The sequence below is a fragment of the Kitasatospora sp. NPDC053057 genome, assembly GCF_044546945.1.
Classification (GTDB): Bacteria; Actinomycetota; Actinomycetes; order Streptomycetales; family Streptomycetaceae; genus Kitasatospora.
The window spans coordinates 1-57,671 of the sequence record NZ_JBITZP010000012.1 but is presented as its reverse complement, the minus strand read 5'-3'; the positions used below and the strand labels follow the sequence as shown (position 1 = coordinate 57,671).

Genomic DNA, 57,671 nt, shown 5'->3' with positions numbered 1-57,671 from the left:
GGCGTGAGCGCGCCGTCGAATACGACGCAGTCACCCGCGGCGAGATCGCATTCGAGGTAGCCGTCAGCGTTGATGAAGACGGTGGTGCTGACCCTGGGCGCACCGGTGGGGCGAACGTGCTTGAGGCAAAGGATCAGATTGGCCTCACCGAAGCCGAACTCGTCAACGTGGAAGTCGAGGAACTGTCCTTCCTCGTAGGCGATGTAGACGCCGTTGTGCGGTTGCTCGACCTCCAGGCCGGCGGACCGCGCTACGACTGCGGCGAGATCGACTTGTCCGGCGAAGCGGTTGGCCGCCTCTCCGACAGCCGCGTTCCACTTGCCGTTGTGGAGGTACCCGTCAGCTGCCAGGGCCTTCCCGGCCTCCTCTGCCATAGCGGCGAGCAACTCGACAGGAAACGACTGATCACGCAGATGGCGGGGTGGCACCCGCTCGTGGGCGGTGAGATCGCGCACGGCGTCCCGGAGGGCGGGAAATTCCTCGGCCCACCGGGCCGGAGTCCGGGCTGTGATGCGGGACTGGAGCCATGAGGTCCAGCCCCTGCTCCACTGCGCTGCTTCCCGCTGACCGAGCAGTCCCTCCACACGCTCAAGGGCGGCCTGTGTGGACTCGATCAGTCCCAGGTCACCCTTGGCGATCCGCAGCTGCTGAGCTTCCCGTAGACATGTGCGTGCCGACAGGAGGTCGCCCTGCTCCATGAGGTGCTTCCCGAGGTGCTGGAGAGCGAAGTCGACGAGGTCGGACCGCTGACTTCGGGCGGTACCCAGGGCGCTGCGGTAGAACGTACCTGCGGTCTCCACGTCACCGCCATAGCGGTAGGCGTCCCCGAGGTTGAGCTGCGTGGCGATGACGGCACCGGAACTCCCACTGGCAGTGGCCAGCTCGAGTGCCTGCCGCAGGATCAGCCGTGCTTCATCGGGGTCGCCCAGGCTCACGAGGCCGATGCCGATCCATCGGGCCAAGACGCGCTCCTGGTTGGGGTCCGTGCCTGCGGGAAGCGCCCGAAGATCCTCGCGGAGCCCCTCGACGGCGGCGGCCAACTGGTCGCGGTCGGTGGGGACCATGCGCAGGCGCTCGTCCTGGGTGATGAGGTGCTGGAGCATCCGCCCCTCCCTTGCTCTGCTGCTCTGGCTGGTCGGTGCTACAGCTGGTCGGTCTGGTGGCGCAAGTCGGCCAGCAGCTCCACCCCGTGCGAGGAGAAGTGCCCACTCAGGAGTTCGAGTTCGCGCATGAGGTAGCGGACGGCCGGGAGTCCCTCGTCGTAGGCGCTCTGGAAGTTAGCGCGCTCGTTGGGCGTCAGGTCGTCGCGGCCCAGCTCGGTCTGGCGGAACCGCAGCAATTGGTTGTACACGCAGGTCGCGTGGAAAGCCCGGTCAATCTCCCAGAACTGGTTGCGGGCTACTCCTTGCGAGGCACGCCACGCGATCTCAATCTTGGGAGAGGTCTTGGAGGAGTACCCGTCGGTGAAGACCTGGTGCTGGAGGACGTGGAAGCTGATCGACTGATGCGTCCCCTCGTGCAGGAGGTTCTCTGCCAGGAAGATGTGGGACGGCTCCGGGCTGACGGTGTTCGGCGGGATGTGGTGCCGGGCCTTCTCGGAGAACACGATGACGTACGGGAGTGCCGGGTCGCTGGAACTGGTCAGCGAGGAGGCGCGAACACCGGGTTTGAGGCCCACCCACAGGAGCCCACGCACGAATTCGCGCACGCGGGCGAATCCCTCGGGGTGGACCAAGGACAGGCGGTCCAGTGCCTGGGTCAGTGCCGCGCGGCGCTCGTCGGTGTGCTCGACGATCTCGTAGTCCGTCAGGTTGATCTCGTCGGCGATCTCGTCGGGAAGCTCGGCGTCGAACCAGTCGAAGCTCACTCCAGCCACGGTCACGCCGTCGCTGCGCAGGGAGCGGGCGCACTCCGCGTAGGGAGTACCGGACTTCACGAGGCGCTCCATCAGGGCGAATGGGAGAGCCCACTCGGAACCTCCCTCGCGGAGCCGGGTCAGCGCCGGGTCCTTGCGCCCTAGATCGAAGAAGGAGCCGGACTCTACGCGGCTGGCAATAGTGGTCGACACGATGGACTCTCCAAGGTCGGAACGTGCAGATGGCGAATCAGGAGGTGGCGGGTCGGCTCGGCTGCTCTCCCAAGCCGACCCGCCATGCCGTCAACCAGGCGGCATCAGGTCAGAACCGAAGTCAGATCTCGGTTCCCCCCAGCGCGAAGTCCCCGTCCGGGACCGAGTGGTCCAGGCGTCGCGTCAGGGACTCGACGCCCGTCTCCGGCGCGAAGTCGCCGTCCGGGACCGAGTGGTCCAGGCGTCGCGTCAGGTCGTTGATCTCCGGCTCACCGGGCTTGATGGTGACGGTGCTCATGTGCCTCTCCAATCGGGTTGGCTCTGCTCGCCCGGGAGTGGGCGAGCAGAGTCGTGCAGGGGTGGTGGTGCAGCCCCGGCCCGTCAGACCTCCGGGGGCGGCCCGCCCGCAAGGAGGAGTCGGACGGGCTGTCGGGCTGTGACGCGCCGGTCCAGCTATTCGCTCTTCGGCTTGTCGCCGTTGTGGTCGCCGGATCCGTTGCTGGTGCCGTTCTTGTCGTCCATGTCGTGCACTCCTTCCGATTCAAACCCGCTGACAGGCGCGGGGAGAGTGGCGAGCTGCCGAAGGCCGGTGTGAGCGGCCAGAGAAGCCCCTCAAAGAGCCAGCCGACCCTGTATGACGATGAGTAATCGCACCGTCACTCCGGCTGGCAGGACCAGTTGACCGCCACGGCGAGATCAACGGCTGAGAACCAGCGGACTTTTCGAAGGACTTTTCCACGCGCGGGGCTCTCCACGGTCAGCCGCCCGCGGGTTACCGTCTGTGATGTGGAGACACAATTCACCTGCCTGTGTGCGGAGTTCGGCTGGAGCAGCCCGGCTCGGTTCAGGCAGGTATACGCGGCGACGGCGCGCAAGCTCGGAGAGGACGAAGAGGTGAGCAGCCGCCAGTACCACCGCTGGCGGCAGCCGTTACCACCCTGCCCTCACCCGGCGCGCCAACGGGTTCTCGAAGCGATGTTGGGTATCCCGTTGGAGCAGGCGGGTTTCACCGTGCCGCCACACCGCCGATCAGGACCACCGCCCGCGCCACGAGAAGAGTTGGAAGACGTGAACCGCCGATCCTTTCTCGCCTTAGCCGGCGGTGCCGCCGTGTCCGCCACACTGACGCCGCCGCGGGCCGGAACCGAGACCGTCACGGACCTGAGGGCCGGGCTCGCTTCCTTGTACGGGCTGGACGACCGGTTTGGCGGTGCGACAGTCGGTCCCCTGGCGCAAGCCCACCTCGCTCGGGTCGAACGGCTGATCGCCACCACCAGCTACCCGACGGCGATCGGCCGCCAGCTCCGACTGATCGCGGGGGAGACTGCGGAACACGTGGCGTGGCTGGCCTTCGACGCCGGCGACAACGACCGGGCCCGGACGCATTGGCACCACGCACTCACCCGAGCCGAGGAACTCCGAGACAACTCGCTCGCCGTAGTGGTGATGGCGTCCATGGCGCTGATGAGTCTTCGAGAGCGCAAGCCTGATACGGCGCTCGATCTCGCCCGCAGGGCGCAGGCGAGGGCCGCATCGTGGGCGCCCCCCTCGCTGATGTCCATCCTGATGACTCGGGAGGCCCGCGCGCTCGCGATGATGGGAGACCCCGCGAGGGCCCGGTCCACTTTGGCGCAGGCGACTCGCACCTTCGAGCGGGAGCGCAACGAGCGGCCGGTGCCCGACTGGGCGGTGTTCCACGGACCGGCGGAGTTGGCGCTGGCGCAGGCGTCCCTCTTCACGGAGGCGGGGCACCACAGGGCGGCCGTGGACTGGCTGAGGCGCTCTCTCCGACACCAGGAGACCAACTACGCGCGGAACGAGGCGCTGGTGCGGTTCAACCTCGCCGGGTCGCTCGCGCAAGCGGGTGAGGCCGAGGAGTCGGCCCACGAACTCGCCGCGGGAGCCGCCTTGCTGACCGAGGTGTCGTCCGGTCGGGCGCGCACGTCGATGCAGGAGGCGCACTCCCACCTCAAGCTGTTGAATCCCGCTCTGGCGGCTGCCAGCACCGCCCACCTGATCGCTTAGGAGAATCGTGCAGATGCCCGTCTTCGAGACCTTCACCGATCCGGACGTCGCTGCCCAGCTGCTGGACGAGATTGCACCGCTGTACGAGCGGGTGTTCGCAGAGCCGCCGTACTTCGAGGGGCCTCGCGACCTGGCCGAGTTCCTGGAGGGCTACGAGTCGTTCCGGACCATGCCGGGCTTCCGACTGGTACTGGCCCGCTCGGGTGCCGCCCTGGTCGGGTTCGCTTTCGGTGTCCTGCTCCAGTCGGACAGCCGTTGGTGGAATGGCCTCGGCCTGGACGATGACTTCATCCGCGAAGACGGGCGCCGGACGTTCGTGATCCGGGAGATCGCCGTGGCTCCGGAACGGCGTCGGCAGGGACTGGGCCGGGAACTGCACGCCGCCGTACTCGAAGGGGCCCGGGTGGAGCGCGTCACGCTTGCGGTCCGGCCCGAAGCGCAGGCTGCGATGAAGATGTACGAAGCCCTCGGTTACCGAGAGCTGGGCGACAAGGTCCCGGCTTGGGACGGCGCCCCGTTGTACCGCTACATGGTCCGGTAGCCACCGGACGGCGAGGCCACGGAACGCGGCTTCGGCTCGGACGTGGGCCTCGTGGCCGAAGCAGTGGCGGGACCGGTCGCCGGTAAGCGTGCGGCCGGTGGGCTTGTAGGTCTGCCTCTCGACGGTCCATGCGCCCTTGCCTGGGTCGGCCAAGGAGGACCGGGGCCGCCGGTGCCAGTGCCGCAGGAGCGCTCCCACCTGGCCCGACCCGCGACCACCGCGATGGGTGGGCGGCCCGGCCGGCAACGGCCGGGCCGCCCGAAGCCAGGGGAAAGCATGTAACACCGGAGTGGGAGCGGGGGCTCTCGGTCGACGGAGCCGCTACGGCTTCGCGATCGTCGGGTCGTCCGTCGGCGGCTTGGGGAGCGGGATCGGTTCGGCCGCCCGGTAGCGCGGCGAGGTCGGGTCCGACAGGGCGGACGGCGGCGCGGGCTCCACCGCGGTGATCGACACCCCGGTGGCCGCCGTCGGGGCCTCCTCCTTGACCTTGATCCCGGCCTGGTCGAAGGCCGTCTTCAGGCGCTGGCGCAGCGCCCGGGAGACCACGGGAGCCTTGCCCGGTGCGGTCCGGGCCTCGACCCGCACCATCACCGAGTCCGCCGCCACCGACTCCACGCCCAGGATCGACACCGGCGCCCAGACCAGCTCGTCGTACGGCGTCTCCTTGGACAGCCCTTCGGCGGTCTCCTGGATCAGGTCCTCGACCCGCTGCAGGTTCTCCTTGTACCCGACCTGCACGTCCACCGAGGCGGTGGCCCAGCCCTGGCTCATGTTGGCGATCCGCTTCACCTCGCCGTTGCGGATGTACCAGATCTCGCCGTTGGCCCCGCGCAGCTTGGTCACCCGCAGCCCGACCTCCAGCACCGTGCCGGTGGCCACCCCGGTGTCGATCTCGTCGCCGACGCCGTACTGGTCCTCCATGATCATGAAGACCCCGGAGAGGAAGTCCGTCACCAGGTTGCGGGCGCCGAAACCGATCGCCACACCGGCCACACCGGCACTGGCCAGCAGCGGCGCCAGGTTCATCCCGAGCGCGGAGAGCACCATCAGCGCCGCCGTGCCCAGGATGGTGAAGGAGGCCATGCTGCGCAGCACCGAGCCGATCGCCTCCGAGCGCTGCTGGCGCCGCTCCGGGTTCACCACCCCGTGGTTGGCCAGCAGCCCGCCGAGGCGGCTTTCCTCGTGGTGGTCGTGACCGCGTGCCATCCGCGCTATCAACTGGGTGATCAGCTTGCTCACCACGACCCGCAGCACCAGCGCCAGCACGATGATCAGGACGATCTGCAGGCCGCCCGCCAACCAGGCCTGCCAGTGGGTGTCGAACCAGCTGGCCGCCTGCTTGGTGGTGTCGGTGACGTCCTGCGCGCTGGTGGGGATCCGCAGCTGCGGCAGCTCCGGCGCGGTGGGGGACGCGGTGGGGGAGGGGGCCGGCGTCGGGGTGGAGAGCGTCGAGGACGCGTCGATCGGACCGGTGGCGCCGGAGCGGAACACGTGCGGGACCTTCCTTGCTGGGGGCGTGACCGGCCCGCGCCGCGCAAGCGGCCCGCGGACCGTGCGGGCTAGCCTATCCGGCGCCGAACACCAGCCCGGACCGGCCGCCGGGCGTACGCCGCCCCCGGACGCCCCGTCAATGCCCCAGTGCGCTCCCCCCGGGCACCATCCGCGCGCCACCCCGGCGCCACGCCCGCACCACCGGCCCCACCACCCCGAACGGCCGCAGCCCCGCCGCCGTACGGCCCAGCGGACTGCTCCGATCGGCCGAGCCGCGCCCCGGCCCGGCCACCGCGCCCCGCCCTGGCGCCACCCGGGTGAAACCTGACCTTCCCCCGGGCATACCGGCTATGACGAAGACCACACCCGGAGTTCACGTCAGCACCGTTACACAGGAGTGGTGGCGCCGCACGAAGGCGTAAGGCGACACTGGGGGAGATCGCGCACTCGTTGCGCGATCCAACCGCTCGTCCCGGCGCGAGCCACGCGCCGCAGGCGTCCAAGGAGGCATCCGTGCCGCATGTCCTGGTCCTCAACGCGTCCTACGAGCCACTCGGCGTCGTATCGATGCGCCGCGCACTCATCCTGGTCCTCAACCACAAGGCGGTCAGCCTGGAGGACACGGGAGTCACTCTGCACAGCGCCACCAGCGCCCTACCGGCGCCGTCCGTCGTCCGTCTGACCCGGTTCGTCCGGGTCCCGTTCTGCGGGCCCGTCCCGCTCACCCGCCGGGCGCTGTTCGCCCGCGACCACGGCCGCTGCGTCTACTGCGGGGCCGCCGCCACCAGCGTCGACCACGTCATCCCGCGCAGCCGGGGCGGCCAGCACCGGTGGGACAACGTGGTGGCGGCCTGCCGCCGCTGCAACCACACCAAGGCCGACCGCCACCTGACCGAACTCGGCTGGCGGATGAAACGACCACCCGCACCGCCCAGCGGCCTCGCCTGGCGGATCATCGGCACCGGGATCAAGGATCCGCGCTGGCGGCCCTACCTGGAGCCGTACGGCGGCGGTGACCAGCTGCGCGCCCCGCAGTGGGGCGAGTACGAGCACCACGACCATACCGAGCCGACCCACTCCGTCCCGATCGGCCGGGCGCACGCCGCCCATCCCGCCCCCGTCCGCCGCGGCGAGCAGCCCGAACCGCTCTCCGCCTGACCGAAGCGACACAAAGGGCCCGCCCGTCACACCGTCGGCACGCGCCTCATGGGCCGCCGCGCCCCCCGCGAAGGGGAGCCCGGCGGCCCGCCGCATATCCGGCTGAAGCCACGGCCACGAACGCGGCCGCCTACGCCCACGGCTACGACTACGGCTTCGTCGTCGGCGGCGCGACCGGCGTCCCCGGCTGGCCCGGCTGGCTCGGCGCCCCCGGCTGGCCCGGCGGGTTGGCCGGCGGCTGCGGCGGGGCGGCCGGAGCGGTGACGGCGTACAGCTCGATCCCGTACAGCGAGTAGCCGAACTTGGTGGCCCGCGCCACGCCCTGCATCCGGACGTACTGGACGTTCGGCGCGTCGAAGCGCACCGTCTCGTCGCCGCCCTTGCCGTTGTCCACCGTCGCCGCGTCCGTCCAGCTGCTGCCGTCCGCCGAGACCTGGATCTTGTACGAGGAGGCGTACGCGGACTGCCAGTGCAGCACCGCCGCCCCCAGGTGGGCCGCCTGCGGCAGCGCCAGCTGCACCCAGGCGTCGTCCTTGGCGGGCGAGGACCAGCGGGTCTTCGGGTCGCCGTCGGCGATCGCCGAGGCCGGGAAGTTCGGCGTCTCGTCGCCCGAGGAGCTCGCCTGCGCGCCGACCGCCAGGTCCGGCCCGCCGGTCGGCGGCACCACGTGCACCTGCAGCACCTGCTTCACGGTGGTGCCGCCCGCCACGTACGACACCGGCACCTGGTACGTCCCGGAGGGCGTCCCCTGCGCGGCGCTGACCAGCAGCGGTACGCCCACCCGGCCGCCGCGCGGCACGGTCACCGGGCCGGACGGGGTCACGGTCAGGCCCTTGGCGGCGGCCGGCACCTCGGTGCGCAGCTCGCCGGTGGTGCCCTCGGGGCGGCCGGCCTCGACGGTGGCCTGGGTCTTGGCGGGCGCGGAGGCGCCGGTGACCACGTCCAGGGCCGGGTCGGTGAGGCTCAGCCGGGCCGCCGGGGCGTCCGCGTACCAGGGGATCACCTGGTTGACCACCGGTGGGTCGCCGCCGGGCTTCCAGGTCAGCCGGAACGCGTCGGCGGCCTGCCCGCCGGCCGGCAGCTCGTTGTAGCCGGGCTGCACGGTGCCGATGTCCACCCAGCTGCCGTCGGAGCGGCGCACCGCGACGGTGGCGCTGGCGTGCACGTTCGGGTCGGTCAGCACGGTGAGCCGGTCCAGCGGGCGGGCGCTGCCGAGCTCGACGGTGAGCGGCTCGTCCAGTGCGGTGGGCGCCTCGGCGGCGCGGTACGCGGTGTCCGGGTTGCCGTCCAGTACGGCCGCGGCCGAGGAGCCGGGCAGCGCGGCCGGCCCGCCGGAGACGCTGGCCGGGGACTCGTCCGGGGCGGTCACGGTGAACTCGCGCACCGCGACGGCGGTCTTCTGCACGGCGGTGGCCCGCAGCCGCACCGCCCGCACCACGGTGCCGGCCGGCAGCTGGGCGCTGACCGTCTTCTGGTTCTTCACCACGGCGAGCTGCTTCCAGCCGCCCTCGCCGGTGGTGTACTCCAGCACGCCGTCGCGGATGTAGTCGTCCACGGCGTTCTGGGCGTCCGGGCCGTCGCCCCAGCCGCCCATCAGCACGGTGACGCCGCTGATCGGCCGGCCCGCGCCGAGGTCGACGCCGACCGAGTCGCCGGGCTGCGGGGGAGCGGAACTCCAGTAGAAGGTGTCGGCCTGCCCGTCGACCATCAGCGCGGGCATGTGGTCGTGCGCGGTGCCCATGCTGCTGGTCGGGGTGACCCCACCGCTGACCACGCCGGACCAGTTGTCGGCGGCGCGCACGGCGCGGTCCAGGAACGGGCCGAGCACGCCCGCGCCGATGGTCGCCGGGGCCTGGGCGAGCTGCGCGCGCAGCCGGTTGAGCTGCACCCGGGCCTTCCAGGCCGCCGCGCCGTCGCCGCCGTGCTGGGCCAGCAGCATGTCCAGCGCGGCCTGCCCGGCCAGCCCGTAGTCGCGCAGCGGGCCGAGCCAGGGGCCGGCCTCGGTGGCCAGCTGGGCGGTGGCCTGGGTGCCGGCCAGGGTCCGCTGGGCGCCCGCCATCGCGGTGAAGGCGTCCCGCAGTGGTGCCGCGGCCGCTATCAGCTTGTTGAGGTCCGGGGCCGCGCCGGAGGTGGGCTCGGCGTTGGCCCAGAACTGGTCCAGCAGCGGCTGCAGGTAGCCGGACTCCTGCTTGGCCAGCGGCGAGGAGGTGCTGTTGCCGGCCAGCGCGGTGACGGCGGACAGCGCCGACCCGGCGGGCGTGGCGGCGGCGCCGGTCGGCCCGGCCAGCGAGCGCACCGCGGCCTGCCAGGAGTCGTCTGGCTTGTAGCCGGACGGGTTCCAGGCGAAGTCGCCGGCCGTGGCGAGCGCTATCCGGGAGGCCACCGGTTGCTGCATCGCGCCGGTCAGCAGCACCGCCGAGCGGGTGGCCACCTCCGGATCGCGGCCGGTGTAGGCGCCGAGGAAGAGCCGGTCCGGGCTGGCGTCGTTGACCGGGTAGTTGTCCATGGTGATCAGCGGGTGCCCGTACAGGCTGCCGGTGTCCGAGGTCTGGGCGCCGGTGATCTTCTCCGGGATCACCCCGCCGCCGCTCCAGGCCACCTGCACGCCGCCGGGCAGCGCGTCGGCCAGCGCCTTGCGGTAGGGCGTGGAGCCCTGCTTGTGGTACTCGGTCGGGACGATGGACAGCGGCGCCAGGCCCGGGTTCTTCGCGATCAGCCGGTCCTGCACCTTCTTGACCAGCGCGGCCTGGGCCTTGGCGGCGGCGGCCGGGCCGGTGCCGTACTTGTCGCGGTCGTCTCCGCAGTGCCACTCGTCGTAGCTGACGTCGAGGAACTGCAGCTGGAACGCGGTGAAGCCGAGCTTGCGCAGCCCGTCCAGCTTCCTGACCAGCGCGTCGACGTCGTCGTCGTCGCTGAAGCAGAGGGACTGCCCGGGGTCGATCGCGTAGCCGAGGGTGACGTGGTTCTGCCGGGCCCGGTCGCCGAGCTCGCGCAGGTCGGACTGCTGGTCGGCGGGGTAGGCGTCGCGCCAGCGGTTGAGCCGGAACGGGTCGTCACCCGGGGCGTAGAGGTAGAAGTTCTGCTTGGAGCGGCCCAGGAAGTCCACCTGGTCGAGCCGCTGCTGGGCGGTCCACGGGGTGCCGTAGAACGCCTCCGCGGTGCCGCGCACCGGCGCGCCGCTCGGCCAGTCCCGCAACGTGATCCCGGGCAGCCCGAGCCCGGCCGCGCCCGGCCCCTGGCCCTGCCCGGCCGGTACGGCGGCGAGCAGCTGGCGCAGGCTCTGCGCGGCGTAGAAGGTGCCGGCGGCGTCCGCGCCCGCCAGCACCACCGCGCCGTACGTCCCGCCGCCCTGGGCGGGCAGCTGACCGGTCGACAGCACGTAGCCACCGGGCGGCATGCCCGCGGTGGAGGGCGCGGAGCCGTCCTTGCCGCCGGCCGCGGCGCTCAGCTGGCGCAGCGTCCGGTCCACCTCGCCATCGGCGCCCTCGGCGGGCCCGCCGATGTACACCACCAGCGATCCGGCGGCCGGCGTCCCGCCGTCGGCCTGCGGGGTCACGTCGGTGGCCCCGGCGATGGTCATCACCTCGCGGACGGCGTCCACCGCGCCCCGGTCCACCTTGGGCGCGGTCACCAGCGTCACGGCGGCCGGCACGGTGACCGGCTTGCCCCCCACGGTCTGCTCCTGCGGGTGCGGGAACACCTGCGGGTCGGTCACGCTGCCCAGCGGCGTCTGCGGCGCGGTGCTCACCACGTCCGGCCCGGGCGTCGCGGCGTACGCCGTCGACGGCAGCGGCCCGGCCAGCAGTCCGCCGACCACCGCCGCGGTCACCACCCCGGCCGCGATCTGCATCGCCCGCCGCCCCGGCCGCCCGGCCGCACGCTCCGCCCGCACCGATGCCAACAGCGGCTCCGTCCCCTTCAGGTCGGCGATCATCCGGTCCGCGGTCCGCGGCGCCAGCTGACGGCACGTCCGCGCCGTCGCCCGCCGCGCCGCCAGCGCCGCCGGATGGTGCAGCACCTCGCGCAGCGCCGGAGTCTGCTCCAACTGCTGCCGCAGCCGCCGCCCGGCCACAACGGACACACGGGCTTGCACAGGGGCCTCCTCGCCAGGCCTGGACCACAATGCGAGCAACCCCACCAGCTACCCAACCCGGTGTCAACGTCACCGACGGCTATGCCTACTTTGCCCCGATTCATCCCACTGTCCGGACTGTTCCTGACGACGCGCCGACAACACCCGGACCGTGGGGCCCGGCTCGACGCGTCGAGCCGGGCCCCACGTCGTGCCGGTGGGCTGCGGCCGTGTCGCGCTGGGTGATCGAGGTGTCACCCGGGTAGGACTTGGGAGTCCTGACCGGGCGTTGCCGAGACATCGCAGGAGCCGCGAGTGGCCGCTTACCACGACAGTGACGGAGCCGACGGGCTGACGGTACCGGCGCAGGACGCGCCGCCACCGCCGGCCGAACTGGTGGCACTGGCGCAGGCGTACGGGGTGGATGCCCGGTATCCGGGGCCGGGCGGGCAGGCGGTGGGGGCGCGGACGCTGGTGGCGGTGCTGGGGGCGCTGGGGGTGGCGGCGGGGTCGCCGGAGGAGGTGCGGGAGGCGCTGGAGCGTCACCGGGCCGAGCAGCACCACAAGTTGCTGCCGCCGTGCGTGGTGGTGCGGCAGGGGCGGCGCACCGCGCTCGACGTGCCGGCCGACGCCCGGCTGTACGTGGAGCTGGAGGACGGCGGCAGTTGGGAGCTGCCGCGCGGCCACTCGCACTGGCTGCCCGCGGACCTGCCGCTCGGGCGGCACACCCTCAAGGCGGAGAGCAACAACAAGAAGGAACAAGCGCCGCTGATCGTCGCCCCGCAGAGGCTGCCCCAACTCCCCGGCCGCAGCTGGGGGTTCCTCGCCCAGCTGTACTCCGTGCTGTCCGACCGCTCCTGGGGCATGGGCGACCTCGGCGACCTCGCCGAACTCGCCCAGTGGGCGGGCGCCGATCTCGGCGCGGGCTTCGTGCAGATCAACCCGCTGCACCAGGGGCTGCCCGCGACGCCCGGCACGCCCTCCGACCCGTCCCCGTACCGCCCGTCCTCCCGCCGCTTCGCCGACCCGGTGCACCTGCGGATCGAGGCCGTCCCCGAGTACGCCTACCTGGACACGGAGCAGCGGGAGCGGGCCGAGGAGCCGACCCGACGGGCGGCCCGGCTGCGCGACGAGGTCCTCGCCCACGACGGCCTGGTCGACCGCGACGCCGTCTGGCAACTCAAGCGCGAGGCCCTGGAGATCCTCCACGAGGTCCCGCGCGGCCCGGGCCGCCAGGCGGCGTACGAGGCGTTCCAGCGGCGCGAGGGCGAGTGGCTGCGCCGGCACGCGCTGTGGAACGCCCTGGCCGAGGCCCACGGCGCCGACTGGCACCACTGGCCGAAGGGCCTGCGTCACCCGAACGGCCCACAGATCGAACAAGCGGAGAAGGAACTCCGGGAACAGGTCGAGTTCCACCGCTGGCTCGCCTGGCAGGTCGACCAGCAGCTCGCCGCCGCCCAGCGCAGCGCCCGTGAGGCAGGCATGCCGGTCGGCCTGATCCACGACCTCGCCGTCGGCGTCCACCCGGACGGCGCCGACGCCTGGGCGCTCCAGGACGTGCTGGCCGGCGGCATCTCGGTCGGCGCCCCGCCGGACGCCTTCAACGCCCACGGCCAGGACTGGGGCCTCCCGCCCTGGCGCCCGGACGCCCTCGCCGCAGCCGGCTACGCCCCGTACGCGGAGCTGCTGCGGGCGGCAACACGCCACGCCGGGGCCCTGCGCATCGACCACGTGATGGGCCTCTTCCGCCTCTGGTGGGTCCCGAACGGCCACCCTCCCACCGAAGGCGCCTACGTCCGCTACGACGCCGAGGCGATGCTCGGCGTGCTCGCCCTGGAGGCCCACCGGGCCGGTACGGCGGTGATCGGCGAGGACCTGGGCACGGTCGAGCCGGGCGTACGGGAGGAGCTGGCGGCCCGGGGCATCCTCGGCACCTCCGTGCTCTGGTTCGAACGGGACTGGCAGGCCGACGGCGGCATCCTGCCCCCGGACCGCTGGCGCCCCGGCTGCCTGGCCACCCTCACCACCCACGACCTGCCGAGCACCGCCGCCCGGCTCTCCGGCGAGCACGTCGAACTGCGGCACCGGCTCGGCCTGCTGGCCCGCCCGCTGGAGGAGGAGCAGCAGGAGGCGGCCGACGAGCTGGCGGCCTGGCGGGCCGAGCTGACCGCCCTCGACCTGCTCACCCCCGACGAGCCGCTGTCGATGCCGATCCTGTACCGCTTCCTCCGCTCCACCCCGGCGGAGCTGGTCGGCGTCTGGCTGCCGGACCTGGTCGGCGACCCGCGCCCGCAGAACCTGCCCGGCACCTGGGACCAGTACCCGAACTGGCGCCTCCCGGTCGCCGACGGCGCGGGCGATCCGGTCACCCTGGACCGCCTCGCCGCCACCCCCGCCGCCCGCCTCCTCGCCCACCTCCTGGCCCTGCCAACCCCCGGAACTCGTAACCGGAACCGACAGCACCACCCCGACGCGCGCCCTCCCGTAAGCGGCGGGTAAGTTGGAAACGTGGACAAGAGGAACGCTTTGCGAGCCGGCGCGGTCTCCGCAACGGTCACGCTGATGATGCTGCTGTCGTCGCCCGCCATGGCCCTCACCAGGGACGACGGCGACGACCCGGGTGCCGGCCTGGGCGTCGGCCAGACCATCGGCCTGTACGTGCTGATCCCGCTCGCCGCGTTCGCCGTCATCGCGGCCCTGGCGGCTCTGCCGTACGGCAAGAAGAAGAAGTAACCGCCGCGTCCACCGGACTCGACGTCCACCAGGACCCGCACAACCCCGAAGGGGCGCCGGACGATTCGTCCGGCGCCCCTTCGGGCATTCGAGCTTAAAACCGGGTCAGCGCGCCCCGGCCGCCTTGTCGACCGCCTGCGCCTTGAGCGCGCGCTCGACCCCGGCCCGGGCCTCGACCACCTGGCGCCGCAGCGCCGGAGCCGGTTCCGCCGAGGCCAGCCAGGCGTCCGTGGCGGCCAGCGTCGCCTCGGAGACCTGCAGCGCCGGGTACAGCCCGACGATGATCTGCTGCGAGATCTCGTGGCTGCGGGTCTCCCAGATGTTCTTCACCACGGCGAAGTACTTCTCCGCGTACGGCGCCAGCAGCTCCCGCTGGTCCGACTGCTGGAAGCCGGCGATCACGGCCTCCTGCACATAGTTGGTCAGCTTGTCTGACTCCACCACCGAGGCCCAGGCCTGCGCCTTCGCCTCCGCGGTCGGGCGGGAGGCGCGGCAGGTGGCCGCGTGCTCCTGGCCGGCCGCGGTGTTGTCGCGCTCCAGCTCCGCCACGACCGCGGCCTCGTCGGCGCGGCCGGTGGCGGAGAGCCGGGACAGCAGCGACCAGCGCAGCTCGGTGTCCACCGCCAGGCCCTTGATCTCCACCGAACCGTCCAGCAGCCCGGCCAGCAGGCCCAGCTGACCGTCCGTGCGGGCGACCGAGGCGAGGGTGCGGGCCCAGGCCAGCTGGTGGTCGCTGCCGGGCTCGGCGGCGCGCAGGTGCTCCTCGGCGGCGGCGGCCCAGCGGGCGAGGCCCTGCTCGCGCCAGTCCGGGTCGGTGTAGGCGTCCAGAGCCAGCTTGACCTGGCGCTGCACGGACTGCACGACGCCGATGTCGGTCTCCCGCCCGATACCGGACAGCGCCAGCGACAGGTAGTCGCGGGCGGCCAGCTCGCCGTCGCGGGTCATGTCCCAGGCGGAGGCCCAGCACAGCGCGCGCGGCAGCGACTCGGTGAAGCCGCCGAGGTTCTCGGTGACGACGGCCATCGAGTCCTCGTCCAGCCGGATCTTGGCGTACGACAGGTCGTCGTCGTTCAGCAGCACGACGGCCGGCCGGTGGCGCCCCACCAGCTCCGGCACCTCGGTGCGCGCGCCGTCGAGGTCCAGCTCGATCCGGTCCGTCCGCACCAGCGAACCGCCGTCCACCAGCTCGTACAGGCCGATGGCGATCCGGTGCGGCCGCAGCACGGCCTCGCCCTTGGCGCCGGCCGGCAGCGCGGGGGCCTCCTGCAGGACGGCGAAGGACTCGATCTCACCGTCCGTGTTCAGCACGATGGACGGCCGCAGCACGTTGATGCCCGCGGTCTCCAGCCAGGCCTTGGACCACGCCTTCAGGTCGCGCCCGCTGGCCTCCTCCAGCGCCCCGAGCAGGTCGCTGAGCCGCGTGTTGCCCCAGGCGTGGCGCTTGAAGTACGCCTGCACGCCCTGGAAGAAGGCGTCCTGGCCGACGTACGCCACCAGTTGCTTGAGCACCGAGGCGCCCTTGGCGTAGGTGATGCCGTCGAAGTTGACCTGGACGTCCTCCAGGTCGTTGATGTCCGCCATGATCGGGTGGGTGGACGGCAGCTGGTCCTGCCGGTAGGCCCAGGTCTTCATCTGGTTGGCGAACGTGGTCCAGGACTGCGGCCACTTGGAGCCGGGGGCCTCGGCCTGGCAGACGGCCTCGGCGAAGGTCGCGAAGGACTCGTTGAGCCAGAGGTCGTTCCACCACTCCATGGTGACGAGGTCGCCGAACCACATGTGGGCGAGCTCGTGCAGGATCGTGGCGGCGCGCGCCTCGTACGCGGCGTCGGTGACCTTGGAGCGGAACACGTACTGGTCGCGCAGGGTGACGGCGCCCGCGTTCTCCATCGCGCCGGCGTTGAACTCCGGGACGAAGAGCTGGTCGTACTTGGCGAACGGGTACGGGTAGTCGAACTTCTCCTGGAAGTAGTCGAAGCCCTGCTTGGTGACCTCGAAGATCGCCTCGGCGTCCAGGTACTCGCGCATCGAGGGGCGGCAGTACACGCCCAGCGGCACCCGCTGCTCGCCGTTCTCGTAGGTGTCGAAGACCCCCACGTACGGGCCGGCGACGAGCGCGGTGATGTAGCTGGAGATCCGGCCGGTCGGCTCGAACTTCCAGACCTGGGTGGGGCCTTCGCCGACGGGCTCGGGGGTGGGCGAGTTGGAGACCACGACCCAGCCGGTGGGGGCGGTCACGGTGAAGGCGAACGTGGCCTTCAGGTCCGGCTGTTCGAAGTTCGCGAAGACCTGCCGGGCGTCCGGCACCTCGAACTGGGTGTACAGGTAGGTCTCGCCGTCGACCGGGTCGACGAACCGGTGCAGGCCCTCACCGGTGTTGGTGTAGGCGCAGTTGGCGACCACCCGCAGCTCGTTGTCGGCGGCCAGGCCGGGCAGCGGGATGCGGCTGTCGGCGAAGCCGGCCGGGTCGAGCGGGGTGCCGTTGAGGATGATCTCCTCGACGCCCGGGGCGACGAGGTCGATGAAGGTGTCGGCGCCGGGGGTCGTGGCGGTGAACCGGACCACGGTCGTGGACCGGAACGTGCCGCCGTCACGGGCCGAGCCGAGGTCGAGCTCGATGTCGTACGCGTCCACCCGGATGAGGTCGGCCCGGGTGCGGGCCTCTTCGCGGGTCAGGTTGGTGCCGGGCACTCGCTGCACTCCTTCGTCAGGCTGATGGACCGAATCCTCGCATGCCCGAGGGCTGCCCCGACCGGATAAACCGAAGGCGGGGCGGCCCCGGGACCATCGGCCCGGACCCGCCCCGCCCTTGCTGGGGACGTCAGTCTCCCTACGTCACTTCGACCACTTCGTCAGCGGCGGCGCGTAGCCGCTGCCGCGACGGTAGGCGACCACCTGGCTGTTGTCGTCGGGAATGAAGTACTGGACCATGCTCATCCCGATGTCCAGGCCGTTCGGCATCGACATGGTGCCGATGTCGCTCATCGAGCCGTCGTTCGGTGACAGCGCGACCAGCTTGGCCGGCTTGTCGTAGCCCTGGCCGACGATGGCCCGGACCTTGCCGTCCTTGGTGGTGCCGGGGACCAGCCGCATGTCGTTGCTGGACGACGGGGAGCTGACGGACCAGAGGCGCTTGCCGGTGCCCAGGTCGTACGCGTTGATGCCCGACTTGCTGCCGTCGATCTGGACGTACAGCGTCTTGCCGACGACCATGTTGTTGCTGATGGCGTCGGACTGGCCGGACAGGCGCAGGCTGTCCGAGCCGGCCTCCTTGGTCGACATCGGGTTTCCGGGCTTGTAGCTCTCGTCGAACGGCAGGATGTAGTCGCCGTTCGTGCCGCCGGACATCAGGACCACCAGCGGCTGGGTGCTGATGACCGCGTCGATGCGCTCGATCTGGCCGTTGAGCGGGATCGCCTGGCTGACGGGATTGCCGGTCTCGGCGTTGACGATCTGCAGCACCGACTTCTGGAGGCCGGTGTCGTAGCAGCGGTCGCTGGCCGCGATCACGGAGCCGGCCGCGGCGCCGTACACGGTGCAGTCCTTGCCGCGCCCCTTGAACTGCCAGACGGACTGTCCGTTGTCGATGTTCAGCGCGCCGAGGGAACCGACGGCGACCACCTTGTCGGTGACGCTCAGGGCCGGATTGGACAGCTTGTCCGAGCTGGCCTTGACGCTCCAGAGCAGCTTGCCCTGGGCGATGTCGACGGCACCGATGGTGGAACAGTCGTAGTCACCGGTGTTGAAGGAGACCGCGATGATGTTCTTGGCGTTGCGCGAGCGGGAGGCGGTGCACAGCTCCTTGCTGCCGGACGGCACCGGGATGTTCCAGGCCTGCTTGCCGTCCGCCAGGTTGTACGCCCGGATGCCGGTGGTGTCCGCGCGCACGGCGAACGAGTCGGAGCCCGAGGTGGAACCCCAGACACCGAGCAGCTGCGAGGACGAGTCCGCGTTGGGGTCCTTGGCGGCGTTCCACGCGAGCTTGTACGTGGCGTTGGACGGGTCGGCCGTGGTGTCCCCGGTCGTCCCGCTGGTTCCGCCGGCGGAGGTGCTGGTGCTGGTGCCGCCCGAGTCGGCCACGGGACCGGGGTTCGGGTTGGGCTTGGGGTTCGGCTGGAGCAGGATGACCAGTCCGATCACGATGGCGATCGCCAGCACGCCGCCGATGATCCCGCCCCACAGCATCACCGGGTTGCGCTGCTTGGGCGCCGCGGGCACCGGCACGCCCGGGTAGGTGTACCCGGCCTGCTGCTGGTAGTCGTACCCGTAGCCCTGGGAGGCGTCCGGCGCGGCGTAACCGCCACCGGGCACGGGATCGTACGGACCGATCGGCGCACCGGGCGCCGGCGCCTGCGCGGGGAACCCGCCGGCCGCGGTCGGCGCGTAGGCCGCGTAGTCGGCACCACCCACCGGCGGCTGCGCCGGCGGCGGCCCGACGGGCGCGGCCTGACCCGGGATCGCCGAGCCGTCGAGCTGTGTCATCTGGTCCGCGACGGCGGCAGGATCCACGCCGCCTGCCGGGCGCCCGAACGAGACGCCCCGGTTGTCCTGCGGGCCGCTGCCGGATGCGTCGCCCGCACCCGGCGTAGGGTGATCCCCTGCCATCTGATTCCCCGTCATGTCTGGAAGCGTCCCCCTGCCGGTACCGTCCACGGTCCGGTGGGACGGGTGAGATTCGGCACCATGGTAGTGGCGGGTGGGTTTTCAGCCGCTGTCAGGACCACCGCTCCGCCCCTACACGCCCTGACCACGCAACACCTTCACCCCCCACCCACTCCGCCCCCGCACCCCGTCCACCGCCCCCGCAGCCACCCTCCCGAGAGCCCCCCGAACAACCACCCCACCCCCTTCCCACCCCCGAGCCGTAGGCTTCAGGAGTTGAAGGGGACACCCGGCGTAGGGTTCCCCACCCCTGGGAGGGTGGATCATGTCGACGGACACACCGGGCTCACAGTCGTCCCTGCACCGGGCGAACCTGGAACGGGTGCTCCGCGCGGTGCGGATGGCCGGTTCGCTCACCCAGGCCGAGATCGCCCGCGGCACCGGCCTCTCCGCGGCCACCGTCTCCAACATCGTGCGGGAACTGAAGGAGAGCGGCACCGTCGTGGTCGCCGACACCTCCTCCGGCGGCCGCCGCGCCCGCAGCGTCTCGCTCAGCGGTGACGCCGGCATCGTGGTCGGCATCGACTTCGGTCACACCCACCTCCGCGTCGCCGTCGGCAACCTCGCGCACCGGGTGCTGGCCGAGGAGAGCGCCCCGATCGACGTGGACGTCTCCGCCGCGCAGGGCTTCGACCGGGCCGAGGCGATGGTCGAGCGGCTGCTGGAGCAGGCCGGGTTCCGCCCGGAGAAGGTGATCGGGGTCGGCCTCGGCGTGCCGGGCCCGATCGACGTGGAGACCGGCGCGCTCGGCTCGACCGCGATCCTGCCGGGCTGGACGGGCATCGCCCCGGGCCGGGAGCTGGCGGAGCGGCTCGGCATGCCGGTGCACGTGGACAACGACGCCAACCTGGGCGCGCTCGGCGAGCTGGTCTGGGGCGCGGGCCGGGGCCTGAGCGACCTCGCGTACATCAAGATCGCCAGCGGCGTGGGCGCCGGCCTGGTGGTCAACGGCCAGATCTACCGCGGCCCGGGCGGCACCGCGGGTGAGATCGGGCACATCACCCTGGACGAGGCCGGCCCGGTCTGCCGCTGCGGCAACCGCGGCTGCCTGGAGACCTTCGTCGGCTCCCGCTACCTGCTCTCGCTGCTCACCTCGACCCTCGGCCCGGACCTCTCGCTGCCCCGGGTGGTCGAGCTGGCCCACCAGGGCGACCTCGGCTGCCGCCGGGTGATCGCCGACGCCGGCCGCCAGATCGGTACGGGCGTGGCGACCCTGTGCAACCTGCTCAACCCCCGCCGGGTGATCCTCGGCGGCGACCTCGCCGAGGCCGGTGAGCTGGTGCTCGCCCCCATCCGCGACTCGGTCGCCCGCTACGCGATCCCCAGCGCCGCCCGCCAGCTGTCGGTCGTCCCCGGCACCCTGGGCGGCCGCGCGGAGGTGCTCGGCGCGCTGGCCCTGGTGATGAGCGAGATGGGCGAGTCCGGCGCCCTCGGCCGCCACTGACACTCCTCGGCCCCGACCCCGCGACCGGAACGCCCGTTCGTCAATGCGGATTGACCCGTACCCCCCGACCGACCTCCCGGAATGGCGGTAACCGGCCGGTGGCACCGGGCGCGCCGCTCGGTGTCCGGCACGCGGACATTAGACTCGACCGGTCGGTACCGGCCGCGACCACCGGCCTGCCGCCGGACCGGGCAGCGACGCCCGTCGGACCGTCCGTGGTCCGCGAACACTGAACGAGGAGGAACGGGTGGCCCTGCTGACCCGCATTCGGGGACCGCGCGATCTCGACCGGCTCACGCCCGGACAGCTGGCCGCACTGGCCCAGGAGATCCGGACCTTCCTGGTGACCGAGGTCTCCAAGACGGGCGGCCACCTCGGCCCCAACCTCGGCGTGGTGGAGCTCACCATCGCGCTGCACCGGGTGTTCGACTCGCCGCGCGACCGCATCCTCTTCGACACCGGCCACCAGAGCTACGTCCACAAGCTGCTCACCGGCCGCCAGGACTTCTCCCGGCTGAAGATGAGCGGCGGCCTGTCCGGCTACCCGTCCCGCGCCGAGTCCGAGCACGACGTGATCGAGAACTCGCACGCCTCCACGGTCCTCTCGTACGCCGACGGCCTGGCCAAGGCCAACAGGATCCAGGGCAAGGCGGACCCGGTCGTCGCCGTCATCGGCGACGGCGCGCTCACCGGCGGCATGGCCTGGGAGGCGCTCAACAACATCGCCGACGCCAAGGACCTCCCGGTCGTCATCGTCGTCAACGACAACGAGCGCTCCTACTCGCCGACCATCGGCGGCCTGGCCAACCACCTCGCCACCCTGCGCACCACCCAGGGCTACGAGCGCTTCCTCTCCTGGGGCAAGGACGCCCTGCAGCGCACCCCGGTGGTCGGCCAGCAGCTGTTCGAGACGCTGCACGGCGCCAAGAAGGGCCTCAAGGACTTCATCGCCCCGCAGGGGATGTTCGAGGACCTCGGCCTCAAGTACATCGGCCCGATCGACGGCCACGACCTGACCGCCCTGGAGTCCGCGCTGACCAAGGCACGCGGCTTCGGCGGCCCGGTGATCGTGCACTGCCTCACCGAGAAGGGCCGCGGCTACCACGCCGCCGAGAACAACGACGAGGACCGCTTCCACGCCGTCGGCGTGATCCACCCGGACACCGGCCTGCCGGTCAAGAACTCGGGCAAGGACTGGACGTCGGTCTTCGGCGAGGAGATGGTCGCGCTCGGCCACGAGCGCGAGGACATCGTCGCGATCACCGCCGCGATGCTCCACCCGGTCGGCCTGGCCCCCTTCGCCAAGGAGTTCCCGGACCGCATCTTCGACGTCGGCATCGCCGAGCAGCACGCCGTAACCAGCGCCGCCGGCCTGGCCACCAACGGGCTGCACCCGGTGTTCGCGGTCTACGCGACCTTCCTGAACCGGGCCTTCGACCAGGTTCTGATGGACGTCGCCCTGCACAAGCTGGGCGTCACCTTCGTGCTCGACCGGGCCGGCGTCACCGGTACGGACGGCGCCTCGCACAACGGCATGTGGGACATGTCGATCCTCCAGGTCATCCCGAGCCTGCGGCTGGCCGCCCCGCGCGACGCCGACCAGGTCCGCGCCCAGCTGCGCGAGGCCGTCCTGGTCAAGGACGCCCCGACGGTGGTCCGCTACTCCAAGGGCACGGTCGGCCCGGCCGTCCCCGCGGTCGGCCGGGTCGGCGGCATGGACGTGCTGCGCGCCGCCGAGGAGTCCTCCGGCTCCCACCGCGCCGACGTGCTGATCGTCTCGGTCGGTGCGATGGCCCCGACCAGCCTGGAGGTCGCCGACCTGCTGGCCGCCCAGGGGATCACCGCGACCGTGGTGGACCCGCGCTGGGTCAAGCCGGTGGACCCGGCCCTGCCGGGCCTGGCCGCCGAGCACCGGGTGGTCGTCACGATCGAGGACAACGGCCGGGTGGGCGGCGTCGGCGCGGCCGTCGCGCAGGCGCTGCGGGACGCGGACGTGGACCTGCCGGTACGCGATTTCGGCATTCCGCAGGAGTTCCTGGACCACGCCAGCCGGAACGAGATCCTGGCCGAGATCGGCCTGAACGCCCCCGACATCGCCCAGCGGGTGACCGCCCTGGTCGCCAAGCTGGACGCGGCGCCGGTCAAGGCCTGAGACGGCGGTCGGCGGAACGGGCCACGGCGGCGCATTGCGCCGTAGCCCGTTCCGCTGACGACTGATTGTCGTAACTCCGTAACAGTTCGCCACGGAACAAGCTGACAATCGCATTGAATAGCGGGACCGGCGCCATCCGCGCCGATCCCGCCCGGTAGGTTGTCAACCGTGCCGACCCCCACCCGCCGCCGCCTCGCCGGCCTGGCCGACCGCCTGCCCGAGCGCGCCCGTACCCACCTTCGTCAGGGGTACTGGACCAGGCTGGTGCCGCTGCTCACGCTGGTCGCGGTGGCCACCCACATCCCGTCCTTCGCCCGGCCCGTCTGGAGCCCGGACGAGGGCTTCCTGGCCACCCAGGCCCGGATGCTCGCGGACGGCGGGGTGCTCTACGACACCGTGGTGGACCGCAAGCCGCCGCTGCTGCCCTGGCTCTACCAGGCCTGCTTCGCCCTCTTCGGCTCCGCCTCGCTGTGGCCGCTGCGCACCCTCGCGGTGGTGGCCCACCTGGTCACCGCGATCCTGCTGGCCTCGATCGCCCGCGGCCGCTGGGGCAACCGGGCCGGGGCCGGCGCCGGACTGCTCTACCTGCTGGTCTCGATCGGGCTCTCCCCGGAGGACACCCAGGCGGCGACCTTCGAGGTCTTCATGCTGCCCGCGATGGTGGCCGCCTTCCGCTACGCCGAGCGCCGCCGCTGGCTGGCCGCGGGCATCGCGGTCGCGCTCTGCTCGCTGACCAAGCAGACCGGCGGGGCGGTCCTGCTGCCGGTGCTCTGGATGCTGCTGCAGGACGCCCGCCGACGAGGGGTGCGCTGGCCGCCCGCGCTGTTCAAGATCGGGTTCGGCTTCGCGGTGCCGATAGCGCTGGTGGCGGTCATCCTGACCAAGCCCAAGGGCTTCCTCTTCTGGGTGGTCACCGGCAGCGGCGACTACGCCTCCTTCGGCGGCGCCTGGCTGCAGATGCTCGGCCGGGCCTTCGGCAACCTGGGCATCCTGGCCGCGGCGGGCCTCGGCTTCCTGTACCCGGTCGGCCGCCGGCTCTGGTTCAAGTACCGCCACCGCCCGCTGCCGGTGGCCGGCGAGGAGTACGGCTCGACCGCCGACCTGTGGGTCTGGCTGCTCTCCTCGGTCGTCGCGGTCAGCGTGGGCTTCCACTTCTTCGGCCACTACTACCTGCAGCTGATGCCCCCGCTGGTGCTGCTGGGCACCGGGGCGGTCGCCACCTCGGCGATCCGCTGGAAGCCCGTCCTGGTGTACACCACGGTCGCCGCCACCGTGTTCTGGGGCCTGGCGCTGGCCTGGCCGGGGGAGCAGATGAGCCGCAACACCGAGGTCGCCACCGCGGTCGCCGCCCAGACCACCCCCAAGGACACCGTGCTGGTCTGGGGCATGCACCCCGAGCTGTACTGGCTGGCCGACCGCAAGCCGGCCAGCCGCTACCTGACCGCCGGCTTCCTCACCAACTACAGCGGCGGCAAGGACGGCAGCCCCAACGTGGGCGAGCAGTTCAGCGTCAACAACGCCTGGCAGACCTTCGACAAGGAGCTCGCCAACGGCCTGCCCGAGGTCTTCGTGGACGACTCCGGCATCGCCCCGTACCAGCCGGTGCTGGTGCCCCGGATCGAGCACCTGCTGGACACCCACTACGAGATGATCGGCGTCATCGGCGACACCGTCGTCTACCGCCTCAAGCACTGAGGCCCTGCCCCGTACGTACGAAGGAGCCCCCGGCGACCAGGTCGCCGGGGGCTCCTTCGTAGCGCTACGCCTTACGCGGGCACCGAGGCCACGCCGGGGGCGAGGAACTTCTTGCCGTTCACCCGCTCCGAGACGCCCTCACGGTCCAGGTACGGGGTGATCCCGCCCAGGTGGAAGGGCCAGCCGGCGCCGGTGATCATGCAGAGGTCGATGTCCTGCGCCTCGGCGACGACACCCTCCGCCAGCATCAGGCCGATCTCCTGCGCCACGGCCTCCAGGGCGCGGCTGAGGACCTGCTCCTCGGTGAGCACCGTGTCGCCGAAGGTCAGCAGCTCCAGCACCTCGGGGTCGAGGACCTGCTTGCCGTCGACCCAGGTGTAGAAGCCGCGCTTGCCGGCCTTGACCACCTTGCCGAGGTTCTCGGAGACGGTGAACCGCTCCGGGAAGGCACCGTGCAGGGTCTCCGAGACGTGCAGGGCGATGGCCGGGCCGACCAGCTCCAGCAGCACGATCGGGGACATCGGCAGGCCGAGCGGCTCGACGGCCTTCTCGACGCTGGCGATCGGGGTGCCCTCGTCGATGATGCTCTGGATCTCGCCCATGAAGCGGGTCAGGATCCGGTTCACCACGAACGCCGGGGCGTCCTTGCAGAGCACCGAGGTCTTCTTCAGCTTCTTCGACACGGCGAAGGCGGTGGCCAGCGAAGCGTCGTCGGTCTGCTCGCCGCGGACGATCTCCAGCAGCGGCAGGATCGCGACCGGGTTGAAGAAGTGGAAGCCGACGACCCGCTCGGGGTGCTTCAGCTTCGAGGCCATCTCGGTGACCGACAGCGAGGAGGTGTTGGTCGCCAGCACACAGGTCGGCGAGACCACGTTCTCCAGGTCCGCGAAGACGGTCTGCTTGACGCCCATCTCCTCGAACACGGCCTCGATGATGAAGTCCGCGTCGCCGAAGGCGGCGGCCTTGTCCAGCGAGCCGGTGACCAGGCCCTTGAGGCGGTTGGCCTTGTCCTGGCCGATCCGGCCCTTGCCGAGCAGCTTGTCGATCTCGGCGTGGACGTAGCCGACGCCCTTGTCGACGCGCTCCTGGTCGATGTCGGTGAGGACCACCGGCACCTCCAGACGGCGGGCGAACAGCAGCGCCAGCTGCGAGGCCATCAGACCGGCGCCGACGACGCCGACCTTGGAGACCGGGCGGGCCAGCGACTTGTCCGGGGCACCGACCGGGCGCTTGGCCCGACGCTGCACCAGGTTGAAGGCGTAGATGCCGCTGCGCAGCTCGCCGCTCATGATGAGGTCGGCCAGGGCCGCGTCCTCGGCGTCGAAGCCGGCCTGCAGGCTGGCCTTGTCGGTGAGGTCGGCGTCCTTGACGGCGGCGATGATGTCCAGCGCCTTGTAGGCGGCCGGAGCGGCGCCGTGCACCTTGCCGTCGGCGACCATGCGGCCCCAGAGGACGGCGTCGTCCCAGGCCTTGCCGCGGTCGATCGCCTCGCGCTCGACGACCAGGTCGCCCTTGAGGACCTTGGCGGCCCACAGCAGCGACTGCTCCAGGAAGTCGGCCGGCTCGAAGATCGCGTCGGCGATCCCCAGCTCGAACACGTCCTTGCCCTTGAGCTGCTTGTTCTGGTTCATCGAGTTCTCGATGATGACCTTGACGGCCTTACCGGCACCGATCAGGTTCGGCAGGATGGTGCAGCCGCCCCAGCCGGGGACGAGGCCGAGGAAGACCTCGGGCAGCGAGAAGGCCGGAACGCCCGCGGACACCGTGCGGTAGTCGCAGTGCAGGCCGACCTCGACGCCGCCGCCCATGGCCGCGCCGTTGTAGAAGGCGAAGGTCGGGACGGGCAGCGCGGCGATCCGCTTGAAGACCTCGTGGCCGCCCTTGCCGATGGCCAGCGCGTCCGCGTGCTGCTTGAGCAGCTCGACGCCCTTGAGGTCGGCGCCCACGGCGAAGATGAACGGCTTGCCCGTGATCGCGGCGCCGACGATCTTGCCCTCGGCGGCCTCGGCCTCGACCTGGTCCAGCGCCTCGGACAGCTTCAGCAGCGAGCCCGGGCCGAAGGTGGTCGGCTTGGTGTGGTCGAAGCCGTTGTCCAGGGTGATCAGGGCCAGCTTGCCGGCCTGCAGCGGCAGGTCCAGGTGGCGCACGTGCGCGGTCGTGACGACCTCGCCCGGGAACAGCTCGGCGCCGTGCTGGAGCAGCTCAGTGGTGTTGCTCATGGTCACTTACCACCCTCGAGCTCGGACGACTTTTCCGCTCCGCTCCAATGCGGGTTCTCCCAGATGATGGTCCCGCCCATGCCGAAGCCGATGCACATCGTGGTGAGGCCGTAGCGGACGTCCGGGCGCTGCTCGAAGCGGCGGGCCAGCTGGTTCATCAGGCGCACGCCCGAGGAGGCCAGCGGGTGGCCGAAGGCGATCGCACCGCCGTACGGGTTGACCCGCTCGTCGTCGTCCGCGATGCCGTAGTGGTCCAGGAAGGACAGCACCTGGACGGCGAAGGCCTCGTTGACCTCGAAGGCCTGGATGTCGTCGATGGTCAGACCGGCCTTGGCCAGCGCCTTCTCGGTGGCCGGCACCGGGCCGATGCCCATGACCTCGGGCTCGACGCCCGCGAAGGCGTAGGAGACCAGGCGCATCTTGATCGGGAGGCCGAGCTCCTCGGCGACGTCCTCGGCGGCCAGCAGCGAGGCGGTGGCGCCGTCGTTCAGACCGGCCGAGTTGCCCGCGGTGATGTTGCCGTGCGGGCGGAACGGGGTCTTCAGGTTGGCCAGCGACTCCATCGTGGTGCCCGGGCGCAGCGGCTCGTCCACGGTGGCCAGGCCCCAGCCGGTCTCGCCGACCTCGGGGTTGGTGTTGCGGATCGTGATCGGCACCAGGTCGGGCTGGATGTCGCCGTTGGCGTACGCCTTGGCGGCCTTCTCCTGGGAGCGCACGGCGTAGGCGTCGCAGCGCTCCTTGGTGATGTGCGGGAACCGGTCGTGCAGGTTCTCCGCGGTCATGCCCATGAACAGGGCGGACTCGTCGACCAGCTTCTCGGAGACGAAGCGCGGGTTCGGGTCCACGCCCTCGCCCATCGGGTGGCGGCCCATGTGCTCGACGCCGCCGGCCACGACCACGTCGTACGCGCCGAAGGCGATGCCGCCGGCGGTGGTGGTCACGGCGGTCAGGGCGCCGGCGCACATGCGGTCGATCGCGTAACCGGGGACGGACTTCGGCAGGCCGGACAGCAGGGCGGCGGTGCGCCCGATGGTCAGACCCTGGTCGCCGATCTGCGTGGTGGCCGCGACGGCGACCTCGTCGATGCGCTCGACGGGCAGGTTCGGGTTACGGCGCACGAGCTCCCGGATGCACTTGACGACGAGGTCGTCGGCGCGCGTCTCGTGGTAGATGCCCTTCGGGCCGGCCTTGCCGAACGGGGTGCGGACGCCATCGACGAAGACGACGTCCCTCGCGGTACGAGGCACGGGGGCTCTCCTCCCAGGGACCAACATTTCGGGTGTGCGGGCTGCCGCCGGAAGAACCCGAGCGGCGCCGCGTCAGAGTCATGCTACCGGTCGGTAACCAACCTGCCCAGGCCCCTCGGAGGGTTCTGACCATGTGTCCCGCGACACGTCCGGCGGCACGTCCGACCAGGAAGGCTCCCCGGAAACGCCGAAGGGGATGCGTCCATACGGACGACATCCCCTTTTCGGAGCCCGGTCGGCGGCGTCCGGTCGGATCAGGCCTGGGCCGTGGCGGCGGTAATGAAGGCGGCGGCCATCACCGGAGCCACCAGGTCGACCTGCCACTGCCGGGCGCCGAGCCGGCGCAGCGCGGCGGCCACGCCCTCGGTGTCCGGCTCGGCCGGCGGCTCCCAGGAGACCCGGCGCACCAGGTCCGGGGTGATCAGGTTCTCGGCCGGCAGGTGGTGACGCTCGGCCAGCTCGCTGACCGCGGCGCGGGCGCCGGAGAGCCGGGCGGCGGCCACCGGGTCCTTCTCCGCCCAGGCCCGCGGCGGCGGCGGTCCGTCGTGCGGTGCGGCGGCCGGCGGCAGCTGGTGCTCCGGGACCTCCCGGCCGCGCTGCACGGCCGCCAGCCACTGGTCCAGCTGGCGCCGGTGCAGCCGCGGGCCGAAGCCCTGCACGGCCTGCAGGGCGGCGATGTTCAGCGGCATGGCCAGCGCGGCGTTGACGATCGCGGCGTCCGAGAGCACCCGTCCGGGGGAGACGTCGCGCTCCTGCGCCATCCGGTCGCGGGTCAGCCACAGCTCGCGCACCACGGCCAGCTGGCGGCGCCGGCGGACCTTGTGCAGCTGCGAGGTGCGGCGCCACGGGTCGGTGCGCGGGGCCGGGCGCGGGGCGGCGGCGATCGAGGCGAACTCCTCCAGGGCCCAGCCGAGCTTGCCCTGGGCGTCCAGCTCCTGTTCGAGTGCGTCACGCAGCTCGACCAGCACCTCGACGTCCAGAGCCGCGTAGCGCAGCCAGGGCTCGGGCAGCGGGCGGGTGGACCAGTCCACCGCCGAGTGCTCCTTGGCCAGGCTCAGTCCGAGCACGTTCTCGGTCATCGGCCCGAGGCCGACCCGGGCGAAGCCGGCGATCCGTCCGGCCAGCTCGGTGTCGAACAGCCGGGTGGGTCTCATGCCCACCTCGGCCAGGCAGGGCAGATCCTGGGTGGCGGCGTGCACCACCCACTCGGCGTCCGCGATGGCGGCGCCCAGCCCGCTGAGGTCGGGGCAGGCGATCGGGTCGATCAGGGCGGAGCCGGCGCCGGCGCGGCGCAGCTGAATGAGGTACGCCCGCTGCCCGTAGCGGTAGCCGGAGGCGCGCTCGGCGTCGACGGCGACAGGTCCGGTGCCCGCGGCGAAGGCGGCGATCGTGGCGGCCAGCGCCTGCTCGTCCGCCACGACGGGCGGGATCCCCTCCTTCGGTTCGAGGAGCGGGACCGGGGCTGCTTCTTCTGGGATGGCTGCTACGGCGTCGGTCACCCACCAAGGGTACGACGGTCCCCGGAACTGGGAGTGTTGTCGGACTGGTCAGACTGATGATCGCCCGCTCGCCTCCGGGGCGCTCGGACCCGGTGCTTCGGCTCGGGGCGGGGGATCGCCCGGGGCGCCGCGGCTGCCTCGGGACGCCGCCAGGCCGCCGTGCACGCGCGTGCGGCGGCCCAGGAGGAACGTTCCTCCTGGGCCGCCGTGGGGTTCCAAGAAGCGGTTCGGCCCGGTCGGCTCAGTGGATGATGCCGGTGCGCAGTGCGACCGCGACCATCCCGGCGCGGTCGCCGGTGCCGAGCTTGCGGGCGATCCGGGCGAGGTGGCTCTTCACGGTGAGCGCCGACAGGCCCATCGCCACGCCGATCGCCTTGTTCGACTGGCCTTCGGCGACCAGCCGCAGCACCTCGACCTCGCGGCCGGACAGCTCGCGGTAGGCGGCCTGCTGCGGGCCCGGCGCACCGGGGGCCCCGGGCGCGCCCGGAGCGCCGGCGGCACCTGGCATGCCCGGCATCCCGGGGCGGCGCATCCGGCCGGCCAGCCCGGCGGCGCCGAGCGGCAGGCCCGGGCGGCCGGGCATCGCGACATTGGTCCGGGTGCCGGTGACCACGTAACCCTTGACGCCGCCGGCCAGTGCGCTGCGGACCGCGCCGATGTCGTCGGCGGCTGACAGGGCCAGGCCGTTGGGCCAGCCCGCGGCGCGGGTCTCGGCGAGGATGGTCAGCCCGGAGCCGTCCGGCAGGTGTACGTCGGCGACGCAGATGTCGCGCGGGGTGGAGACCCGGGGACGGGCCTCGGCGATCGAGGACACCTCGATCACGTCGCGGACGCCGAGCGCCCACAGGTGGCGCGTGACGGTGTTTCGGACGCGGGGATCAGCGATGACCACCATGGCGGTGGGCTTGGTCGGGCGGTAGGCGACCACGTTTGCGGGGTGCTCAAGAAGGACCGACACCAGGCCTCCTGCGGGGAGTGGCGGACGGAACCCCGAGGGGGCGGTCGGAGTGTTCCGCGTTCGGAAAGGGTCACAGTCTGCTTCGGCAGCTACCGTGCCCGGCTTTAGCGAAAGATCACGATCTAGTGAGTAACAATACGGACAAATCGCGCATATGACTGATGAGACATGCCCTGAAATCGCACAAAATCGATCAGATTCGGCACGGATCGGTCGACTCTGAACACTTTATTGACGCAGAGCAGGACTGAAGTCACACTCCGTCAGTCCTGGGGGTGGCATCGGGGCAGGAGGTGCCGTCCGGCCCGGACGCCACCCGTCAGTGCGACCGCGGGCGTCGCCGCGCGGGCATCGGGACCACCCCACCGAGTGACGTGACCTCGGCCTGGCCCTGCGGGGACGGAGCGGCCGGCGGAAGTCCGGCGCTGATGCAGAGCAGGTCCCCCCAGGCCGCCAGGTGCCGCTCGAACCGGCCGTCGGCCGGCGTCCAGGAGGCCCGGATCTCGATCTCGGTCGAGGACGGGCGGTCCGCCAGGCCGCCGAAGTACTGCGAGGCGCAGCGGGTCACCGTGCCGGACGGCTCCGCGTACCCGGCGCCGTGCGCCTGCAGCGCGTCCAGCAGCCAGGCCCAGCCGACCTCGCAGAGCATCGGGTCGCCGGCCATCTCCGGCTCCAGCTCGGCCCGGGTCATGGTGACCACCCGGAACTCCCCGTTCCAGGCCTCCTGCCCGGCCGGGTCGTACAGCAGCACCAGTCGGCCGTCGGCCAGCTCCTCGCCGTCCACCTCGACGGCGGCGGTCAGCGCGAACGCGTACGGGGCGAGCCGGCGCGGGGCCGGCGCGGGGGAGAGCTGGAGCTCCGGCCGCAGCCGCGCCCCTTCGAGGGCCTCCACGGCGGCCCGGAACTCGCTCGGCGCCCCCTCCCGACCCGTTCCGCCACCTGTTCCGCCACCCTGTGCGGGGTGCCCGCCGACCGCTGCCATGACCCGAAGACTAGGTCGAAAACCCGGGTTATCGCCGCAACTTCCGTCCGAGCGGCGTGCCGGAACGGCAAACCCGGCCAGATCTTGGAGGAACCGACGAGACCGCCCGAGGAGGGCGGTCGTGGGCGCATGCGAAGATTTGACCCGTGAGCGACACTACGGCAGACCCGACGGCGGCCAACCTCGACGGCCGATCCACCCCCGCGCGCCGCGGCGCCGCGTACGACTCCGCGTTCCTGCGCGCCTGCCGGCACGAGCCGGTGCCGCACACCCCGGTGTGGTTCATGCGCCAGGCGGGCCGCTCGCTGCCCGAGTACCTGAAGGTCCGCGAGGGCATCCCCATGCTGGAGTCCTGCATGCGGCCCGAGCTGGTCAAGGAGATCACCCTGCAGCCGGTGCGCCGGCACAAGGTGGACGCGGCGATCTTCTACAGCGACATCGTGGTGCCGCTCAAGGCCGTCGGCGTCGACGTGGACATCAAGCCCGGCATCGGCCCGGTCATCGCCGATCCGATCCGCACCTTCGAGGACCTCAAGCGGCTGCGCCCGCTCGAACCCGACGACGTCCCCTACATCACCGAGGCCGTCGGCCTGCTGGTGGACGAGCTCGGTGAGACCCCGCTGATCGGCTTCGCCGGCGCGCCGTACACGCTGGCCAGCTACCTGGTCGAGGGCGGGCCGTCCAAGAACCACGAGAACACCAAGGCCATGATGTACGGGCAGCCCGAGCTGTGGGCCGCCCTGGTGGACCGGCTGGCCGACATCACCTCCGCCTTCCTCAAGGTGCAGATCGAGGCCGGTGCCTCCGCGATCCAGCTGTTCGACTCCTGGGCCGGCGCGCTCGCGCCGGACGACTACCGCCGCTCGGTCATGCCGGCCAGCACCAAGGTGTTCGACGCCGTCGCCTCCTACGGGGTGCCGCGGATCCACTTCGGCGTCGGCACCGGCGAACTGCTCGGACTGATGGGCCAGGCCGGCGCGGACATCGTCGGCGTCGACTGGCGGGTGCCGCTGAACGTCGCCGCCGAGCGAGTCGGCCCCGGCAAGGGCCTGCAGGGCAACCTCGACCCGGCCGTGCTGTTCGCCCCCACCAAGGTCGTGGAGACCAAGGCCCGCGAGGTGCTGCACGCCGCCCAGGCGCTCGGCACCAGCGGCCACATCTTCAACCTCGGGCACGGCGTCATGCCGTCCATGGACCCGGACGCGCTCAGTCGCCTGGTCGCCTTCGTGCACGAGGCCAGCGCGCGCTGACGCCCCGCGGCGGCGGGCCCCCGGGAGCCGGGGGCCCGCCACCGTCGGCTGACGCCTCAACGTTCGTGGCACAGTCGGGTGGTGTCGCGGCTGACCTCGGCGCTGGACGGGCTCGCCCCGGAGGATGTGCTGGCCGAGAGCTGGATGTCGGTGACGCTGGACGAGCGGAACCGCTTGGAGCCGGACGTTCTGGTGTCCCGGGCGGCAGTAGATCCCGATCGCACCGGGTACGTGCCGACCGAGGTGCTGCTCGTGGTCGAGGTGGTCTCGCCGGAGTCGGAGTGCCGTGATCGCGGGGTCAAGGTCCGCAAGTACGCCGAGGCCGGTATTCCGCACTACTGGATCGTCGAAGAGGAAGAGGAGAGCCGGGCGGCCGTGCACGTCTACGAGCTGGACCAGGTGACCTCTTCGTACGCCCCCGCTGGGATCTTCCGGGGGGTGCTGGAGCGGCCGGTGCCGTTTCCGATCTTCATCGACCTCTCGCGTGCAGCGGATTGAGGGTTCGGTGTAAAGACCTGCGAGACTGCGAAGCATGTCGGATGCACAGGTCGTCGTCGTCGGTGGTGGGATCGCGGGGCTGGCTGCGGCTGCCTTCCTGAGCGGGGCGGCCGGGGGGCCGGCGCGGGCGCGGGTGACGGTGCTGGAGGCGTCGGGGCGGGTCGGCGGGAAGCTGTGGGGCGGGGAGGTCGGCGGGGTCCGGGTGGACCTCGGGGCCGAATCGGTGCTGGCGCGGCGGCCGGAGGCGGTGGAGCTGGCGCGGGCGGTCGGGCTGGGCGAGGAGCTGGAGCCGCCGACCACCGCGAAGGCGGCGATCTGGACCCGGGGTGCGCTGCGGCCGCTGCCGGGCGGGCAGGTGATGGGTGTCCCCGGTGACCTGGAGGCGCTGGCCGCCTCCGGGGTGCTCACCGCCGAGGGGCTGGAGCGGGCCCGCAGTGAACGGACCACCGAGGTCGGGGCGGACGTCGCGATCGGCCGCTACGTCGCCGACCGGCTGGGCCGGGAAGTGGTGGACCGGCTGGTCGAGCCGCTGCTGGGCGGCGTCTACGCCGGGCGCGCCGACGAGATCTCGCTGCGCGCCGCCGTGCCGCAGCTGCTGCCGATCGCCCGGGGCGGCGGCTCGCTGGTCGAGGGAGTGCACGAGCTGGCCTCCCGGCCGCAGGTGGTCGGCACCCCGGTGTTCCAGGGCCTGCGCGGCGGCCTCGGCACCCTGCCGGAGGCGGTCGCCGCGGCCTGCGTCAAGGCGGGCGTGGACCTGCGAACCGACACCCCGGTGGAAGAGCTGCGCCGCACCCCCGAGGGCTGGCGGGTGGTGGCCGGCGGTGAGGTGCTGACCGCGGACGCCGTGGTGCTGGCCGTCCCGGCGCCGGCCGCGGCCCGGCTGCTGCGCGCGGACGCCCCGGCGGCCGCCGTCGAGCTGGACACCGTCGAGTACGCGGGGATGGCGCTGGTGACCCTGGCGTTCCGCCGCGCCGATCTGGCCGAGCCGCCCACCGGCAGCGGTTTCCTGGTGCCGCCGGTGGACGGCCGCCGGATCAAGGCCTCGACCTTCTCCTCCAACAAGTGGGGCTGGCTGGAGCGCTCCGCCCCGGACGCGTTCCTGCTGCGCACCTCGCTGGGCCGCCACCGCGAGGACCAGGTGCTGGAGCTGCCGGACGAGGAGCTGGTGGCCCGCTCGCTGGCGGACCTGGAGGAGGCGATCGGCCTGACCGCCCGGCCGTACGACACCTTCGTGTCGCGCTTCACGGCCGGTCTGCCGCAGTACCCGGTGGGCCACCTGGACCGGGTGGCCCGGGTCCGGTCGGCGGCGGAGGCGGTGGGGGCGCTGGCGCTGTGCGGCGCCGCGTACGACGGGGTGGGGATTCCGGCCTGCATCGGTTCGGCGGCCGCCGCCGCGGCGGCCATCGACAAACTGTTGACCCCGGCGACCGGGGAAGGTTCCACGGAGAGGACAATGGGCGCATGACTGAGAGCGTTGAGCGGGAGCCGGAGCAGCAGCCCGAGAAGAAGAAGGCGCGCGACCTGAACCAGGTCATCCGCTACACCATGTGGTCGGTGTTCAAGCTCAAGGGCGCCCTGCCCGAGGACCGCACCGCCCTCGCCGCCGAGGTGGACGAGCTGTTCGCCCAGCTCGCCGCCAAGGACGTGACGGTGCGCGGCACGTACGACGTGTCCGGGCTGCGCGCGGACGCCGACATCCTGATCTGGTGGCACGCCGAGGACTCGGACGACCTGCAGGAGGCGTACAACCGCTTCCGCCGCACCGGCCTCGGCCGCCAGCTGGAGCCGGTCTGGTCGAACATGGCCCTGCACCGCCCGGCCGAGTTCAACAAGTCGCACATCCCGGCGTTCCTCGCCGACGAGCGCGCGCGCGACTACGTCTGCGTGTACCCGTTCGTCCGCTCGTACGACTGGTACCTGCTGCCCGACGAGGACCGGCGCGCGATGCTCGCCGAGCACGGCATGCAGGCGCGCGGCTACCCGGACGTGCGGGCCAACACGGTGGCCTCCTTCGCGCTCGGCGACTACGAGTGGCTGCTCGCCTTCGAGGCGGACGAGCTGCACCGCATCGTCGACCTGATGCGCGACCTGCGCGCCTCCCGGGCCCGGATGCACGTCCGCGAGGAGGTGCCGTTCTACACCGGCCGCCGCAAGCCGGTGAGCGAGCTGCTGAACGGCCTGGTCTGACCTCACCCACACCGTACGGAAGCCGGTTCCCCCTGCTCAGGCACGGGGGAGCCGGCCTCCGGCCGTTGCGGGGTGTGGCTGGCCCTCAGGTCCGGTGGGGGCGGAGGGCGGCGCGCAGGCGGGGGTCGGGGAGGACGGCGGGGCCGTTCATGGCGACGGCGGTGAGCAGTTCGCGCTCCTCGTCGTCGGCGAGGCCGCGCTGACGGGCCGGGCGGACCTCGCGCAGCACCTCCTGGCCGATCGGGGAGGCCCAGCGGGTGTACGGGTAGACGTCGACCCGGGCCATCAGCAGGGTGCCGGCGGTGAGCACCAGCGGCAGCGAGAACCAGGCGAGCGGGGCGACGGTGTCACCGCCGGTGAAGCCGCTGAGGGAGAGCGAGGCGGCGAGCAGCACCAGGGTCAGCAGCATCGCGTGCCGGACCTGGCGGAACACCACCACGGTGTTGCGCTGGACCAGGGCCGGGGTGGCCAGGCCGGCCAGTGCCAGCCGGGCGCCGATCTCCAGCACCGTGGGGTGCTCGGCCATCGCCCGGCGCAGCTCGTCCGTACGGCACTGGCCCTCGGGGCCGACGGTGGCGATGACGGCGCGCTCCAGGCGGCTGCGGCCCCTGGGGTCGACCACGGTGGTCCAGCCGGTGTGCGCGAGGTGCAGCCGGCCGCGGCCGGCCATCAGGACGAGGGCGAGCTCCACCACCCGGTCCGGGCCGCCGGCCAGGTACGCCGTCTCGTAGAGCCCGATGCCGACGGCCTCCGGCGGGCGCAGCCGGTCCTGGTCGGCGAGGGCGTCGGCGGTGGCGGTCATCCGCACCAGCCGGAGGCAGGAGAGCACCGCCGCGACACAGGCCGGTATCAGGAACAGCAACCACATGGGCTTGTTGTATGCCTGGGGCCATGGCGTGGGGAACGGCTTCCAGGACCGCGATACCGAACTGTGACGTCAGCCGTGCGGCCCCGGGATCAGGAGCCGCCGCAACCGCCGCCACAGCTGGAACCGCAGCTGGAACCGCAGCTGGACGACGACGAGCCGCAGGTGGAGTGCGAGGACCCGCAGCTGGAGTGGTGGGAGGACCCCCCACAGCTGGAGTGGTGCGAGGAGCCGCAGCTCGACGTGGAGGAGCCGCAACTCGACGTGGAGGACCCGGAGGACCCGGAGGAGCCGCACCAGGTGGCGGAGCTGCCGCAGGACGAGGAGGACGACGACGAGGACGACGACGAGGCGCTCGCGGTGGCCTGCCGCACGGCCTCCTCCTGGGCCGCCGCGGCCATCATCGCCTCCTCCAGCTCCAGGTTCTCCAGCCCGGCGACGGCCAGCCCGCCGAGCGCGAGCGCACCCAGCACCGCGCCGCCCGCCAGCCGGGGCGAGATGCCCGAGCTCGGCGTCCACGGGGTGCTGCCCTGCATCAGGGTGAGCTGGCGCTGCCCGGCGGGGGTGATCCGGCCCTTGGCCGGGGAGCTGGTGGCCAGGGCGATGGCGCCGAGGAACAGCAGGAAGCCCGGGATCAGGAGGTTGGGGCGGTCGTAGAGGGCCTCGTTGTCGTCGAGCAGCAGGGCGAGCACGGCGAAGACCACGACGTCGAGCATCGCGAGCCAGAGCAGCCGGCGGGCGGTGCGGGCGCGCTGCATCCGCTCGGGGCGGCGCATCAGGCCGCGGTCGGCGAGCCGGTCGCCGATCTCCTGGACGGCGGCGGAGCGCATCACCATGCGGCGCAGTGCGCCGAGTTCCCGGCTGCCGGTCGGGCCGACGGCGTCGTGGACCGCCTGGTCGACGGCGTCGTACGGCTTGGCGCCGGTGAGGGTGACCAGGCCGGAGCGGCTGATCACGACCTGCTCGCCGAGGTGCATCCGGACCAGCGCGGTGTCGAAGACCCGGCCGGGGCCGCCGGCCAGGAAGGCGGCGTCCAGCAGCGGCAGTCCGCGGCCGGGCAGGCCCTGCGGGTACGGGACGTGCCGGACCCGCTGGCGGGTGTGCGCGGCGTACACCGCGGCCGCGACCAGCAGGACGGCCGGGATGAGGAAGTAGCTGTTGTGCCACATGGGCGGTTCCCCCGAGGTGTGAATGGGTCAGCGGCCGCGCAGGGCCCGGCGCAGGCGGGTGAGCGGGCCGGGTGGCCGCTCGGCCCGCTCCGGCGCCTGCTGGAGCCACTGCTCCAGGGCGCGGCGGTGGTCGGCGGCGGGCGGGCCGCCGTCGGTGAGCACCCACCCGGCGAAGGCCCGGGCGTCGGCGCGGTAGCCGCCGGTCTGCGGGTGGGTGCGGGCGTAGCCGAGGAAGAGCGGCCCGTACTGCGCCCCGAGCAGGCGGGGCAGGTCGGGGGCGATCTTCGCGGTGGTGTCGCGCCGCTTGGCGGCGAGGCCGGTGGACTGGGCGCGGACCTGGTCCGGGTCGAAGCCGGGCGGGACGGGCCCGCCGGCCACCAGGGCGGCCAGCAGTTCCTCCTGCCGCCGGGCCAGGCGCTCCCGGGCGGCGGCGGTCGTGCCCTCGTCCACGGGGCGTTCGGCGCGGTCCAGGTCGTTCATCGCGGGGTGCTCCCCTCCAGCACCCGGCGGATGGCGTCCAGTTCACCGGCCAGTTCGGAGGGCGGCGGGAAGTCGGCGTCCCGTTCCAGCAGGACGCCGGGTGGTGCGACCCGCGCGCAGAGTTCGGCCAGGACCTCCAGCACCGGTTCGGTGACGGGGTGGGCGTGGGTGTCGTGCCACACGCCGTCGACCAGGGTGCCGCCGGCGACGTGCACGTAGGCGAGCGCCTCCAGCGGCAGGCGGTCGAGTTCGGCGGCCGGGTCGATGCCGAGGTTGACCCGGTTGGTGTGCAGGTTGGCGACGTCGATCAGCAGTCGGACGCCGGTCCGTGCGACCAGTTCGGCGAGGAACTCGCCCTCGGTGAACTCGTCGTCCGGCCAGGCGAGTTGGGCGGCGATGTTCTCCAGGGCGAGCGGCACCGGAAGCTGGTCCTGGGCGATCCGGACGTTCTCGGCGATCACCCGCAGCGAGTCCCGGGTGCGGGGGACGGGCAGCAGGTGGCCGGCCTCAAGGCCGCCGGCCCGGACGAAGGCCAGGTGCTCGGTGACCAGCGGGGAGTCGAGCGCGAGCGCCGCCGCGGCGAGCTTGCCGAGCCGCTCGGGGTCGGGCAGACCGGCGCCGCCGAGGCCGAGGCCGACGCCGTGCGGGACGACGGTGACGCCGCGCTCGCGCAGCACGGTGAGCGAGGTGGGCAGGTGGTCGGCGCAGATGTTCTCGGCGACCACCTCGACCCAGTCCAGACCGGGTTGGCGCTCGACCACGGTGTCGATCTCGCTGCGCCAGCCGAGGCCGACGCCGAGCTCGAGCGCGGCCTTGACGCCGGGCCGGGTCGTGGAGGCAGGGGAAGTCATCGGTGCGCCCCCTTCGGAGGGCTGGGTGGGGAGGCCGTCGGGCGGAGCGGGCGTCGTCGCCAGGACCGCGCGGCCGTGCTGCTGAGGATGTCCCCGGACAGGGTGGCTGCCAAGCCTCACCCGGTCTTCTCAGAGCATTATTTGAGCTTGCTTCCGGTCGGGAAAATCGGAGGCGGTCGGCGAGTGGCGGCGGATAGCGTGCGAATCCATGACTGCGAGCACGCTGACGATCCGTGACTTCCGCCCCGAGGACGCCGAGGCGGTGGCCGCCGCGCACCGGGCCGGGCGCGAGCACCTGGTGATGACCGCCGAGGCCCTGCTCTGGCTGAACGCCCGGCAGGACTCCGACCAGCACTTCCGCACCTTCGTCGCCGAGCTGGACGGCCGGGTGGTCGGTGCGGTGCGCTGCGCGCTGGTGCTCGGGACGACGACCACCGGCGTCGGCTACGCCAACGGCAGCGTGCTGCCCGAGTTCCGGCGGCGCGGCGCGGCCACCGCCCTGCTGGCCGCGGCCGAACGGCACCTGACCGGCCACGGGGTGACGGAACTGCACACCTGGCTGGACGACGAGCCCGCCACGCTGGCCTTCGCCACCGCCCGGGGCTACGAGCTGGGGCGTACCGCGCAGTTCGGCGGGCGGGACCTCACGCTGCCCTTGCCGCAGGCGCCCGTACGGCCGGCCGGTGTCGAGCTGCGCCCCGCCACCGACTGGGCGGACGATCCGCGCCCGCTGTTCCTGGTGGAGGCGGACGCGATCCGGGATGAGCCCGGCGAGGTGGAGATGGACGCCCTGGAGTACGAGGAGTGGCTGAAGGCCGACTGGGCCCGGCCGGACCTGGACCTGGGGCTGACGGTGGTCGCCGTGGTGGACGGCGAGCCGGCCGCGTTCACCATGGCGCAGACCGACGGGGTGGACCGCTACTGGTCCGCGTTCACCGCCTGCCGCCGGGAGTTCCGCGGCCGCGGCCTGGCCCGGCTGGCCAAGCTGGAGTCCCTGCGGCTCGCCGCGGCGGCCGGCTACCGGAGCGCGTACACCAGCAACGACACCACCAACGCGCCGATGCTGGCGGTCAACTCCTGGCTCGGGTACGAGCGCTGTGCGGGGGAGCGCAAGGGGATCAAGCGCTTGGCGTGACCGTCGGTACGGAGATCGCTACGCTCCGATCGCCACGATGGGGGTATTTTCCGCGACCACGGCTTCCTCTTCGTCACCCGTACGCCCCGGCACGCGCCCTGCGTCGTGCTGTGCGGGGTGTTCGCCTTCGGCTCGGCGATGGCGGTGGAGGCGTTGACCTCGGCGAGCCGGAGCTCTCCGCTGGCGGTGCTGTTCCGCTCGGGGGAGAAAGGATTCGTCGCGGTGGAGGGGCGGGTGATCGGACTGGACACGGTGGACGTCACGGTCGAGGTCTGCCGGATCCTCCCCGCGCCGCGGTCCGACGTCCCGTCGGGGTTGCGGGGCGAAGTGTCCATGAGTCGTCCCGAAGAGTGAGACGATTGGTCCTGACCGTGCAGTACGAATCAGGACAGGGCGGGAGGGACCGGGGCATGAACTCCGGTTGTCCGTAGTGGTTTTGCCCCATCCCTGACACGACATGGGCATAATCGCGCGCATGACGATCAACCGTGCGAACGTGAGCGCGATTGCCGAGGACCTGTACGTGTGGCTCCCCCCGAAGCGGGGCTGGGGCCTGGCCAACTGCGGCCTGCTGGCCTCCGAGACCACCGCGCTCTGGATCGACACCCCGTACGACCCCTCGCTGGCCGGGGAGTTCCTGGCCGCCAGCCGGCGCCTGCTGCCCACCGGGGTCGACATCGACCGGGTGGTCGTCACCCATGCCAACGGCGACCACCTGTGGGGCGCCGGGGTGCTCCCCGACGCCGAGGTGATCGCCACCCGCGAGGCGCTGGAGCACATCCACTGGGAGCCCACCCCCCAGCAGCAGCACGCGCTGCTCGCCAACAGCGACCCGGACTCACCGCTCGGCGGCTACCTCCGCGAGCACTTCGGCCGCTTCGACTGGTCCACCACCGAACCGGTGCACCCCGACACCGTGTTCACCGGCGAGCTGGAGCTGAAGGTCGGCCGCCACCCGGTGCAGATCACCAGCCTGCCCGCCGCCCACACGGGCGGGGACCTGATGGTCCACCTCCCGCATCAGCGCGCGGTGTTCACCGGCGACGTGATCTTCTCCTCGACCCCCGAGCAGCCCGGCGACCACCCCTCGCACTGGGCCGGCCCGCTGGAGAACATCATCGGCGCCTGCGAACAGGCCCTGGCCACCGGCGCGGAGATCTTCGTCCCCGGCCACGGCCCGGTGCTCGACCGCGACGGCGTCCAGGAGCACATCGGCTACCTGGCGTACGTCCGCGAGCGCGCCCACACCCTGCACGCCGCGGGGATACCCGCGCTGGACGCCGCCCGGCGGGTGATCGCCGAGCAGCGCCACCCCGAACTCGGCCTGCCCGAGCGGCTGGTGCTCACCGTCGCGGCCGAGTACCGGCACCTGGACGGCTCCGAACTGCCCGGCATCCTGGACGCCATGGGCCAGGTCGCCCTGGTGGCCCGCGAACTGGCCGAGGACGCCACCCGCATCCCGCACCCCCGCTCCGCCCGGAGCTGACCGCCGGAGCGCCGGCAGGAACCCCGCCCGCACCCGCGCACGCCCCGCACCGGGCGCCCCGCACCCCGAACCCCGAACCGCGCGACCCGCTCCCGTGCTCCGCCCGGAACCGAACCCCGGGCGACGGCCCGGGCCCAGCAGCAAGGACACCCGAGGACCCCGATGACGCAGATCGCGCTGATCGTCCTGGCGCTGGTCGCCGCTGCGGCCGCGGTCGTGCTCGCCCGCGGCCGGGCCGCGGCCGTCCGCCGGGCGGTGGCCGCCGAGGCCGCGCTCGGCCACCGCGAGCAGCAGGCCCGCGCCGCCGAGGCCAAATTCGCCCGCGCCGAACGCCAGTTGAACGAGGCCCAGGAGGCCATACGGAACGCGGCCGAGCAGGCCCGGAGGGCCGAGGAGCACACTCGGGCCGCCGACCAGCGGAGCGCCGCCGCCAACGCCCGGGCCAAGGAGGCGAACGCCGGCGTCGGGGAGGCGAACGCCCGCGCCGCGGAGGCCGAAGCCCGGTCCGCCGCCGCCGAGCGGCACGCCACCGCGCTGCTCGCCGAGATCGGCCACCTCGCCCAGGAGCGGGTCGCCGCCACCTCCGTCCGGCTGACCCACGTCAACGCGCCGCTGGTCGGTCCGCTGGACGCGCGCGCCGTCGGCCCCGAGGCCGTCCGGGCGCTCCAGTCCGTCCTGGACGCCGCCACCGCGGCCCTCGCCGACGAGCGCGAGCGGGTCGACGCCGCCGCCCGGGCCGCCATGCGCGGCGCCACCTCCCGGATCCAGACCCTGCTCTACCAGATCCAGAGCCTGGTCCAGCAGCTCCAGCACGACAACGACGACCCCCGGCTGTTGGAGGTCGACTTCCGCAACGAGGTCGCGCTGCGCCGGATCCAGACCGTCGCAGTGCTCTGCGAGGCCTGGCCCGGCCTGGCCCGGACCGACTCCCCGCTCGCCGAGGTGGTCGTCGGCGCGCTCTCCCGGGTGCCCGGCTACGCCCGGATCAAGGTCGCCAACCACCTGCGCGAGCAGCGGCTGGCCGTGGTCGCCCGGGCTGCCGAGCCGATCGCCATCACCATCGCCGAACTGCTCGCCAACGCCACCGCGTACTCCCACCCGGAGACGGACGTCCCGGTCACCGTCCAGCAGGGCGGCCGCGGCGCGCTGGTGATCATCGACGACAGCGGCATCGGGATGGACGAGGACCAGCTGCGCCGGGCCCGCCGGCTGCTGGCCGGCCCGCCGGACGTGCTGCTCACCGAGCTCGGCAACCCGCCCAGGACCGGCTTCGCGGTGGTCGGCAAGCTGGCCCGCCAGTACGGCTTCGCCTGCCACATCGAGCCCTCGCCGTACGGCGGCATGCGGACCATCCTGCGCATCCCGGCCGCGCTGGTGACGGTCGTGGACGACGAGCAGCCGCTGTCGGTGCTCACCCCGCTGCCGCTGCGGGCCGGCAGCGGCCCGGCGCCGGCACCCGCCGTCGCGGCCGTCCCGCCGATGCGCGACGCCGACGAGCAGGACGGGCCGGTGCTCGCCGACCGCCACAACCAGCCCGGCCCGCCCGCGGCGCCGGCCATCCACGTGGTGCCCGACCCGGACGCGGGCGCCGTCCAGGGCGGGGACGGCAGCGGCCTGCCCAGTCGGCGCCGCCGCCGCCCGCTCACCGCCGAGGAACCGGGGGTCGGCACGGAGGCAGGAACAGTGAACGGCCCGGGGGAGCAGCCCGCGCCGTACGTCCGCAGCCCCGAGCAGGCCGCCGCCCACTGGCAGGCGCTCCAGCGGGGCACCGACTCCGGCCGGGCCGCCGCCGCGCAGGCTCACGGCGCCCGTGCGTCGAGCGAAGCCGGCGAGTTCACCGGCACCGCCGAGACCACCGAGACCACCGGCACCGGCGGCGACACCACCGGCACCGTCAGCACCGGCGGCACCGCCGCCGGCCGCGAAACCGGTGACCACACCACCGGACCGACGTTAGAAGGAGCCAAGCAGTGAGCAGCTCGCCCAGCCCGACCGCCACCGACGAGATCTCCTGGGTGCTGAACCCCCTGCTGGAGCTGCCGGGGGTGCTGCACGCGGTGGTCGCCACCGGTGACGGCCTCGTCGAGGGCGCCTCCGACGGCCTCGGCCGGGCCTCCGCCGAGCGGGTCGCCGCGATGACCGCCACCGTGCACGCCGCGGCCCGCGCCTTCACCACCGCCTTCACCGACACCGAGCGGCCGCGGCTGGCCCAGACCGTGGTGGAGTCCGACCTCGGCTACGCCATCGTCGTCCCCGCCGGGGAGAACACCTCGCTCGCCGTGTTCACCGCGCCGGACGCCCAACTCGGCAACGTGGCCTACCAGATGCAGCTCCAGGTCGCCGCCCTGGGCCGTGCGCTCGCGAGCCCGTCCCGCCAGCAGGACACCGGGGCACCGGACACCGCCGCCGGGTCATGACCGCCGTCCCCCGCAGGCGGATGGTGCCCGCCTACCTCGCCACCGGCGGCCGCAGCCGCCCCGGCACCGAAGGCTTCGAGCGGCTGACCGTCCTGTTCGCGGACCGGGCCGACCGCGCCGAACCGCCGACCGAACTCGAACCCGAACACCGTCGGCTCTGGGAACTGCTGCGCCCCGGCGCGCTGACCGTGGTGGAGGCCGCCGCGCACCTGCGCCTGCCGGTCAGCGCCACCGTCTTCCTCGCGGCCGACCTGGTCGAGGCGGGCTGCCTGCACGCCCGCGCGCCGATCCCGCGCACCCAGCAGACCGACCGCTCCATCGTCGAGAGGCTCCTCGTTGGACTCCGTGCCCTCCGGTAGCCCGGACGACCGGCCGAGCCGGGTGGGCTACCTGCCCGACCGGGACCAGACGCTGATGAAACTGGTGGTCGCCGGCCCGTTCGGGGTCGGCAAGACCACCCTCATCCGCACCCTCTCCGAGATCGCCACCCTGCACACCGAGGAGGCGATGACCGAGACCGGACGACCGGTGGACGACCTGGCCGGGCTGCCCGAGAAGTCCACCACCACCGTCGCGGTCGACTTCGGCCGGCTCACCCTGCCGGGCAACACGGTGCTCTACATGTTCGGCACTCCCGGCCAGCGCCGCTTCTTCCCGCTCTGGCAGGACATCGCCCGCGGTGCCCTGGGCGCCCTGGTGCTCGCCGACACCCGCCGACTGGCCGACTCCTTCGAGATCATGGACATGGTCGAGGAGCAGGGCCTGCCGTACGCCGTCGCCGTCAACCGCTTCCCGGACTCCCCGGACCATCCGCCCGAGGTGCTGCGCGCCCACCTGGACCTGCACGCCGCGACCCCGCTGCTGCTGTGCGACGCGCGCGAGCGCGGGAGCAGCATCGACGCGCTGATCGCGCTGGCCGAGCACGTCCTCGACACCCTGCCCGCCGCCTCCACCGACCCCCAGGAGCGTCCGTGACCGTCGAGACCCGACCGACCCCGATCTACGGCCCGGTCTTCGCCGCCGACCCGCAACTGGTGTACGAGCGGCTGCGCCGCCATGGCGCGGTCGCCCCGGTGGAGATCGCCCCCGGCGTCGAGGCCCTGCTGGTCACCGACTACCAGGCCGCCCTGGACCTGCTGCGCGACACCGACACCTTCTCCAAGGACTCCCGCGCCTGGCAGGCGACCGTCCCGCCGGACTCCCCGCTGCTGCCGGTGCTCGGCTACCGCCCCACCGCCCTGTTCAGCGACGGCGCGACGCACGCCCGCTACCGCGCGGTGATCACCGACGGCCTCGCCCTGCTCGAACCGCACCGGCTGCAGCGCCAGGTCGCCGAGGCCGCCCACCAGCTGATCGACCGCTTCGCCGCGGTCGGCCACGCCGACCTGATCGCCGAGTACGCCCGCCAGCTGCCCGCCTTCGTGCTCACCACCTGGTTCGGCGTTCCCGAGGAGCAGCACGCCGACGTGGTGGCCGCGATCACCGGGCTGATCGAGTCCACCGCCCGGGCCGGCGCCGCGTACGGGAAGCTCGTCGCGGTGGTCACCGCGATGGTCGCCGAGCGCCGCGAGCGCCCCCGGCACGACCTCGCCTCCTGGTTCGTCACCCACCCGGTCGGGCTGGACGACGACGAGGTGATCCGGCAGATCACCCTGACCCTGATCGCCGGGCACGAGCCGACCACCAACCTGATCGGCAACGCCCTGCTGCGCCTGCTCACCGACGCCCGCTACGCCGGCTCGCTGTTCGGCGGCGCGATGACCGCCCACCAGGCGATCGACGAAGTGCTGTGGCACGAGCCGCCGATGGCCAACCTCTCGGCCCACTACCCGCGCTACGACATCACCTTCCACGGCCGCGAGATCAAGGCCGGTTCCCTGGTACTGGTCTCGTACGCGGCCGCCAACTCCCAGGCCGCGCCACCCACCGACGGCGGCGAACTCCGCAGCGGCGAGAGCGCCCACCTGGCCTGGGCGGCCGGCCCGCACGCCTGCCCGGCCCGCGATCCCGCCCTGCTGATCGCCATCACCGCCATCGAACAGCTCACCAGCCGACTCAGCGACCTCGAACTCGCCACCCCGGCAGGGGAGTTGCTCTGGCGCCCCGGCCCCTTCCACCGCGCCCTGGTCCACCTCCCGGTCCACTTCGCGCCGGTGGCCGGATAGCAGGGAGGGCCCGGACGGTCTCCGTCCGGGCCCTCGGTGCCGGTCCTATTCGGCCGGGCGCAGCGTCAGCGAGATGCTGTTGATGCAATAGCGCTGGTCGGTCGGGGTGCCGTAGCCCTCGCCCTCGAAGACGTGGCCCAGGTGCCCGCCGCAGCGGGCGCAGCGCACCTCGACGCGGCGCATGCCGAGCGAGGTGTCCTCGATGTACTCGACCCGGTCCTCGGCCAGCGGCGCGTAGTACGAGGGCCAGCCGCAGTGGCTGTCGAACTTGGTGTCGGAGCTGAACAGCTCAGCCCCGCAGGCGCGGCAGCTGTAGACGCCGACCGTCTTGGTGTCGGTGTACTCGCCGACGAACGGGCGCTCGGTGCCCGCCTCGCGGAGCACGTGGTACTCCTCGGGGCTGAGCTGGGCGCGCCATTCGGCCTCGGTCTTCTGGATCTCGTAGCTCATCACGACTCCCGCTCGGCGTAACGTCAGACCTTGGAGGCAACGTTCGCGAGGTGCTTCAGAATTTCGGGCCCCAGGTTGGTGACGTCGCCCGCGCCCATGGTGAGCAGCAGGTCGCCCGGGCGGGCCAGGCCGGCCAGCAGGGCGGGGGCGGCGGCGAAGTCGTGCTCGGCGGTGACGTCGGCGCCGGCCCGGCGGGCGGCGTCGATGATCAGCTCGCTGGTCACGCCCGGGATCGGGTCCTCGCGGGCCGGGTAGATGTCCAGCACCACGGAGGCGTCGGCCAGCGCCAGGGACCGGCCCATCTCCTCGGCGAGCTGCTGGGTGCGGCTGAACAGGTGCGGCTGGAAGACCACCAGGACGCGGCCCGCGCCGTCCAGGCCCTCGCGGATCGCCTCCAGGTCGGCGGTCATCTCGGTCGGGTGGTGGGCGTAGGAGTCGATCACCTGGACGCCGGCCGCCTCGCCCTTGAGCTGCAGGCGGCGGCGCACGCCGGTGTAGGCGCCGAGCGCCTTGGCCAGGTCGGCGGCCGGGACGCCCAGTGCGACGCCGGCGGCCAGTGCGGCCACGGCGTTGTGGGCGTAGTGCCGGCCGGGCACCGAGACGGTGAAGGTCAGCTCGGCGCCGTCCAGCAGGACGGTGACCTCGCTGGTCATGCCGCGGGCGATGACCGAGAGGACGCGCAGGTCGGCGTCCTCGGCGGCGCCGACGGTCACCACGTTGAGGCCCTCGCGGGCGGCCACCCGGGAGGTCAGCTCGCGGGCGCCGTCGTGGTCGGCGGAGACGACCAGGGTGCCGCCGGGGGTGATCCGGCCGACGAAGGTCTCGAAGGACTCGTAGATCTCGTCGATCGACGCGTAGTTGGCGTGGTGGTCCAGCTCCACGTTGAGCACGATCGCCACCTCGGGCGCGTACTTGTGGAAGCTGCGGTCGCTCTCGTCGGCCTCGGCGACGAAGATCTCGCCGGTGCCGTGCTGGGCGTTGGAACCGGGGGCGTCGAGGTCGCCGCCGATCGCGTAGGACGGGTCGAGGCCCAGCTCGCCGAGGGCGACGGCGAGCATGCTGGTGGTGGTGGTCTTGCCGTGGGTACCGGCCACCGCGAGCGCCCGGCGGCCGCCCATCAGCGCGGCCAGCGCGTCGGAGCGGTGCACCACCGGGATGCCGCGCTCGTGGGCGGCGACCAGCTCCGGGTTGTCGGCGCGGATCGCGCTGGAGACCACGATGCTGCTGGCGCCGTCCGGGACGTGCTCGGCGGCGTGGCCGACGTGCACGGTAGCGCCGAGGGCGCGCAGCGCGAGGACGGTCTCGGACTCCTTGGAGTCGCTGCCGGAGACACTGGCACCGCGCACTGCGAGGATCTTCGCCAGGCCGGACATCCCGGCGCCGCCGATGCCGATGAAGTGCGGGGCGTGCAGGTCGTGCGCGGCGTCGTTCAAGGCGTGGCTCCGTACGGGCGGGGGCTGGGTGGGCACAGGTGGGTCCTTGCGATGTGCGAATCGTCCTCGCGGGCGGACCGCAAGGACGATTCTGCACCACCGGCGCGCCGGGTCAGGAGTCGCTGGCGAACAGCCTCAGCACCGGCACCCCCACCTTGTGCCGGGCCTGGGAGGCCCAGTCGCGGTGGAAGAACTCCTCCACGAAGTGCGGTGAGGTGAGCACCACGACCTCGTCGGCCCGGTGTTCCTCGACCGCCGCGCGCAGCCGCTCCAGCGGCTTGTCCTCGACCAGTTCGCCGATCGCCTCGGCCCCGGCCGCGCGCAGGTGGCGCAGGCTGTGTTCGAGCGATTCGCTGGCCACGGTCGGGCCGCTCTCGGACTCGTCGTGCTCGTGCACCACCTTGTCGAGGTGGCCGAGGGCGACGTCGTCGAGCGCCCGCAGCAGTTCGTCCTGCTTGCCGCGCGGCTGCATCAGGACGACGAAGGACACCTTCTCGTCGCTGTGGAGCGTCGTGACGAGCTCCACGTCCGCGTCCGAGAGAGCCTTTTCGATCATCAGTACCGTCTTGAACACGTGAGTCCCTTCCAGTGGCCGGCCCCCGGGCCCCGGCATCGCATAACGGGATCACGATCGGGGGGTCACGGGGTCATCCGAACCCAGGTGACGCAGGTAGCGGGTGAAGAGGAATCCTTTCTGCTCGATCAATGAGACCAGCCGCATCCGCTGCACGTCAGGCATTTCCGCATCGCGGAGGATGCGCGGCGCGTCGCCGCCGGTGACCAGCGGGGCCAGCGACAGGCACAGCTCGTCCAGCAGGTCCGCCGCCGCCAGCTGCCCCAGCAGCCGCGGTCCGCCCTCGGTCAGCAGGCGGGTCCAGCCCCGCTCCACCAGGGCCGCCACCCCCGCCCGCAGGTCCACCGAGCCGCGCCCGGCGAGCACCACGTCGGCCACCTCGGCGACCTCCCGGCGACGCTCCTCGGCGGCGTCCTCGACGGTGATCACCATCGTCCTGACCAGCGGCTCCGTGAACAGCGGCGCGCCCAGGTCGAAGTCCAGGGACCGGCTCACGATCGCGATCGCCGGGGCCGGGGACTGCCCCGCCGCCGCCCGAGCGGCCGCGAACTCCCGACGGGCCCGGGCCGGCCGGTAGCCCTCCGCGCGGACCGTCTCGGCGCCCACCAGCACCACGTCCGACAGCGCCCGCAGCACCCCGAAGATCCGCTTGTCGGCGTCGCTGGACAGGCCCTCGGACAGACCGTCGAGCCGCGCCCCGCCGTCCAGCCCGGACACCATGTTGGCGCGCAGCCACGGGCGCCCCCGATTCACCTGGTCGGGGTACGCGTAGACGGCGGCGAGCGAATCCAGATCGGACGGATCGGCGACCGGAGCACCCAGCGGGCTGATCAACTGTTGCATGTCCTCAGTGTTCCACCGGAGCCGCTCCGGAGGTGGCCCGCAGGAGGTCCGGAGGCGTTTCGGGGGCGCCGGGGACGGGGCGTACCCTCTACTACCGTGCCCGCAGCCTCCCGCCCCGCCACCGCGACCGACCCGATAGCCGCCGCGAGCCCGGCCGGCAACCCGATCGCGCTCACCGACCGCCGCCCCGTCGTGCCCGCCGAGCGGCTGGTCGCCGAGATGGTCCCGCCGCCCCGGTTCGCCGACGTGAGCTTCGGGACGTACATCCCGGACCCGACCCAGCCCAGCCAGTACGAGGCGGTCCAGGTCCTGGAACAGTTCGCCGGCACCCTCGCGGGAGGAAACGGTTCCGCGCCCAAGCGCAGCTGGTTCCGCCGCTCCGCCCCCGCGCCCACCGGCCCGGCCGGGGTCTACCTCGACGGCGGCTACGGCGTCGGCAAGACCCACCTGCTCGCCTCGCTCTGGCACGCCGCCTCCGGCCCCAAGGCCTTCGGCACCTTCGTCGAGCTGACCAACCTGGTCGGCGCGCTCGGCTTCCAGCAGGCCGTCCAGACCCTCTCCGGGCACACCCTGCTGTGCATCGACGAGTTCGAGCTCGACGACCCGGGCGACACCGTGCTGGTCTCCACCCTGCTCGGGCGGCTGGTCGAGAACGGCGTCAAGCTGTGCGCCACCTCGAACACCCTGCCGGAGAAGCTCGGCGAGGGCCGCTTCGCCGCCGCCGACTTCCTGCGCGAGATCCAGGGACTGTCCGCGCACTTCCGCCCGATGCGGATCGACGGCCAGGACTACCGCCACCGCGGCCTGCCCGACGCCCCGCCGCCGTACGCCGACGACACCGTCGAGGCCGTCGCCGCCCGCACCCCCGGCGCCTCGCTGGACGACTTCGACGCCCTGCTCGGCCACCTCTCCGCCGTCCACCCCAGCCGCTACGGCGCGCTGCTGGACGACGTCACCGCGGTCTGCCTGCGCGGCGTGCGGCAGGTCGACGACCAGTCCACCGCGCTGCGCCTGGTCGTCCTGGCCGACCGGATGTACGACCGCGAGCTGCCCATCACCGCCTCCGGCCTGCCCTTCGACCAGGTCTTCCCCGAGGACATGCTGCGCGGCGGCTACCGCAAGAAGTACCTGCGCGCGATATCCCGCCTGGTCGCCCTCGCCCGCGACAGCGAGAAGCTGGGGTGAACCCCTTCCGGGGCGGGGGCCACGAGCTGGACCTCGGCAACGGCGCCACCGAGGTGCTGGTCGAGGTCCTGATGCTCGCGGTCACCGCCCTGGCCCGGGACGACTGGCAGCACGCCTTCGCCGCCGAGCTCGCCCGCCAGGACCAGAACCTGATGGGCCGCGGCATGGTCGGCCTCGACCTCGACGAACTCGACTGGGGCCCCGACCCGGAACGCGGCCGCGCCTTCGCCCTCGCCGTCGTCGACCTCGCCCTCACCCGCCACCGCTGGGACGAACTCGGCTACCACGCCTCGTACGCCGAGGCCGACCTCCAGGCCCTCCGCCGCCTCCTCACCGCCCTCCACCCCACCCCCGGCGCGCCCCCGGACCCCACCGACTCCATGGCCGCCACCTGCCGCCACCACCGCATCCTCACCCCCCTCCCCTGGTACCCCGCCTGCGTCCGCTGCGCCGGCGGTTGATCGAAGCGGCGCCGGTTGTCAGTCGGGGGTCGTACGGTGGAGGCGTGCGTCCCATCACGAGTATTGAGCGGTCCGTGGCGCCCTTCGAGGTCGTCAGTCCCTACCAGCCCAACGGTGACCAGCCGGCGGCGATCGCCGAGTTGGAGCGGCGGATCAGGGCGGGGGAGAAGGACGTCGTGCTGCTCGGTGCCACCGGTACCGGCAAGTCCGCCACCACGGCCTGGATGATCGAGAAGCTGCAGCGCCCCACCCTGGTGATGGCGCCGAACAAGACGCTCGCCGCGCAGCTGGCGAACGAGTTCCGGGAGTTGCTGCCGAACAACGCGGTCGAGTACTTCGTCTCGTACTACGACTACTACCAGCCGGAGGCGTACGTCCCGCAGACGGACACCTACATCGAGAAGGACTCCTCGATCAACGAGGAGGTCGAGCGGCTGCGCCACTCGGCGACCAACTCGCTGCTCACCCGCCGCGACGTGATCGTGGTCGCCTCCGTCTCCTGCATCTACGGCCTCGGCACCCCGCAGGAGTACGTGGACCGGATGGTCCCGCTCAAGGTCGGCCAGGAGATCGACCGGGACGTGCTGCTGCGCCGCTTCGTGGACATCCAGTACGCGCGCAACGACGTGGCCTTCACCCGCGGCACCTTCCGGGTCCGCGGCGACACCATCGAGATCTTCCCGGTCTACGAGGAGCTCGCCGTCCGGATCGAGATGTTCGGCGACGAGATCGAGTCGCTCTACACCCTGCACCCGCTCACCGGCGAGATCATCAGCCAGGACGAGCAGATCTACGTCTTCCCCGCCTCGCACTACGTGGCCGGCCCCGAGCGCATGGAGCGGGCGATCACCGGCATCGAACAGGAGCTGGAGCAGACGCTCGGCAAGCTGGAGAAGCAGGGCAAGCTGCTGGAGGCCCAGCGGCTGCGCATGCGCACCACCTACGACATCGAGATGCTGCGCCAGATCGGCACCTGCTCGGGCGTCGAGAACTACTCGATGCACTTCGACGGCCGCGAGCCCGGCTCCCCGCCGAACACCCTGCTGGACTACTTCCCGGAGGACTTCCTCCTGGTCATCGACGAGTCGCACGTCACCGTCCCGCAGATCGGCGCGATGTACGAGGGCGACGCCTCGCGCAAGCGCACCCTGGTCGAGCACGGCTTCCGGCTGCCGTCCGCGATGGACAACCGCCCGCTGAAGTGGGAGGAGTTCCTCGGCCGGATCGGTCAGACGGTGTACCTCTCGGCGACGCCGGGCCCGTACGAGCTGTCGCGCGGCGACGGCCAGGTCGAGCAGATCATCCGCCCGACCGGTCTGATCGACCCCGAGGTGATCGTCAAGCCGACCGAGGGCCAGATCGACGACCTGGTGCACGAGGTCCGCAAGCGGGTCGAGCGGGACGAGCGCGTCCTGGTCACCACGCTGACCAAGAAGATGGCCGAGGACCTCACCGACTACATGCTCGGCCTGGACATCCGGGTCCGGTACCTGCACAGCGACGTGGACACCCTGCGCCGGGTGGAACTGCTGCGCGAGCTGCGGGCCGGCCGGTTCGACGTGCTGGTCGGCATCAACCTGCTGCGCGAGGGCCTGGACCTGCCCGAGGTGTCGCTGGTGGCGATCCTGGACGCGGACAAGGAGGGCTTCCTGCGCTCCGGCACCTCGCTCATCCAGACGATCGGCCGCGCGGCCCGCAACGTCTCCGGCCAGGTGCACATGTACGCGGACCGGATCACCCCGTCGATGGAGAAGGCGATCGACGAGACCAACCGCCGCCGGGCCGTGCAGCAGGCCTACAACAAGAAGCACGGGATCGACCCGCAGCCGCTGCGGAAGAAGATCGGCGACATCCTGGACACCCTCGCCCGGGAGGACGTGGACACCGACGAGCTGCTCTCCACCGGCTACCGGGGCCAGGGGAAGGGCAAGGCCCCGGTGCCGATGCTGGGCGCGGAGCGCAAGCCGGCCAAGTCGATGCCGGCCGCCGAGCTGGCGGAGCTGATCCAGGAGATGACCGACCGGATGCACACGGCGGCCGCCGATCTCCAGTTCGAGGTCGCGGCCCGGCTGCGCGACGAGGTGAAGGAGTTGAAGAAGGAGCTGCGGCAGATGCGCGAGGCGGGGGTGGCCTAGCAGCGTTGGCGCCGGGCTTGGCCGGTTTGGCACCGGTCAAGCTCGGCGGTGTCTCAGCCTTGCCACAAACCGGGTAACCCGGAGGAGTCGCGGGTGCCGCAGGCCCTAGGCTGGCCTGCGGCATCGCGCCCTCGGGACGGGGATGCGGGCCGTCAGCAGAGGGGGCCTCAGCCGGGGGACGGCGACGGGGTGTTCCACCGGGGAGCCGTGCGGCAGCGACCGCGTGGCCGGCAGAGAGGACAACGTCGTGTCGGTGAACCTTGCCAAGGGGCAGCGGGTCAGCCTCCAGAAGGGGGCGGGCGCCGCCCTGACCGTGGTCCGGATGGGGCTCGGCTGGCAGGCCGCCCCCAAGCGGGGCCTGTTCGGCAGCCGGACCAGGAAGATCGACCTGGACGCCTCGGCGCTGCTGTACGCCGAGAAGACCCCGACCGACGTGGTGTTCTTCCAGCACCTGGAGTCCACCGACGGCTCGGTGCGGCACACCGGGGACAACCTGGAGGGCGGCTCCGGCGCCGAGGACGACGAGGCGATCCTGGTCGACCTGCTGCACGTGCCGGCGCACATCAGCCAGGTGGTGTTCACGGTCAGCTCGTACACCGGGCAGACCTTCGCCGAGGTGCGCCAGGCGCACTGCCGACTGCTGGACGAGACCACCGGGGTGGAGCTGGCCCGGTACGAGCTGGCGGGCGGCGGGCCGCACACCGGGCAGATCATGGCGAAGGTGGTCCGGGACGGCAACGGCGGCTGGGAGATGCAGGCGATCGGCGCCCCGGCGAAGGGTCGGACGTTCCAGGACCTGCTGCCGGCGATCGAGCCGTTCCTCTGACGGTTCTTTACCTTCTTTACCCTCCCTTGCCATCCCTGTTACTCTCGATGGCAGCGGAGGGGAGTATTCCTCGACAGCCGACCCCGTCATCACGGGTGCCCGTCGTGGCGCCCCGGGGCGCTGGCCCGATGGGCGGAAGAGACCTCCGGCAGTGACGACCCGTCTCGCCTGGCTGCCGGAGGAGCAGTAATGGACGTTTCCGTAACCATGTGGGCCACCACGATCGGTGTGCTGATCGCACTGATCGTGGCGGACTTCTTCATCGGGGGGCGCAAGCCGCACGAGGTCTCGGTCAAGGAGGCCGGGATCTGGACGGCCGTCTGGATCGCGCTGGCGGCGCTCTTCGGCGGCTTCCTCTGGTGGCACTCCGGTGGGCAGCCGGCGGGCGAGTTCTTCGCCGGCTACATCACCGAGAAGTCGCTCAGCGTCGACAACCTCTTCGTCTTCATCCTGATCATGGGCAAGTTCGCGGTGCCCAGGATCTACCAGCAGCGCGTGCTGATGTTCGGCGTGATCATCGCCCTGGTGCTGCGCGCGGTGTTCATCGCCGGCGGTGCGGCGCTGGTCACCCAGTTCTCCTGGGTGTTCTTCCTCTTCGGCGCCTTCCTGATCTGGACGACCTGGAAGCTGATCAAGGAGGCCCGGGCCGACGAGCGGGACGAGGAGTTCGAGGAGAGCCGCCTGCTCAAGTCGATCACCCGGCGCTTCCCCGCCACCGAGGACTACCGCGGCACCAAGCTCCTCGTGCTGGAGAACGGCCGCCGGCTGATCACCCCGATGCTGATCGTGATGCTGGCGATCGGGACGACGGACGTGCTGTTCGCCCTGGACTCGATCCCGGCCATCTTCGGGCTCACCCAGGACCCGTACATCGTCTTCACCGCCAACGCCTTCGCCCTGATGGGCCTGCGCCAGCTGTACTTCCTGATCGGCGGCCTGCTGAAGAAGCTGGTCCACCTGAGCTACGGCCTGTCGGTGATCCTCGGCTTCATCGGCGTGAAGCTGGTCCTGCACGCCACCCACGAGGCCGGCGCGAACGTCCCGGAGATCGGCATCCCGCTCTCCCTGGGCTTCATCGTGGTGGTGCTGGCCGTGACGACGGTGACCAGCCTGCGGGCCTCGAAGAAGGCCGCCGAGGCCGAGGCCGAGCGCGAGCCGCAGAAGCTCGATGCCTGACCGCAATCGAACGAGCCTGAGCCCCGCTGCCGGATGGCGAATCCGGCGGCGGGGCTCAGCTCTGCGGGCGGCGGCCGTACTCGGCGACCCAGCGCGAGCCGGGCAGCACGATGTCGGCAGTCTCGACCGGGCGGCCGGTGGCCTGGTCGTAGTAGCTGCGCTCGATGGCCATCACGGGCACGGCTGGCGCGACGCCGAGTGCCTGGGCTTCGGAACGGCTGGCCTGGCGGGCCGAGATGCGTTCGACCGGCATGCCGACCTCGATGCCGATGAGGGCCATCCGGTCGGCGACGCCGATGCCCGCGTGCGGGCCGGCCTCCGGCAGGACGATCAGGCTTCCACCGGTGATCGCCATGGGCTCCCAGCTCTCGGCGAGCTGAGCCGGATCGCCGTTGGCCAGGTAGACGTAGCTGGTGTGCATCACCGGGTCGCCGGGATGGATCTCCAGCCGGGCCGCGATCCGGGCGTCGGCGGCACGAGGCTGTGACTCGTGCCGCCAGGTACCGAGCACGCCTTGTCGGGCGAGGGTGGCCTCCGTCGGCGACCCGTCGCCAGCCGCAACGCGCTGGCGACGCACCAGAACGGACGGCGGCTCCTGGGACTTGACGTAGTAACCGGCGCCCGGGCGTGCGATCACGAGCCCTTCGTCGATCAGTACGGCGTAGGCCCGCTGGATCACACCTGTCGAGACCTTGTGCTCGCGCTGAAGCGCACTGATGGACGGCAGACGATCGCCCGGCTGAAGCCGCCGGGAGGTGATGTGGCCGCGCAAGGCGTCCGCGACGTGCAGGTAAGAGGGTGTGTCGCTCACGCCTCGGCCTCCTCGCTCCGGATGGTGCGTTGCGGCTGACACCGTAACGCTCGCGCCGCTACTCTATCGATACGATTTCACCGTACCGATAAGGGGAACGTCGGTGCAGATCAGCATGCGCACAAGCCTGTTCAAGGCCTCGCTCGGTCAAGCCGCCGGGGCTCCCGTGCGAATCACCAAGGGAAAGTGCGGCCGTGTCCGGCTCTCGACGGCCGCACCGGCTGACACCTCGTCCACGCAGTGGACCGAGGTGCTCGACATCCTCCGGTCGGGCTGCGAGTGGGGCTCCACCGACGCCACGGGCGAGGTCATCGTCTGGGTCGAACTGGAGGACTTCAACATGATCGACACGGGGGTCTGGTCGTGACCGCTGCCGTCCGCCGGTCGGACCCGCCGACCGGCCTCGTGATCCGCCTCGACGTGGGCAAGGCCGGGCGCTACGTCAGCGCCGAATGTCAGCTGGCTGCGCACTGGGCCTGCCCCGGCGGCATCCGGGATGTGTCCAGGGCCGCCGCCTTGGTGTGTCTCTGCATGGAGCCGTCGTGTGCGTGTGCTCGGCACCTTTCGGGAGGCGAGCCGTGATCCGGGTCGGTCGGCCCCGGGTGGAGCCGACCGGCCCGGGGATATCACCAGCCGCGCTCGCGCCACTCGTCGAGGTGCGGGCGCTCGGCGCCGAGGGTGGTGTCGTTGCCATGGCCGGGGTAAACCCAGGCCTCGTCGGGGAGGACACCGAAGATCTTCTCGTTGACGTCCCGGAAGAGGGTCCTGAAGGCCTCCGGGTCGCCCCAGGTGTTGCCGACGCCGCCCGGGAAGAGGCAGTCGCCCGTGAAGACGTGCTGGTGGCCCTGCGGGTCGTCGTAGATCAGCACAATCGCGCCCGGGGTGTGCCCGACCAGGTGCCGGACGGTGAGCTCGACCTCGCCGACCCGCAGCTTGTCGCCGTCGGCGAGCAGCAGCTCGGTGGGCACGTCGATGCCCTCGGCGTCGTGCTGCCCGGCGGCGGTGCGGGCGCCGGTGGTGGCGACCACCTCGGCGAGCGCGCCCCAGTGGTCGTGGTGCCGGTGGGTGGTGACCACGGTTTCGAGGTCGTCCCCGATGGTCTCCAGCAGCACCGGGGCGTCGGCGGCCGCGTCGATCAGCAGCTGCTCGTCGGTGGCCCGGCAACGCAGCAGGTAGGCGTTGTTGTCGTACGGGCCGACGGCCATCTTGGTGATGATCAGGTGGGCCAGCTCCCGCACGTCCGGCGGTCCGCCGACCTTGACCGCTCCGTGGTACGTCATCAGGACTCCTTGGTGGGTACCCCCGGCTTCAGCCGGAGAGAAACGAACTCCCGCGTAGCGGGACGGGAAGAGCCGGACCGCCGCCAAGGCGGTCTGGTGTCTGAGTGGGCGATGACCCGTGTGTGGTCACAATCTGACGGTATATCGTGCGAGTTGTGCAGGACTCTCAGGTGAAGCGGGCGTTCAAATTCCGCTTCTATCCAACCGCTGTGCAGGCGGCCGAGCTGTCGCGCACATTCGGTTGCGTGCGGAAGGTCTACAACCTGGCGCTGGCTGCCCGAACCGAGGCGTGGCTGCTTCAGGGGGAGCGGGTCAACTACAACGCCACGTCAGCAATGCTGACGGCGTGGAAGAAGACCGAGGAGCTTGCCTATCTGGCCGAGGTCTCCTGCGTGCCGTTGCAGCAGGCACTGAGGCACCTGCAAGGGGCCTTCGCGAGCTTCTTCGCGAAGCGGGCGAAGCACCCTCGGTTCAAGTCGAAGAAGAAGTCCCGCGACTCGGCGGAGTACACCGCCTCGGCGTTCCGCTTCCGCGACGGGAAGCTGACGCTGGCCAAGATGACGGAGCCGCTGGACATTGTCTGGTCCCGTCCTCTGCCTGAGGGGGTCTCGCCGTCCACGGTGACCGTCAGCCGCGACGCGGCTGGCCGCTGGTTCGTCACCGTGGTGTGCGAGGACCCTGGTGTCAGGCCTATGCCCGCCCTGGACGCGGCAATCGGGATCGACGCGGGTGTCACGTCGCTGGTGGCTCTCTCCACCGGGGAGAAGATCGCCAACCCCCGGTACGAGCGCCGGGATCGGGAACGCCTGGCCAGGGCCCAGCGGGATCTGTCCCGTAAGGCCAAAGGCTCTGCCAATCGGGAGAAGGCCCGCAGAAAGGTCGCGAAGATCCACGCGAGGATCGCCGACCGGCGCAGCGACTTCCTGCACAAGCTCACCACTCGACTCGTCCGTGAAAACTGTGAGAATCGACGGGTGCTGTCCCGGGCCGTGGCCTGACCCGCGCGAGAACGGACCGTGGTGTCCTGGTTTGGATCTGTCGGCCGCTGGTT

General features: G+C 72.1%; 48 protein-coding genes and 1 pseudogene (1 of these 49 running past the window's edge). 27 read left to right on the top strand and 22 right to left on the bottom strand.

Annotation, left to right across the window (positions count from 1 at the left end):
- From ACIG5E_RS15380 to ACIG5E_RS15370, 3 genes are all read right to left on the bottom strand, one after another.
- Nucleotides 1–1,103, bottom strand: the 5' portion of a protein-coding gene (locus tag ACIG5E_RS15380; protein ID WP_396533896.1) for a tetratricopeptide repeat protein. It extends 118 nt beyond the left edge of the window; 1,103 of the gene's 1,221 nt are visible here — the first part of the coding sequence; it begins with the start codon at nucleotides 1,101–1,103; its stop codon lies off the left edge, out of view.
- 38 nt (nucleotides 1,104–1,141) lie between these two features.
- A complete protein-coding gene (locus ACIG5E_RS15375) occupies nucleotides 1,142–1,936 on the bottom strand; it encodes a hypothetical protein (protein ID WP_396533895.1) in 795 nt (264 codons plus the stop codon).
- Between the two features lie 253 nt (nucleotides 1,937–2,189).
- Nucleotides 2,190–2,366: a hypothetical protein gene (locus tag ACIG5E_RS15370; protein WP_396533894.1), complete on the bottom strand. Its 177-nt coding sequence runs from the start codon at nucleotides 2,364–2,366 to the stop codon at nucleotides 2,190–2,192.
- Nucleotides 2,367–2,854: 488 nt separating this feature from the next.
- On the opposite strand from ACIG5E_RS15370, the gene ACIG5E_RS15365 reads away from it, so the two are divergent.
- Together ACIG5E_RS15365 and ACIG5E_RS15360 are read left to right on the top strand one after the other, a co-directional pair.
- Complete coding sequence (locus tag ACIG5E_RS15365; RefSeq protein WP_396533893.1) at nucleotides 2,855–4,093, top strand: hypothetical protein; 1,239 nt, start codon at nucleotides 2,855–2,857, stop codon at nucleotides 4,091–4,093.
- A 13-nt stretch (nucleotides 4,094–4,106) separates the two neighbouring features.
- Nucleotides 4,107–4,634, top strand: coding sequence for a GNAT family N-acetyltransferase (locus tag ACIG5E_RS15360; RefSeq protein ID WP_396533892.1), 528 nt, complete (start codon nucleotides 4,107–4,109; stop codon nucleotides 4,632–4,634).
- 321 nt (nucleotides 4,635–4,955) lie between these two features.
- Here the strand turns inward: ACIG5E_RS15360 and ACIG5E_RS15355 are convergent, their stop codons facing one another.
- Entirely contained in the window at nucleotides 4,956–6,125 is a 1,170-nt protein-coding gene (locus ACIG5E_RS15355; protein ID WP_396533891.1) for a mechanosensitive ion channel family protein, read from the bottom strand.
- Between the two features lie 513 nt (nucleotides 6,126–6,638).
- Between ACIG5E_RS15355 and ACIG5E_RS15350 the strand changes: the two genes are divergently transcribed.
- Nucleotides 6,639–7,283, top strand: coding sequence for an HNH endonuclease (locus ACIG5E_RS15350; protein WP_030287845.1), 645 nt, complete (start codon nucleotides 6,639–6,641; stop codon nucleotides 7,281–7,283).
- 148 nt (nucleotides 7,284–7,431) lie between these two features.
- On the opposite strand, the gene ACIG5E_RS15345 is transcribed toward ACIG5E_RS15350, so the two are convergent.
- Nucleotides 7,432–11,376, bottom strand: a complete 3,945-nt coding sequence (locus tag ACIG5E_RS15345) for a beta-N-acetylglucosaminidase domain-containing protein (RefSeq protein WP_396533890.1) — start codon at nucleotides 11,374–11,376, stop codon at nucleotides 7,432–7,434.
- Between the two features lie 330 nt (nucleotides 11,377–11,706).
- Between ACIG5E_RS15345 and malQ the strand changes: the two genes are divergently transcribed.
- Entirely contained in the window at nucleotides 11,707–13,854 is a 2,148-nt protein-coding gene (gene malQ, locus ACIG5E_RS15340) for a 4-alpha-glucanotransferase (RefSeq protein WP_396533996.1), read from the top strand.
- A gap of 9 nt (nucleotides 13,855–13,863) precedes the next feature.
- Nucleotides 13,864–14,088 carry a hypothetical protein gene (locus ACIG5E_RS15335; protein WP_396533889.1) on the top strand — a complete coding sequence of 75 codons (225 nt, stop codon included), beginning with the start codon at nucleotides 13,864–13,866 and terminating at the stop codon, nucleotides 14,086–14,088.
- A 105-nt stretch (nucleotides 14,089–14,193) separates the two neighbouring features.
- Here the strand turns inward: ACIG5E_RS15335 and pepN are convergent, their stop codons facing one another.
- Nucleotides 14,194–16,776, bottom strand: a complete 2,583-nt coding sequence (gene pepN, locus ACIG5E_RS15330) for an aminopeptidase N (protein WP_396533888.1) — start codon at nucleotides 16,774–16,776, stop codon at nucleotides 14,194–14,196.
- Nucleotides 16,777–16,920: 144 nt separating this feature from the next.
- Nucleotides 16,921–18,567, bottom strand: a complete 1,647-nt coding sequence (locus ACIG5E_RS15325; protein ID WP_396533887.1) for a PQQ-binding-like beta-propeller repeat protein — start codon at nucleotides 18,565–18,567, stop codon at nucleotides 16,921–16,923.
- A 445-nt stretch (nucleotides 18,568–19,012) separates the two neighbouring features.
- On the opposite strand from ACIG5E_RS15325, the gene ACIG5E_RS15320 reads away from it, so the two are divergent.
- From ACIG5E_RS15320 to ACIG5E_RS15310, 3 genes are all read left to right on the top strand, one after another.
- Nucleotides 19,013–20,191, top strand: a complete 1,179-nt coding sequence (locus ACIG5E_RS15320; RefSeq protein WP_270143379.1) for an ROK family transcriptional regulator — start codon at nucleotides 19,013–19,015, stop codon at nucleotides 20,189–20,191.
- 247 nt (nucleotides 20,192–20,438) lie between these two features.
- On the top strand, nucleotides 20,439–22,343 hold the full coding sequence (gene dxs / locus ACIG5E_RS15315) for a 1-deoxy-D-xylulose-5-phosphate synthase (RefSeq protein WP_396533886.1): 1,905 nt from the start codon (nucleotides 20,439–20,441) through the stop codon (nucleotides 22,341–22,343).
- 168 nt (nucleotides 22,344–22,511) lie between these two features.
- The gene (locus tag ACIG5E_RS15310) at nucleotides 22,512–24,038 is read left to right on the top strand and encodes an ArnT family glycosyltransferase (protein ID WP_396533885.1); all 1,527 of its coding nucleotides are present in this window, start codon (nucleotides 22,512–22,514) and stop codon (nucleotides 24,036–24,038) included.
- 71 nt (nucleotides 24,039–24,109) lie between these two features.
- Here ACIG5E_RS15310 and ACIG5E_RS15305 read toward each other — a convergent pair whose 3' ends face one another.
- From ACIG5E_RS15305 to ACIG5E_RS15285, 5 genes are all read right to left on the bottom strand, one after another.
- On the bottom strand, nucleotides 24,110–26,257 hold the full coding sequence (locus tag ACIG5E_RS15305) for a 3-hydroxyacyl-CoA dehydrogenase NAD-binding domain-containing protein (protein WP_396533884.1): 2,148 nt from the start codon (nucleotides 26,255–26,257) through the stop codon (nucleotides 24,110–24,112).
- Nucleotides 26,258–26,259: 2 nt separating this feature from the next.
- On the bottom strand, nucleotides 26,260–27,504 hold the full coding sequence (locus tag ACIG5E_RS15300) for a thiolase family protein (RefSeq protein WP_396533883.1): 1,245 nt from the start codon (nucleotides 27,502–27,504) through the stop codon (nucleotides 26,260–26,262).
- 254 nt (nucleotides 27,505–27,758) lie between these two features.
- On the bottom strand, nucleotides 27,759–29,003 hold the full coding sequence (locus ACIG5E_RS15295; protein ID WP_396533882.1) for a ribonuclease D: 1,245 nt from the start codon (nucleotides 29,001–29,003) through the stop codon (nucleotides 27,759–27,761).
- Nucleotides 29,004–29,244: 241 nt separating this feature from the next.
- Nucleotides 29,245–29,961, bottom strand: a complete 717-nt coding sequence (locus tag ACIG5E_RS15290) for a response regulator transcription factor (protein ID WP_030288221.1) — start codon at nucleotides 29,959–29,961, stop codon at nucleotides 29,245–29,247.
- Between the two features lie 319 nt (nucleotides 29,962–30,280).
- Nucleotides 30,281–30,943 (bottom strand): DUF3000 domain-containing protein, encoded by a 663-nt coding sequence (locus tag ACIG5E_RS15285; protein WP_396533881.1) that lies wholly within the window; start codon nucleotides 30,941–30,943, stop codon nucleotides 30,281–30,283.
- Between the two features lie 146 nt (nucleotides 30,944–31,089).
- Here ACIG5E_RS15285 and hemE point away from each other — a divergent pair, with 146 nt between their 5' ends.
- The 4 genes from hemE to hemQ are packed head-to-tail and all read left to right on the top strand — an operon-like array spanning nucleotide 31,090 to nucleotide 34,878.
- Nucleotides 31,090–32,193, top strand: a complete 1,104-nt coding sequence (gene hemE, locus ACIG5E_RS15280) for a uroporphyrinogen decarboxylase (protein WP_396533880.1) — start codon at nucleotides 31,090–31,092, stop codon at nucleotides 32,191–32,193.
- 48 nt (nucleotides 32,194–32,241) lie between these two features.
- On the top strand, nucleotides 32,242–32,691 hold the full coding sequence (locus ACIG5E_RS15275; protein WP_396533995.1) for a Uma2 family endonuclease: 450 nt from the start codon (nucleotides 32,242–32,244) through the stop codon (nucleotides 32,689–32,691).
- Nucleotides 32,692–32,725: 34 nt separating this feature from the next.
- Nucleotides 32,726–34,156 carry a protoporphyrinogen oxidase gene (hemG, locus tag ACIG5E_RS15270; protein WP_396533879.1) on the top strand — a complete coding sequence of 477 codons (1,431 nt, stop codon included), beginning with the start codon at nucleotides 32,726–32,728 and terminating at the stop codon, nucleotides 34,154–34,156.
- Nucleotides 34,153–34,878 carry a hydrogen peroxide-dependent heme synthase gene (gene hemQ, locus ACIG5E_RS15265; RefSeq protein ID WP_396533878.1) on the top strand — a complete coding sequence of 242 codons (726 nt, stop codon included), beginning with the start codon at nucleotides 34,153–34,155 and terminating at the stop codon, nucleotides 34,876–34,878. Before hemG ends, hemQ begins: the two co-directional genes overlap by 4 nt.
- 85 nt (nucleotides 34,879–34,963) lie before the next feature.
- On the opposite strand, the gene ACIG5E_RS15260 is transcribed toward hemQ, so the two are convergent.
- From ACIG5E_RS15260 to ACIG5E_RS15245, 4 genes are all read right to left on the bottom strand, one after another.
- Complete coding sequence (locus tag ACIG5E_RS15260) at nucleotides 34,964–35,746, bottom strand: TIGR04222 domain-containing membrane protein (RefSeq protein ID WP_396533877.1); 783 nt, start codon at nucleotides 35,744–35,746, stop codon at nucleotides 34,964–34,966.
- A gap of 89 nt (nucleotides 35,747–35,835) precedes the next feature.
- A complete protein-coding gene (locus tag ACIG5E_RS15255) occupies nucleotides 35,836–36,912 on the bottom strand; it encodes a TIGR04222 domain-containing membrane protein (protein WP_396533876.1) in 1,077 nt (358 codons plus the stop codon).
- A gap of 27 nt (nucleotides 36,913–36,939) precedes the next feature.
- Nucleotides 36,940–37,392 (bottom strand): hypothetical protein, encoded by a 453-nt coding sequence (locus ACIG5E_RS15250; protein ID WP_396533875.1) that lies wholly within the window; start codon nucleotides 37,390–37,392, stop codon nucleotides 36,940–36,942.
- Nucleotides 37,389–38,243, bottom strand: a complete 855-nt coding sequence (locus ACIG5E_RS15245; RefSeq protein WP_396533874.1) for a DUF692 domain-containing protein — start codon at nucleotides 38,241–38,243, stop codon at nucleotides 37,389–37,391. The genes ACIG5E_RS15250 and ACIG5E_RS15245 overlap by 4 nt, the downstream gene beginning before the upstream one ends.
- A 208-nt stretch (nucleotides 38,244–38,451) precedes the next feature.
- On the opposite strand from ACIG5E_RS15245, the gene ACIG5E_RS15240 reads away from it, so the two are divergent.
- The 8 genes from ACIG5E_RS15240 to ACIG5E_RS15205 all read left to right on the top strand — a co-directional run bounded on the left by ACIG5E_RS15240 (nucleotide 38,452) and on the right by ACIG5E_RS15205 (nucleotide 45,446).
- Complete coding sequence (locus ACIG5E_RS15240; RefSeq protein WP_396533873.1) at nucleotides 38,452–39,378, top strand: GNAT family N-acetyltransferase; 927 nt, start codon at nucleotides 38,452–38,454, stop codon at nucleotides 39,376–39,378.
- Between the two features lie 117 nt (nucleotides 39,379–39,495).
- On the top strand, nucleotides 39,496–39,732 hold the full coding sequence (locus ACIG5E_RS15235) for a hypothetical protein (RefSeq protein ID WP_396533872.1): 237 nt from the start codon (nucleotides 39,496–39,498) through the stop codon (nucleotides 39,730–39,732).
- A 121-nt stretch (nucleotides 39,733–39,853) separates the two neighbouring features.
- Entirely contained in the window at nucleotides 39,854–40,864 is a 1,011-nt protein-coding gene (locus tag ACIG5E_RS15230) for an MBL fold metallo-hydrolase (RefSeq protein ID WP_396533871.1), read from the top strand.
- Nucleotides 40,865–41,026: 162 nt separating this feature from the next.
- The gene (locus ACIG5E_RS15225; RefSeq protein WP_396533870.1) at nucleotides 41,027–42,838 is read left to right on the top strand and encodes an ATP-binding protein; all 1,812 of its coding nucleotides are present in this window, start codon (nucleotides 41,027–41,029) and stop codon (nucleotides 42,836–42,838) included.
- Nucleotides 42,835–43,281, top strand: a complete 447-nt coding sequence (locus ACIG5E_RS15220) for a roadblock/LC7 domain-containing protein (protein WP_396533869.1) — start codon at nucleotides 42,835–42,837, stop codon at nucleotides 43,279–43,281. Before ACIG5E_RS15225 ends, ACIG5E_RS15220 begins: the two co-directional genes overlap by 4 nt.
- Nucleotides 43,278–43,640 carry a DUF742 domain-containing protein gene (locus ACIG5E_RS15215; protein WP_396533868.1) on the top strand — a complete coding sequence of 121 codons (363 nt, stop codon included), beginning with the start codon at nucleotides 43,278–43,280 and terminating at the stop codon, nucleotides 43,638–43,640. Before ACIG5E_RS15220 ends, ACIG5E_RS15215 begins: the two co-directional genes overlap by 4 nt.
- Complete coding sequence (locus ACIG5E_RS15210) at nucleotides 43,618–44,256, top strand: GTP-binding protein (protein WP_396533867.1); 639 nt, start codon at nucleotides 43,618–43,620, stop codon at nucleotides 44,254–44,256. The genes ACIG5E_RS15215 and ACIG5E_RS15210 overlap by 23 nt, the downstream gene beginning before the upstream one ends.
- On the top strand, nucleotides 44,253–45,446 hold the full coding sequence (locus ACIG5E_RS15205) for a cytochrome P450 (protein WP_396533866.1): 1,194 nt from the start codon (nucleotides 44,253–44,255) through the stop codon (nucleotides 45,444–45,446). The genes ACIG5E_RS15210 and ACIG5E_RS15205 overlap by 4 nt, the downstream gene beginning before the upstream one ends.
- Before the next feature lie 45 nt (nucleotides 45,447–45,491).
- On the opposite strand, the gene msrB is transcribed toward ACIG5E_RS15205, so the two are convergent.
- The 4 genes from msrB to ACIG5E_RS15185 form a co-directional block, all read right to left on the bottom strand.
- On the bottom strand, nucleotides 45,492–45,896 hold the full coding sequence (msrB, locus tag ACIG5E_RS15200; protein WP_396533865.1) for a peptide-methionine (R)-S-oxide reductase MsrB: 405 nt from the start codon (nucleotides 45,894–45,896) through the stop codon (nucleotides 45,492–45,494).
- A 23-nt stretch (nucleotides 45,897–45,919) separates the two neighbouring features.
- Entirely contained in the window at nucleotides 45,920–47,308 is a 1,389-nt protein-coding gene (gene murC / locus ACIG5E_RS15195; RefSeq protein WP_396533994.1) for a UDP-N-acetylmuramate--L-alanine ligase, read from the bottom strand.
- A gap of 133 nt (nucleotides 47,309–47,441) precedes the next feature.
- The gene (locus ACIG5E_RS15190) at nucleotides 47,442–47,903 is read right to left on the bottom strand and encodes an indole-3-glycerol phosphate synthase (RefSeq protein ID WP_396533864.1); all 462 of its coding nucleotides are present in this window, start codon (nucleotides 47,901–47,903) and stop codon (nucleotides 47,442–47,444) included.
- A gap of 51 nt (nucleotides 47,904–47,954) precedes the next feature.
- Nucleotides 47,955–48,746, bottom strand: a complete 792-nt coding sequence (locus ACIG5E_RS15185) for a pyrimidine reductase family protein (RefSeq protein ID WP_396533863.1) — start codon at nucleotides 48,744–48,746, stop codon at nucleotides 47,955–47,957.
- 135 nt (nucleotides 48,747–48,881) lie between these two features.
- On the opposite strand from ACIG5E_RS15185, the gene zapE reads away from it, so the two are divergent.
- From zapE to ACIG5E_RS15160, 5 genes are all read left to right on the top strand, one after another.
- Nucleotides 48,882–49,931, top strand: a complete 1,050-nt coding sequence (gene zapE / locus ACIG5E_RS15180) for a cell division protein ZapE (RefSeq protein WP_396533993.1) — start codon at nucleotides 48,882–48,884, stop codon at nucleotides 49,929–49,931.
- Entirely contained in the window at nucleotides 49,928–50,392 is a 465-nt protein-coding gene (locus tag ACIG5E_RS15175; protein ID WP_396533862.1) for a hypothetical protein, read from the top strand. Before zapE ends, ACIG5E_RS15175 begins: the two co-directional genes overlap by 4 nt.
- Before the next feature lie 44 nt (nucleotides 50,393–50,436).
- On the top strand, nucleotides 50,437–52,527 hold the full coding sequence (uvrB, locus tag ACIG5E_RS15170; RefSeq protein ID WP_396533861.1) for an excinuclease ABC subunit UvrB: 2,091 nt from the start codon (nucleotides 50,437–50,439) through the stop codon (nucleotides 52,525–52,527).
- Between the two features lie 247 nt (nucleotides 52,528–52,774).
- The gene (locus ACIG5E_RS15165; protein WP_396533860.1) at nucleotides 52,775–53,353 is read left to right on the top strand and encodes a TerD family protein; all 579 of its coding nucleotides are present in this window, start codon (nucleotides 52,775–52,777) and stop codon (nucleotides 53,351–53,353) included.
- A gap of 189 nt (nucleotides 53,354–53,542) precedes the next feature.
- Nucleotides 53,543–54,529 carry a TerC family protein gene (locus tag ACIG5E_RS15160; protein WP_396533859.1) on the top strand — a complete coding sequence of 329 codons (987 nt, stop codon included), beginning with the start codon at nucleotides 53,543–53,545 and terminating at the stop codon, nucleotides 54,527–54,529.
- A 55-nt stretch (nucleotides 54,530–54,584) separates the two neighbouring features.
- Here the strand turns inward: ACIG5E_RS15160 and ACIG5E_RS15155 are convergent, their stop codons facing one another.
- Nucleotides 54,585–55,340: a GntR family transcriptional regulator gene (locus tag ACIG5E_RS15155; protein WP_396533858.1), complete on the bottom strand. Its 756-nt coding sequence runs from the start codon at nucleotides 55,338–55,340 to the stop codon at nucleotides 54,585–54,587.
- Nucleotides 55,341–55,443: 103 nt separating this feature from the next.
- Between ACIG5E_RS15155 and ACIG5E_RS15150 the strand changes: the two genes are divergently transcribed.
- Entirely contained in the window at nucleotides 55,444–55,707 is a 264-nt protein-coding gene (locus tag ACIG5E_RS15150; RefSeq protein WP_396533857.1) for a hypothetical protein, read from the top strand.
- 259 nt (nucleotides 55,708–55,966) lie between these two features.
- Here the strand turns inward: ACIG5E_RS15150 and ACIG5E_RS15145 are convergent, their stop codons facing one another.
- Nucleotides 55,967–56,620 carry an MBL fold metallo-hydrolase gene (locus tag ACIG5E_RS15145; protein ID WP_396533856.1) on the bottom strand — a complete coding sequence of 218 codons (654 nt, stop codon included), beginning with the start codon at nucleotides 56,618–56,620 and terminating at the stop codon, nucleotides 55,967–55,969.
- A gap of 155 nt (nucleotides 56,621–56,775) precedes the next feature.
- Here ACIG5E_RS15145 and ACIG5E_RS15140 point away from each other — a divergent pair.
- Nucleotides 56,776–57,579 (top strand): annotated as a pseudogene (locus ACIG5E_RS15140) (RNA-guided endonuclease InsQ/TnpB family protein); the annotation flags it as partial.
- Nucleotides 57,580–57,671: the final 92 nt, after the last annotated feature.

What these genes read in the sequence shown, in the direction of transcription:
- ACIG5E_RS15215 (WP_396533868.1), top strand. Translation starts at nt 43,278, where the DNA reads ATGACCGCCGTCCCCCGCAGGCGGATGGTGCCCGCCTACCTCGCCACC.
- ACIG5E_RS15260 (WP_396533877.1), bottom strand. Translation starts at nt 35,746, where the DNA reads ATGTGGTTGCTGTTCCTGATACCGGCCTGTGTCGCGGCGGTGCTCTCC.
- hemQ (WP_396533878.1), top strand. Translation starts at nt 34,153, where the DNA reads ATGACTGAGAGCGTTGAGCGGGAGCCGGAGCAGCAGCCCGAGAAGAAG.
- ACIG5E_RS15245 (WP_396533874.1), bottom strand. Translation starts at nt 38,243, where the DNA reads ATGACTTCCCCTGCCTCCACGACCCGGCCCGGCGTCAAGGCCGCGCTC.
- hemG (WP_396533879.1), top strand. Translation starts at nt 32,726, where the DNA reads ATGTCGGATGCACAGGTCGTCGTCGTCGGTGGTGGGATCGCGGGGCTG.
- ACIG5E_RS15320 (WP_270143379.1), top strand. Translation starts at nt 19,013, where the DNA reads ATGTCGACGGACACACCGGGCTCACAGTCGTCCCTGCACCGGGCGAAC.
- ACIG5E_RS15240 (WP_396533873.1), top strand. Translation starts at nt 38,452, where the DNA reads ATGACTGCGAGCACGCTGACGATCCGTGACTTCCGCCCCGAGGACGCC.
- ACIG5E_RS15370 (WP_396533894.1), bottom strand. Translation starts at nt 2,366, where the DNA reads ATGAGCACCGTCACCATCAAGCCCGGTGAGCCGGAGATCAACGACCTG.
- ACIG5E_RS15255 (WP_396533876.1), bottom strand. Translation starts at nt 36,912, where the DNA reads ATGTGGCACAACAGCTACTTCCTCATCCCGGCCGTCCTGCTGGTCGCG.
- ACIG5E_RS15305 (WP_396533884.1), bottom strand. Translation starts at nt 26,257, where the DNA reads ATGAGCAACACCACTGAGCTGCTCCAGCACGGCGCCGAGCTGTTCCCG.
- ACIG5E_RS15185 (WP_396533863.1), bottom strand. Translation starts at nt 48,746, where the DNA reads ATGCAACAGTTGATCAGCCCGCTGGGTGCTCCGGTCGCCGATCCGTCC.
- ACIG5E_RS15325 (WP_396533887.1), bottom strand. Translation starts at nt 18,567, where the DNA reads ATGACACAGCTCGACGGCTCGGCGATCCCGGGTCAGGCCGCGCCCGTC.
- ACIG5E_RS15225 (WP_396533870.1), top strand. Translation starts at nt 41,027, where the DNA reads ATGACGCAGATCGCGCTGATCGTCCTGGCGCTGGTCGCCGCTGCGGCC.
- ACIG5E_RS15250 (WP_396533875.1), bottom strand. Translation starts at nt 37,392, where the DNA reads ATGAACGACCTGGACCGCGCCGAACGCCCCGTGGACGAGGGCACGACC.
- ACIG5E_RS15160 (WP_396533859.1), top strand. Translation starts at nt 53,543, where the DNA reads ATGGACGTTTCCGTAACCATGTGGGCCACCACGATCGGTGTGCTGATC.
- ACIG5E_RS15145 (WP_396533856.1), bottom strand. Translation starts at nt 56,620, where the DNA reads ATGACGTACCACGGAGCGGTCAAGGTCGGCGGACCGCCGGACGTGCGG.
- msrB (WP_396533865.1), bottom strand. Translation starts at nt 45,896, where the DNA reads ATGAGCTACGAGATCCAGAAGACCGAGGCCGAATGGCGCGCCCAGCTC.
- ACIG5E_RS15360 (WP_396533892.1), top strand. Translation starts at nt 4,107, where the DNA reads ATGCCCGTCTTCGAGACCTTCACCGATCCGGACGTCGCTGCCCAGCTG.
- ACIG5E_RS15230 (WP_396533871.1), top strand. Translation starts at nt 39,854, where the DNA reads ATGACGATCAACCGTGCGAACGTGAGCGCGATTGCCGAGGACCTGTAC.
- ACIG5E_RS15285 (WP_396533881.1), bottom strand. Translation starts at nt 30,943, where the DNA reads ATGGCAGCGGTCGGCGGGCACCCCGCACAGGGTGGCGGAACAGGTGGC.